We start from the raw sequence: 47,843 nt of genomic DNA on the forward strand, positions 1-47,843 counted from the left end.
CGGCAGGAAGGTCACCGACAAGGAGATGGACTCCCTGGCCATCGAGCGCAGCGACTTCCACGGAGAATGGAACTACAGCCTCTCGCCGCGCGGCATCCCAACACGTTGACTCGTTCATGTTGTTATGCATAGCGTCCTTAGTGATGGGTTGGACGTAGTAGGCGGCAGAGTGGCCGAGCCGGAGCGAGTCCCCCCATTGGCGACACCACCGGAATTGCAGGACGTTGTCAGTTGACACCCTTCCGCATCGCGTCGTAAGGTCAAAGACGGGAAGAACCGGATGGGCAGGAAGAAGCACCCGAACCCCGATATTGAGGCAGCACTGCTTCATGCCGAGGAACATGGATGGCGCATACGACCCGGTAGTGCGAGAGCACACGCGTGGGGAAAGATGTTCTGTCCGCACAACAACCCGGACTGCCGATGCGGCGATTTCTGTATCACGAGTATCTACGGTACTCCCCGCAATCCAACCAACCATGCATCACACCTCAGACGAGTCGTCGATAGGTGCACGGGCGTGTCCCCGGAAGATGAGTAGGATGCAGCAGTGACCGAATACGATTTCACACTCAGATTCGATGTCTCCGGAGTCGATGCAGACTCCGACGAGCGCGTCGAGCTGCTTGCCGTTCATGGATGCGATGACGCACTGATCGGCACCGGGATTCCCGGCAGGATAGCCCTGGAATTCACCCGCGAGGCGCCATCTCCCGAACACGCAGTGCTCAGTGCCATCACCGACGTGAAGACAGCGCTTCCGCAGGCGACTCTCATCGAGGCAACACCAGACTTCGTGGGCTACACGGAGGTCGCCGAAATCGTAGGCAAGAGCAGACAGAATATGCGGAAGCTCCTGCTTGCTCGAGGGGCAACAGGCCCGATTCCAGTCCACGAGGGCCCCTCGACCATCTGGCATCTTGCGCCCGTGCTCACATGGTTGCGCGACGAGAAGCAATATGAGATCGACAGCGACTCAATCGACCTTGCGCGCACTACCATGCACGTGAACATGGCTGCTATGCAGGTGGGTTGCGGATCGGTGATCGATGAGCGCATCACGAGACTCCTCTCCGGCACTGGGGACGTCGCTTCGAGTGGTCGGAAGGAGCGTCGCGCACGGGTATGACAGCAGGGCTTCTCCTCGGCATCGGCACGGCGCAATTCTGCATCAATCAGAAATGGTACGCTCCGGCCGTGCAGAGGGTATCGGGGGTGGGACGGTGATCGATCTCGCAGCGAGCTGGTCTGTCGTTGGCGTGTTTATGCTCGGTACGATCTACTTCTGGTCGTGCGGTGTCTCGGGACATGCCGTGGATATCCGATGGCACATCGTGGCCAACGGCATGTTCGTGCTTGGCTCCGGACTTGTCATCCTCGTGCGGCAGACCCGACTGCGCCGGTACCACGCGGACAAGGTCGCGTGAGTCTCATCGGAGTCTAGTCGAGTGCAATCGGGTGCTCTCCGAGGGTCTGCCTCGAGAGTAAGCCTCTCGGGGACGGGCGGGCGGTTCGGTCGCTTGCGAGAGCGGGTCTGGCCTACGGCTTCTCGAGCATCTTGAACGAGTCCACCATGATCTCGGGTCCCGCCATCCGAATGCTTGCGCCCTCTACGAGCGTGCCGTCGAACTGCATGTACGTGCCGGCAAGCGCGCTCATGTCCGCGCCATGCATGCCGTCCTCCTCCGGCAGCAGGACCACCGCGATCACGGGCTCGTCGCCCTTCAGATCAGTTCCCGGGGTCGCATCCACGACCGCCCAGAACCCGCCTTCGAGGTCGACTCGCGCAAGGGTTCCGATCGCCCGCACACGCCCCCCTGGGAGTTCGACGAGGGCAGGAGGCGCGAGGTAGCCCGTCCCGTGTCCGGGCGGCTGCTCCGGAGTGGTCGTCGACTCCGCGGGCGGTGTTTCGCCGGGCTGCACCGATCCCGACCCGCACCCTGCGAGCGCAATCCCGAGCGCCATCACTACCACCGCCGCCACAACCGCCATCAACCTACGCATTGCCGTCACTCCCTTGCTCGCTATCCTCTGCACCGTCAGACGCGGTCTTGGCGATGTCGGTTCTCCTTGGCGATTTGATTCCACGGACTCCGAAGCCGACCGCGTCCTCGCCGAACCGCTCGCGAACCGCGTCCAGACCCGTCACGAGCCGCTTCGCACGTTCGGGACTCGACGACTCCGCCTCCAGCTCGCCAAGGAGATCGAGCTGCTGCGCGCTCTCGTCGAAGCCACTCAGCCCCACGCCGAGGAGCCGCACGCCGACACCGGGACTCCAGAGCCCCCGCACGAGGTCCCACGCAACGCGTGCGATCTCGGGGTCGGCGTCGGCGGGCACAGAGAGCGTGCGCTGCGCTCCGCGAGTCGTGAAGTCGGAGAACCGCACCTTCACCGACAGCGTACGCCCGGCCACGCCCGCTTTGCGCAGTCGGCGACCGACGCGCTCTGCGAGCCTGTCGATCGCATCGCGGATCTGAGGGGCCTCGCGCAGGTCCTCGGCGAAGGTGCGCTCGGCCGAGATCGACTTGCGAGGATCGTTGTCATGCACGGGCCGAGGGTCGATGCCGCGGGCGCGGCGCACCAGGTCCAGACCGTGCGAGCCAAGGATGTCCTCGGCGGTAGGGTCGTCGAGTCGCGCGAGGTCGCCAAGGGTCGCAACACCCGACGTCCGCAGCCGGGCAGCGGTCTTGGGGCCGATGCCCGACATGACCTCGATCGCAAGCGGCGCGAGGAACGCGGCCTCATCGCCGGGCTGCACAACCGTGAGCCCGTTGGGCTTCTCGAAGTCCGACGCGATCTTGGCGATCGTCTTGGAGGATGCCAGCCCGGCCGAACAGGTGACCCCAAGTTCGGCGACACGCTCCCGAATCTCGCGGGCGATCTCGACCGGGTGCAGCGGCGAATGCGCACCGGGCGTCACATCCAGGAATGCCTCGTCGATCGACACCGGCTGCACTTGCGGCGTCATCGACTCGAAGATCTCGCGAACTGCGTGGGAGATCTCCGAGTAGCGCTCGAAGTGCGGGCGGACCCAGATCGCACCCGGGCACAGCCGAGCTGCGCGGGCCGACGGCATAGCGGACCTGACGCCGAACCGCCGCGCCTCATAGGAGCAGGTGGAGACCACTCCTCGTCCATCGGGAGAACCGCCGACGATCACTGGCTTGCCGCGAAGCTCGGGGTTGTCGAGCTGCTCGACGGCAGCGAAGAACGCATCCATGTCGACGTGTATGATCGCACGGCCATGCCAGGGCGCAAGTTCGTTGGTGTCGTCGGGAGTGGTCATGCCCTCAGTGTATGACGCGGACGCCGCCCGGGGTACGCCTCCGGTAGAATGCAGCGGACGGCACCCGCGACATGAAGGCGGATTCGCATGCTCTTTGGCGCGCACCTCTCGGTCTCAGGCGGATACGATGCGACCGTCGAGTATGCGCAGCACGTCGGCGCCGAGTGCATGCAGGTCTTCGCGAAGAGCCCGCGACAGTGGCACGGCAAGCCGATCGACCCCGACGCGGCCGCCCGGTTCGCGGAACTCCGAGCAGAATCCGGGTTCGGGCCGCTCTTTACCCACACCGCCTACCTGCTGAACCTGGCAAGCGACGACCCTGTTCTGTGGCATCGCTCCGTGGGTGCGCTCGCCGATGAAATGACGCGGGGGCGCCTTCTCCAGGCCTCCGGTGTCGTGCTTCACGTGGGAGCGGACCGCACTGACGACCCGGCGGCGGCGGCCGACCGCGTGGCACGCGGCATCCGCGAGGCGTTCGCGCTGTGCGACTGCACGCACCCCGAGACTCGGCTGCTTCTCGAGAACACGGCCGGAGCGGGTCACACTTTCGGAGGCTCGTTCGAGGAGATGGGGTGGGTGCTCGATCTCCTTGGCAAAGAGCGCGTGCTCGTAGGGGTATGCCTGGATACCTGTCACGCCCATGCGTACGGGCACGACCTGGCCACGCCTCTCGCGTGGGATGCGCTGCTCGCCGAGATCGAGCAGGCGTGTGGCTCGGGCGCGCTCGGCCTGATCCATGCCAACGACTGCATGTTCGAGCGCGGCTCGCACCGCGACCGGCACGCGTGGATCGGGGAGGGTACACTCGGCGAAGCCGCATTCGATGCGATGGTCTGCGCACCCGCGGCACACTCGATGTGTGTGGTCACCGAAATGCCTGGGGAAGTACCTGAGAAGGATGTCGTGAATATCGAACGCTTGAAGGCGCTTCGGACGCGCTGTGACGCGTAAGCTGCGCGAATCGGTCGCGCAGGGCGGTTGCCGAGCCGCCGTTCGGGTTCTAGCATGGTGCCATTGCTGCCGATACACTCTCGTGAAGCCTGGTTCTCCGAGAAAGGGTACGTGACATGGGTTTCTTCCTGCTGGGACGGACACGCTCGGACGGCGCAGTCAGACTGCTTTCCGACCGCCTCTTCGACACGCGTCAGCAGGCTCTCGACGAGCTCTCCTCCCTTTCGATTCCCCAGGACCTCGAGTCCGAGGTCTTCGTGGTCGACCTGGGCACCGCAACACCGGTCCTGGTCGTGCAGAGCAAGGGACTCGAAACGGCAGTGACGCCAGAACCGGATTCCGCACCTGCCGAGGAACCAGAAGAGGTCGAGACCGCAGGCGTTTGGGAAGCTCCGGTCGAACCCGCGATAGCCGAGGCCGTTCTCGATCAGGCCGCCGAGGAGGCCGCGTCGGGGTCCGAGCGTGAGGCAGTGGAATCTGAGGAAGAGCCCGATCTTGCGGACGCACTTCGTCGGGCGACTGGCACGCTAGAGAACGAGGGCATCGTCGCCCCGGAGTCCATCGGTCCAGCAGCCGCCGGATCTGACGACGCAGACACCCAACTCGCTCCGCCCGCCCAGACCAGCCCCGACGAGGATGCCGGGGTTCCCGATACTCCCGCGGTATGGCCATGGGATGTCGCGCCACCGACCGAAGCGGCAACCGCCGCACCTGACGCTCCCGCCATTGACTCCGAACCATTCGTCCTCGACGCGCTCGAAGAACCTGCCGCGGACGTTTCTGAGCTCGTGGTTCATCCCGCAGAAGAGGACGTCGAGACTCCTCGACCGGTGATCATGGGCGCCTACGACGAGGAGCCTCTCGCCGAGGCCGAGCCCCCGGCGGTGGTCGAACCGGTCGCGCCCGCTGATGCCGCCGACGGCGAGATCGATAGCGTTCTCGCCGACCTCGAAGTAGTCGAACCTCTTGTCTACGAAGGAGGCGGATCGGACATCGCCGACCTGACCTGCGACGACTGCGTCTACCTCAACACCTGTCCCAAGAGGGGAGAGAGCGACCCCACCACGTGTGGGTCGTTCCAGTGGAAGTCGGGGTAGGCAAACACTAAATATGGGGTGGTTCGTGGAGCTTGGCTACAGTATATTGTAGTCAGGCTCTACTTCATCGGGAGGGACGCGTGACGATCAGGCCGGCACACAACTACCCGTTTGCCGCCATTGTGGGTCAGGAGACCCTCAAGACCGCTCTTCTGCTCAATGCGATCGACCCGCGAGTGGGTGGCGTGCTCGTGCGGGGCGAGAAGGGCACCGCGAAGTCCACTGCCGTCCGCGCCCTAGCCGACGTACTTCCCGACATAGACGTGGTGGACGAGTGCCGTTTCTCGTGCGACCCGGCTGACCCCGGATCGTGGTGTCCCGAGTGCCGCGAACGACGCGAGTCCGGCACGCTTCCCAAGGCCACGCGACAGGTTCGTGTGATCGATCTCCCCGTATCTGCGACCGAGGATCGCCTCATCGGGACACTTGACCTCGAGCACGCCCTCAAGCACGGGACGCGCATCTTCCAACCTGGCCTCCTTGCCGAGGCAAACCGCGCCATCCTTTACGTGGACGAAGTCAATCTGCTCGACGACCACCTGGTTGACACTCTGCTCGATGCTGCAGCGATGGGAGTCAACGTCGTCCAGCGCGAGGGCGTTGCGTTCGCCCATCCCGCTCGTTTCATCCTCATCGGATCGATGAATCCAGAGGAAGGAGATGTCCGCCCGCAGCTGCTGGACAGGTTCGGTCTGTGTGTCGACGTGACCGGTGTCCGCGACCCTGAAAGACGCGTTGAGATCGTGAGGCGCCGGCGCGCATTCGAAGAGGATGCGACCCAGTTCGCCCGCGACTGGGTCGACTCGCAGGAAGAGCTGCGCATGCAGCTCAAGCACGCGCGCTTGCGGCTCCCATCGGTCGAATTGCCCGACGACGTGCTGCTGGCGATCGCGAAGCTATGCGCTCAACTCGGCGTGGACGGTCACCGCGCCGATCTCGTGCTGGCGCGAGCTGCGTCGGCCTTTGCAGCGTACGAGTCACGGCCGACAGTCACGCTTGAAGATGTCCGCCATGTGGCGCCGTTCGCGCTCGCACACCGACTCAAGCGCACGCCCTTCGATGACCATTCCGAAGGCGAGCAGCGCATGCATTCGTCGATCTCCTCGGCTTTGGGTGAGTCCGATCCCGGGGAGAAACGCGACGAACCGGATGCGGAGACTGGCAACGGGGACGGGCTTGCGGCGGCACTGGCAGCGCTCACAGAGGCTCGCGAAGGCGACGGGGCGCCAGAGAAGGCCGTACTTCCCGGACCGGTCGACTTCACCGCGTCCCTCGATCGGGCGCGACGCTCGATTTCGGGGCGTCGACAGGAAACGGTTGCGGCGGACAGTCGCGGGCGGTACACGCGCGCGGAGCCTGCGAAGACAGGGGCGACTACCGTCGATGTCGCGCTTGACGCTACGATTCGCGCCGCTGCGCCATATCAGGCGTCCCGTGAGGGCGAGATGGCCATCAAGATAGAGCCCCAGGACGTACACCGCAAGGTGCGCAAGCGGCGCGTTGGAGCGTCGATACTGTTCTGCGTTGACGCGAGTGGATCGATGGGCGCAGACAGCCGCATGGAGGCCGCGAAGTCCGCCATCCTGGAGCTGCTTGTCGACGCATATCAACGCCGCGACCGTGTTGGGCTCGTGTCTTTCCGCGGCGACGAAGCTCACACCGTCCTCGCGCCTACCGCAAGCGTGGAACTCGCCCAGCTCAAGATGCGCTCTCTTCCGACAGGAGGGGCCACGCCCCTCGCACACGGCATGCTTCGCGCTCTTGACCTGATTGAGAGCGAGCGCAAGCGCGATACTGAGACGATTCCGTGGCTCGTACTCGTCACCGACGGTCGGGCCAATGTGGGCCTAAACGGCGGCCTTGGCAGCGAAGACGCGCGCGCGGTCGCTGCGAAGGTTCGCGCGTCGAAGATCCACGCTGTCGTGCTCGACACCGGTGCGGGCACCCGTGGTTCTTCAGGCGCCAAGGAGATCGCGAAGGCCGCCGGTGCGGAGTATGTCCGGCTCACCCGGCTCTCGGGCGGAGACATCGCCGAGAGCATCCGTGGTCGGGTGCACGGCACCTGACAGACTGCAGTGCCTGTGGGCAGCACGCTGATTCTGCCTCGAAGGCGAGAGTTGGAGTGGGCCTGTAAGCCGGATTCTGTCGTGGGCGACCATCTATCTGGGACCGCCGTCGCCGACGGCCTCACGCGGGCTAACCCGAGCGTTGACCGGGCCGGTCTTAGCCGCTCCTATTTGCCCTTGCACCGGGTGGGGTTTGCCAAGCCGCCACGTTACCGTGACGCTGGTGCGCTCTTACCGCACCGTTTCAGCTTTCCTCCGACCTTGCGATCGGGGGGTTTTCTTTTCTGTGGCACTTTCCGTCGGGTCGCCCCGCCCTGCCGTTAGCAGGCACCCTGCCCTGTGGTGTCCGGACTTTCCTCACGCACAACCTTCGTGCGCGCGGCCACCCGGCCCACTCCGAATACCATTCTAGCAGGTGAGACGCCCTTCGTCGCACCTGAGTCGCCCACCTGCAAGAGCGCATCTCTCCTCGGAATAGAAAGAAGACCGCACGCTCGCGGTCTTCGATAGTGCTTTGGTAGCCCGTACGGGGTTCGAACCCGTGCCTCCGCCTTGAGAGGGCGGTGTCCTAGGCCGCTAGACGAACGGGCCAACTGGCTGGGGTACTAGGGCTCGAACCTAGACTCTTCGGAACCAGAATCCGACGTGTTGCCAGTTACACCATACCCCAGTGCCACAGTGCGCCAGATGGCGCGAGTAGGTATGCTACCGACGTGCCATGTGGCTGTCAACCCGCGGAAGCGCCCCGCCGAGCAGGGTGGTCGACGCGTACTCAGTCGCTGGCCAACGGGCGTGCAGCCGCGATCCGAGCAAGTGTTGCCTCACGGCCAAGAAGCGCGATCGACTCGAAGAGCGGCGGACTCACCGTCGAGCCCGTCACGGCGACACGGACAGCCTGGAAGATGAGTTTGGCCTTCATGTCGAGTTGCTCGGGAAGTGCCCGCAGAGCCGCCTCGACGGCGTCGGGAGACATCTCGGCTTGGGCCAGAACGGCAGCAGCGGCATCGAGAGCACGCCCCGTACCCTCTTTGGCCAGGACCTTGTCCCGGGCGGACGCGTCGATCTCGACGGTGTCGGCGAAGAAGAATGCGACCTTCGCAGCGATCTCGTCCATGCGCTTCACGCGCTCGGAGACGAGCGGTGCCAGCTCGAGCAGCCAGTCGCGACGGGCAGCGGCGTCCTCGGCGGTGAGCAGCCCTGCGTCTTCAAGCCACGGCACCATGCGGTCCGCGAGCTCCTCGGCCGTCATCTCGCGGATGTAGAGGCCGTTCATCCACTCGAGCTTCTCGGGGTCCCAGACGCCCGGGTTCTTCGAGACGCGACTGAGGTCGAATTCCCGCACGAGAGTCTCACGGTCGAAGATCGTGGTCTTGTCGTCGATCGACCAGCCAAGAAGCGAGAGGTAGTTCAGCAGCGCCTCGGACAGGTAGCCCTCATCTCGGTAGGCCTCGACGCTCGTCGCGCCGTGGCGCTTCGAGAGGCGCTTGCCATCCGGGCCGCAGATGAGGCTCATGTGCGCGAACGTGGGCACCTCCGCGCCAAGGGCCTCATAGACCACGATCTGCCGAGGAGTGTTCGAGAGGTGGTCGTCGCCGCGGATGATGTGGGTGATACCCATCTGCCAGTCATCGACGACGGTCGCGAACATATAGGTGGGGGAGCCGTCGGTGCGGGCGAGGATGAAATCGTCCATCGCGTCGATCGGCCAGGTGATAGAGCCGCGGATCACATCCTCGATCGTGATGTCTCCGCGATCGTCGGTGACCTTCACTCGCCACACGTGCGGCTCGCCCGCGGTGACCCGCACGGCAGCGGTTGCGGCGTCGATTCCGCGACACGTGCGGTCGTAGCCCGAGAAGCCCCCGGCGGTTCGCGCGGCCTCGCGCTTGGCCTCGAGCGTCTCCGCAGTGCAGAAGCACGGATATGCCTGATTGCCGGCCTTGAGAATCTCGAGAGCTTCCGCGTAGTTGACCGAGCGTTGCATCTGGTAGTACGGTCCGCGATCGCCGCCGACCTCCGGTCCTTCGTCCCAGTCGAGGCCGAGCCATCTCATGGCCCGCAAGATGGCGTCGGTGTTCTCATCGGTGGAGCGCTCGCGATCGGTGTCGTCGATGCGCAGCACGAACGAGCCACCCTCGTGACGGGCGAACGCCCAGTTGTATATAGCTGTGCGGGCGCCTCCGATGTGGAGGTGGCCCGTCGGGCTCGGTGCGAAGCGGACGCGAACGCTCTCAGACACGTGTGCTCCTGTTGGTTCCGGGTGGGACGCGGCGACTATGGTACACCTTCGCGGCGGGGTCTTGTTGTGCAAGGGTGGTGCGTGATAGGGTGCAAGACGTTCTCATCACGAGGCGGTCGCTTCATTGGGACCGCAGAGGGTCGAGGGATCGCGCCCGACGACACCCCGGCAACCGACGTCCAAAACGGCGCACGGTGCCACATCGCGACAGGCAGATGGTTGCCTGGGAGATGAGGGAATACCGCCGCGTCTGGCAACGCTGCGTGTGGAGCCCTTGTCCTTCCAGACAAGGGCTTTTGTTATTGCCGCCAGTGGCGGCGACGCGAAACGGAGGAAAGATGTCTAACAGGGAGTACCTCTTCACTTCGGAGTCGGTGACCGAGGGTCACCCAGACAAGATGTGCGATCAGATCTCGGACGCCATCCTCGACGCGATCATCACCCGCGAGGCAGAACTTGCCGAGCAGGGATTTGTTTCCCCTGCAGGCACCAAAGCCAGCCCCGACTACGTCCGCTGCGCCTGCGAGACGCTGACCACGACAGGACTCGTCGTTGTCTCGGGCGAGGTCCGTACCCACGCCTATGTCGACATTCAGGCGGTCGTGCGGAAAGTCGTCAAGGAGATCGGCTACACCAGAGCCAAGTACGGTTTCGACTTCGAGACCTGCGGCGTCATCACAACCATCCACGAGCAGAGCGCCGACATCGCGATGGGCGTGGACGAGTCGTTCGAGGTTCAACACGGTGAAGGCACAGACCCGATCGACCTCATAGGCGCCGGCGACCAGGGCAAGATGTTCGGGTATGCGTTCAACGAGAAACCGCAGCTCATGCCGCTGCCGATCTATCTCGCACACCGCCTCGCCGAACGTCTCACGGCCGTACGAAAGGGCCAAGTCCTGGACTACCTGCGTCCCGACGGCAAGAGCCAGGTAACCGTACGCTATGTCGACGGAAGGCCGGTCGGCGTGGACACCATCCTCCTCTCGACCCAGCATGCTGACGGAGTCGACATCGAGGGGCTGCTCAAGCCGGACCTCATCGAGCACGTCGTCAGGCCGGTCTTCGACCTCGAGGACATTGACTACTCCGAGGCGACCATCTATGTGAACCCCACCGGACGCTTCGTCATCGGTGGACCAATGGGCGACACCGGGCTTACCGGCCGCAAGATCATCGTGGACACCTACGGTGGCATGGGCCGTCACGGCGGCGGCGCGTTCTCCGGCAAGGACTGCACGAAGGTCGACCGCTCAGCCGCATACGCCGCACGATGGGTGGCCAAGAACGTCGTCGCTGCCGGACTTGCGGAGCGCTGCGAGATCGAACTCGCGTACGCGATCGGCGTCGCACACCCGCTGTCCGTGTTCGTCGAGACGTTCGGCACAGAAAAGGTGGCTGCCGAGGCGATTGAGAAGGCCATCGGCGAGGTATTCGACCTTCGACCCGGAGCCATCATTCGTGACCTCGACCTTCGTCGCCCCATCTACCAGAAGACCGCTTCCTACGGTCACTTCGGTCGGTCCGACAAGGACTTCACCTGGGAGCGCACCGACCGCGCTGCCGCGCTTGCCGAGGCTGCCGGCCTGAACGGCTGATCCGGCCAACTACTCGGAAGGCCACCGGCGCCGTCGCGTGTCGGTGGCCTTCTGTATGCTGACGGGGATGTACTGCGGATCCTGGAGACCGCATGCCTGTTGCCGAGATCGTCCTCGACATACCGACACGCCAGCTCGACCGGACGTTTGACTACGACGTCCCGGCCGGGCTTGAGCGCGACCTGACGCCCGGAGTCGCTGTGATGGTGGATTTCGCCCACCGAATGGCAGTCGGCTACGTCATCGGAGTCAAGGACACGTCCGAAATCCACGATCTCAAGCCGGTGTTGGCCGTACTGTCGGCGCCGCTATTCAACGAGGCAGCAGGTCCACTCGCCGGTTGGATCGCCTCGCGCTATGTCGCGCCATTGTCCGATTGCATACGCCTATTCCTTCCACCTGGTTCGACCCCAACGGCGGTCGCAACAGTCGTCGCCCGAGGAAAGCCCCCGCAACAGTCGTCGCCCGAGACGTGGGCGCTTCTCGCCGAGGGCGTTCCCGAGTCATCGGTGGCTGAGCTTGACGGCCTCGGAGGGCAGCGCGGAGTGGAAGCGCTTCTCGCATCGGGCGCGCTCATTCGCCGCTGGACACTCAAACCCCCTGCCGTCCGAGCGGCTACTGCACTATGGGTCACCCGGGCCGAGGACGGCCACTACATGCCGCCGGCCAACGCTCACCTGCAAAGCGCAGTTCTGGAGGCCGTGTCCGCGGGACCGCTTACTACTCGCGAGCTCGCCGCGGAGTTTGGCCCGGTCACGCCCGTCGTTCATAGGCTTGCTGAGATGGGCGCGGTCGTCGTCCAGGAGCGCCGCGCATTCCGGACGCCGTCCTCGGCAGGTCGGCCTTGCGGCCGACCTGACAGGCTGACCGACGAGCAACAGGCTGCCGTGAGCGCGATTCTTGGTAGAGTCGGGACAGGCGAGGTCTCGGTCCTGGACGGCATCACCGGCTCCGGAAAGACGGAAGTCTACATGCGCGCGATCGAGCAAGTCGTGCACGGCGGTGGTTCCGCCATCGTGCTCGTGCCGGAGATATCCCTCACACCGCAGACCGTGGGGCGATTCCGGGGCCGCTTCGGTGACCATGTCGCAGTGCTCCACAGCCGACTGTCGACCGGAGAGCGTTTCGACGAGTGGGAGCGGGTGCGCACGGCTCAGGCCCGCATCGTGGTGGGCGCGAGATCGGCGTTGTTCGCTCCGGCGTGCGACCTGAGGCTGATCGTCATCGACGAGGAGCACGAGCACACCTACAAACAGGGTTCCTCCCCGCGCTATCACACACGGGACGTGGCCGAGGAACTCGCTCGCCGAAGCGGTGCGGCACTCGTCCTTGGCAGTGCCACGCCGAGCATGGAGACGCTCGACCGGTGCGAGCGGGGGGATTGGCACCCGTTGGTGCTCTCCAAACGAGTCGGCGGTGGGGCGCTGCCCGAGGTCGATGTCGTTGATATGGGGCGTGAGTTCAACGAGGGCCATCGCTCGATGTTCTCGCGACGGCTCACTGAGGCTCTTCAGGGCGTCGCGACACGCGGCGAGAAGGCGGTTCTCCTGCTCAACCGGCGCGGCTTCGCCTCGTTCATGCTCTGCCGCTCCTGCGGACACGTGCCTGAGTGCGACTCCTGCACTACATCGATGACCTATCACGAGACGGGCCCGATCCTCGCTTGTCACCACTGTGGTGCGCGTCGAGCCGTGCCCGCGACATGCCCGGAGTGTGCGAGTCCGTACCTGCGGCTGTTCGGTGCGGGTACGCAGCGAGTGCAGCACGATCTTGGGGAGTTGCTCCCTGAATTGGCGGTCGTGCGCATGGACGCCGACTCTACCACCGGCAAGGGCGGCCACGAGCGACGTCTCGCGGAGTTCGAGGCGCTGAGCAGCGGGGTTCTCCTTGGCACGCAGATGGTTGCTAAGGGTCTCGACTATCCGGACGTGACTTTGGTAGGGGTGCTGAGCGCAGACACGACACTCCACCTGCCCGACTTCCGCGCGGCCGAGAGAACATACCAGCTAATCGCGCAGGTCTCTGGACGTGCTGGAAGGGGGGCGTTGCCCGGGCGCGTGATCGTCCAGACGTACTGGCCCGATCACCCCGCCATTCGCGCTGCCGCGTCGCATGACCGAAGCGCCCTCGTGGCGTCAGAGCGCACCGACCGCAAGGCGCTCGGATATCCGCCCTATGGCCGTCTCGCAAACGTAGTGGTCACCTCGCCGCGACTCGATGCTGCACGTGAGGGAGCAACCGCGATCGGAGAGGCGCTCAGGGCGGCGGTTCCGCCGTCGTGGGCGGTCCTTGGCCCGAGCCCTGCTCCACTTGCCAGGCTCAAGCGGGCGTACCGGTGGCACGTACTCCTCCGCGCTCCATTGGATGCGGATGTCTCGTCCGCATTGCGCGACGCGCTGCGGACCGCATCGTTGCCGCGGGACGTCACTGTCGCGCCTGATGTCGACCCCGTCGACCTGCTGTGACCCGGTGTTGCCCTGCCGTGCGATAATGTGACGCGGGCAGGGGATTTGCTTGTTGCCCGGTGTAGCGACACCAAACGGAGGCAGTTCAAAGCATGGAGATACTCAGTCACCCGAGTCCAGCACTCAAGGCGGGTACAGAGGAGTTCGACCCAACGACCGACAAGGACCTCGGCGACCTCGTGCGTGCGATGGCACGAGCCATGTACGATGCGCCCGGAGTCGGTCTTGCCGCACCCCAACTCGGCATTCTGAAGCGGGTGTGCGTCTACGACATCGACGATGGACTCGTTGCCCTGTGCAATCCCCGCATCGTCTCGTCCTCCGAGGAGACCGTGGCTGAGGAGGAGGGGTGCCTGTCTCTGCCCGGAATCGGTGTCCCGATCGCACGCTCGGTGTCGATCACATGCGAGGCTCTTGATCTCGAAGGCAATCCGGTCACCATCGAGGCGTCCGACTTGCATGCGCGTGTGCTGCAACACGAGATCGACCATCTTGACGGCGTGCTCATCATAGACCGGGCAAGTCCCGAGGACCGGCGTGAGGTACTTCGCGCCTATCTTCAGACGCTCGATCGCGTCGGCTAGCCGACCGGACGAGGGGGAGGGTCATCGTGCGCGTAGTCTTCATGGGCACGTCCGAGTTCTCGGTGACAATCCTTGACTCCTTGGTCACACACCACCACGTAGTGGGTGTCTACACTCAGCCAGACCGTATCCGCAGACGTGGACGGACCGCTACGCCGTCCCCGGTCAAGATCGCCGCATTGGCGAACGGGATTGCCGTTTCCGAACCGGAAACCCTTCGCGATCCCGCCGTTGTGGATGAGCTTCGGTCACTGGACCTCGACGTCATCTGCGTGGCCGCATACGGCCAGATCCTTCCCATGGACGTGCTCCTGGTGCCCCGCTTCGGGTGTCTGAATGTACACGCTTCGCTGCTTCCAAGACACCGCGGCGCCGCCCCGGTGCACCGGGCCATACTCGAAGGCGACGCCGAGACGGGCGTCGCGATCATGCTCATGGACGAAGGGCTCGATACCGGCGCGTACACCTCCGTGCTTCGAGTCCCGGTTGATGACCACACTGTCGTGTCGCTCACGTCCGTGCTCGCAACCCTCGGTGCCCGTGCACTGCTCGAAACCCTCGACGCTGTCGCGACCGGGACGGTGCATTGGGTGCTCCAGGACGACTCTGTGGCGACGCACGCGGCCAAAGTGACCCCCGCCGACCTTGAGCTGCATCCGCGTCTTCGCGTCGTTGACGCACTGCGCCGGGTCAGGGCCTCGACCCCCAGCGCTCGCTCTCGCGCATCCATCGGAGGAACCGTCGTCGACGTCATTCGCGCGACAGCAGTCTTGGACTCGACGGAGACCACGCCGGGAAGCGTGACCGCGAACAAGCGCGAACTCCTACTCGGCTGCTCCGATGGTGCGATGCGCGTCGAGGAGCTGCGTCCTGCCGGCAAGGCCGTCATGGACGGCGCGTGCTTCGGGCGCGGACGCGATCTCGGTCCGATGACCACGTGGGGATCCACGCCGTGAGCGCGACTGGATCCCGCTTGCTTGCGCTGCGTGTTGGGGAGCAGGTTCGCACCAGAAAAGCATGGGTTGGGAACGTACTCGACGCCGAGCGCGCGAAGACATCTCTGTCGCCCGAGGACTTCGCTCTTGCGACACGGCTTTCATACGGCGTCGCCCAATGGACCGGCACACTCGACGACGCCTTGGACCGCTACATCCCACGCCCTCATGACGTGCGTCCGCGCGTTCGCAGCGCGATGCGGATCAGCGCCTACGAGTTGCTCTTCTCCGACGTGCCGTCGCGCGCTGCGGTCCACCAGGGAGTAGAGCTGGCCAAGGCAGCCGGCCCCGGTGCCGCGAAACTGGCGAATGCGATTCTCCGACGCCTCGCCCAGGACGTGGCCACCTTCCCATGGGGCGACCCGGAAACCGACATCGCGGCGCTCGCCCGCTCGACCGGACACCCCAAGTGGCTTGTGGAACGACTCCTCGCCGACCTGGGCGAAGCCGACGCACGAACGATGCTGCTCGCCGACACGGACACGGCGCCGCTCTATCTGGCCCACAACCCCTTCAAATGCGAGATGTCGGAGCTGATGGAGCTGCTTGCCAAGGAAGAGGCGCAGCCCGCCCAGGTCTCCGATGTTCCAGGATGCATCCGCTGCGCCGTACCCGCCGCAGCCGTTGGCGGGTCCGCGCTCTCGGAAGGACTCGCCATTGTTGCTGACGCCGGCGCACAGTTCGCCGCGCAGTGTGCGATACCCCCCGATGGCGGCGTCGTTGTCGATGTCGCGGCGGGGAGGGGAACGAAGACAGCTCTCATCCTTGCCGGACTCAAGCGCCTGGGTCGCTCCGCACGTGTCATCGCGATCGACGTACACGGTTTCAAGGCCGGGGTTGCGCGAGCCCGCCTTGCTGAGCTCGGTATGCCCGAGGTTGATTTCGTCGAAGCCGACTCTACAAACAAGGCCGCACTCGTTGTCGCTGCAGGCGAGGGGACGACCGATGTTGCCTTGGTTGACGCCCCGTGTTCCGGCCTCGGTACTCTGCGCCGCCATCCCGAGAAGCGATGGCGTCTTCGACCGGAAGATATCGACTCCGTTGCCGCCACGGCTCAGGGTATGTTGGTAGCCTCCGCCGCGCTTGTCCGCCCCGGCGGATTCGTGGTGTACTCGACATGTACGGTTACCGCACGCGAGAACGACCAGCTCGTAGACTCGTTTCTTGCATCCCAGGCGGGCGAGGGGTTCTCCTCGGCGGACATGAAGTCGAGGCTCCCTGAGGGATGGATGCGCTTTCTGAACGCTGCGGGGCGCGTCCAGATCGTGCCGGAGCAGAACGGTCCTGACGGACACTACGTCGCGGTGCTGATCCGCGATCTTGCATGACGCAGTGCCATCACGTTTTGAGGAGGGCTTGATGCGCAACACAAGGATCGTTGAGATGCTGGAGGTCACCGAAGCCGCTGCACTGGCCGCGGGACGCTGGATGGGCAAGGGCGACAAGCATGCTGCTGATGACGCCGCCGTCGAGGGCATGCGCAAGGCATTCGAGTCCGTCAGCATCTCGGGCACCGTCGTCATTGGCGAGGGAGAACGGGATGAGGCGCCGATGCTCTATATCGGTGAGAAGGTCGGCGCGGGCGGCGAGGAGATCGACATCGCGGTCGACCCCCTAGAGGGGACCAACCTGACGGCGTACGGCCAGCAGAACTCCCTGGCGGTACTCGCGTTCGGTCCCAAAGGGACTCTCCTGCACGCCCCTGACACGTACATGAACAAGGTAGCGACGGGTCAGGCGGCAGCAAGCGTGGTCCACATCGACGCAACGCCCACCGAGAACGTCGTCAACGTCGCCAAAGCGCTCAACCGGCCGGTTGAAGACGTCGTCGTTTGCATCCTTGACAGAGATCGCCATGTCGATCTCATCAAGGAAGTCCGGGAGGCAGGTGCACGCATCAGACTGATCAGCGACGGCGATGTCTTCGGCGCCGTGGCGACGTCCATCGAGGGCACCGGTATCCACCTCTACCTCGGCATCGGAGCTGCCCCTGAAGGCGTGCTCGCGTGCGCCGCGATGAAGTGTATCGGCGGATGCTTCATGGGACGCTTCGCGTGGCGTAGCGACGAGGAGAAAGCGCGTGCCGTGGACATGGGCACCTGCAAGATCGATGACGTGCTGACCATGGACTGCCTCGTCAACACGGATGAGGCCGCATTCATCGCCACAGGTGTCACCGACGGCGAGATGCTTCGTGGCGTTCGGTACTTCGGCAAGGGCGCTCGTACCCACTCGGTCACCATGGATGGCAAGTCCGGGACGGTCCGGTTCATCGAGACCGTACACCGCACAGGAGCGGAGAAGTTCTGGGTGCGAATGGACTAGGAGGCGTCGCTTGATGTCGTGTCGGCCGGTTTGGCCGCGGGGCACGAGGCACAACTCGCAGAGTCTCCGCTGGCCGAAGGGCATGCGGGCTCCGGAACAGATTCGGCAGCCGGCTTCTTCCGGTAGTCGGTGGTGTGGAAGCCGGACCCCTTGAAGACCACGCCGACGGGCGTGAAGACGCGCTTCGTGGCGTCTGAGTCGCACTGCGGGCAGCAGACCGCGTCAACCGAGCCGGCCCGGCGGCTGATCTCAAAGACGGTATCGCAGGCAGTGCACCTGAAGTCATACGCTGGCATGCTTGTTGGCTCCTTCCACATGCGGGAGTGCATGCACAGCGTTGCACGATAGCGACTCAAACCTGCGGACGCAAGGAAGAAGCGATTACACTCTTGTCCATGGAAACGCGAACCCGACCGCCCCGGCGGCCTCTCATACCCCGATGGGTGATATACGCGCTCCTGGGCGCAGTGGCACTTGCGCTAGTGGTCGCAGGGTTTGTCACCTGGTCGTTCCTTGGCAACAAGTCGCCCGTGCCTGACGTGCTCAATGTCGATGAAGGGGTGGCCCGGGCGAGCCTTGCACAGGCGGGCTTTGTCATCGAGGTGGCCGAACGACGCTTTAACGTTCTGCCTGCGGGCACGGTGCTCGAACAGGACCCGGCGCCAGGCACGACGCTCAAGCGCGGCGACGCCGTAATCGTGGTGGTTTCCGCCGGTTCCGAGGAGATCATCATGCCGGACGTCATCGGCAGCAGCATCAATGTCGCCAGACCGCAGCTCGAACAACTCGGCCTCGTCGTCAAGATCGACGCGATGGAGTCAGATGCCCCGCGCGACACGATAATCTCCACGAATCCGTCTGCGGGAGCCACGCTGCGCACCGCTGAGATCGTCCGGGTCACGATCGCGACCGAAGGCTCCGCCACCAACGCGCTCCTGCCATATGCTTTGGAGGGCGTATCTGTGCTCATCGATCCATCAGTCGTCACGGATGGCTCGGTGGACGCCCCACTCGAGGTCACCCGCCGTCTGCAATCGCTGCTGGAGGCCTCCGGCGCTACCGTCTCGGTCACGCGTTCGGGAGTCGCCGCCGATACTTCACAGGCCGCAAGGGTACGTGCCGCCGAAGCGGCGTCCTTCGATGTGGCGATCGGCCTCGATGTCGCATCCTCAGGTGCGGGTGGACTGACGCTCTCGGTGTCCACGGATCCGTCTGGCGACCCACCTCTTCCAGGCGCACTCACATTCATTGACGAACTGTCCACCCAACTACGGGCCACCGATGCGACCGTGAACAAGCGCGCTGCAACCAAGGACCCTGTCCTGGGCCCGACTGGGGCACCGGCAGCACGGGTAGGTGTCGGATCCACGTCGTCAGGTCAGGATGTCTCCGCATTCCGTGACCCCGCCTGGCGAGACACCATCGCGCGCGCGCTCTACCGTGCGATTGGGGAACGATTCGGTAGGAGCTGAGGCGGTATTCCGCTTCAGGGAGATGGATCGGGCGTGACATTGGGGTGCGTTCGCGAATACTGACAATCGTTGCAGTGATCATCATCGCCGCCCTCATGGCTCCCCATGCGGTGGCGGCACCCGGCAACGCCGCGGCCCTCAAGTCCCAGCTGGATCGGCTACGTGAGGACCTCTCCGACGCTGGCAGTGACTACGACCGCGCGTACTGGAAGCTCGACGAGACCGACGTTCGTATCTCCAAGGTCGACAAGCGCATCGCTACCACCAAGAAGCGACTGGCAAAGTCCAGCAAGCTGCTCTCTGCGCGTGTGGCGGCGATGTACCGCACTGCCCCGACCGACATGCTGACGGTTCTCCTCGGCGCACGGTCATTCGAGGAGATGGTGACGCGTCTCGACTACGTCCAACGGATCGGTCGCTCCAACGCCGAGGCTATCCGTGAGTTCAAAGAGCTTCGGGCCGAGCTGTCCAAGGACAGGGAAGCGCTCGAGGAGGAACGCGCTGAGCGCTCGAAGGTCGCGAACAGACTCAAGAAGGAGCGGGACGCACTCCAGAGCCGCTTCTCGAAGAAGAAGACCGAGTACGAGAAACTGCAGGCGGAGTACGCACGGGTGACCGCAAACGTCTCAACGTCGTCCGGGCCGGTCGTCCGCGGTGCAAACGGGATGGTCTTTCCGGTCCAGGGCGTTCACTACTACAGCAACACATGGGGGGCTTCGCGATCGGGGGGCAGGCGCAGTCACCAGGGTACCGACATCATGTCGCCACGAGGTACGCCTTGTGTAGCGGTCCTCTCCGGCACGGTCTCCTCCGGCAACGGAGGCCTAGGTGGCAAGACGATCTGGCTCACGGCCGACAACGGTTGGAGGTTCTACTACGCGCACCTTGACGGCTTCGCCCTCACGTCCGGCCATGTTTCGGCAGGCCAGACAATCGGCTATGTCGGTTCGACCGGCAACGCATCCGGCGGATCACCGCATCTCCATTTCGAGATTCATCCCGGCGGGGGCGGAGCGGTGAATCCCTATCCCTACCTCCGTCAGATGCAGTAGCGCGCACTCTCCCGGATTGGCTCGCGGCTATTGCCGGAAGCCACCGTGTTGTGCCAGGATAGCCGTGACAACCCCATACCGTATCGGGAGCTGCCGGCAAAGGCGGCTGAGAGGCAGTCCTGTGACTGCGACCGACGCGACGGCCCCGGTAATTCGGGGTACGGAACACGGTGATTCTCACCTTGCGACAGCGTACCTGTCTGCGGGTAGCCTCCGACGAAGCTCATTGGAGGGACTATGCGCAACGAACGGCTTGTCGTGCTCGTTGAGATCGCGCTGGCGATCGCTCTCGCCGCAACACTGAACATGCCGGGACTCAGGATCAAGCTGCCGATCAACATCGCCGGCGGTACAGTCGCACTCAACATGTTGCCGATCTTCGTCCTGGCAATCAGGCGGGGGTGGGTACCGGGCGTCGTTGCCGGATTGCTGTACGGGTTCGTGGATCTGCTCTTTGACCCGTTCTTCGTCCACCCGGCTCAAGTGGTCCTTGACTACCCGCTCGCGTACGCGCTGGTGGGTCTTGGCGGGCTTGTCTCAGCATCATGGCATCGTGCGCGTGCCGCAGAGACCCACGTTCGCGCGAGCATGCTCCTCAGTGGCGGACTCGTCCTGGGTTGTAGCGCGAGGCTCTTCTCCCATTGGCTCTCCGGAATGATCTTCTTCGGCCAGTCAGCTCCAGCGGGTCAACCCGTATGGCTGTACTCCCTGCTCTACAATGCGAGCTACATCCTGCCTTCGGCCCTGATGGCTGCTGCAGCAGCTGCCATAGTCCTGCCAGTGCTTGAGCGCGCCGTACCCGTTCGTGATGGGAAGGGTCTCGCATGGCGACCGTCCTCGTAGCCGGAGCACCCCCAAATGCTGATGACTACCGCGACCTCGTGGCGGGCGCCTCCCGCGTCGTCGCTGTCGACGGGGGAGCGGATGTCTGCGCTGTGCTCGGACGAGTACCTGACCTTGCGATAGGAGACTTCGACACCGCTACAGTTCGCGCTGTGAGCTTCCTCCAAGACGCGGGCGCGGAAATCGTTCGCTACTCTCCTGACAAGGACGAGTCGGACCTCGATCTAGCACTTGATGAGATCAGGGCTCGCGGTTGGGGACCGGTGACAATCGCGTGCGCAACCGGAGGGCGTCTGGACCACACTCTCGCTGTGTTGGGGTCGATTGCCAGTCGAGCGGACATCGTACATGGGCTGTGGGAGCGCGAAATGCGCGCCTGGCCGCTCGACGCTCGTGTCCGTTCCTCGCTCGAGCTGGGAGGTTCGGGTGCGGTCGTAAGCATCCTGGCCCTGGGAGATAGCGCAACCGTGACCTGCAGTGGCATGCGCTATGCCCTCGACCACGATGAGCTGCAATCCCTGGGTTCTCACGGGTTGAGCAACGTGATCGTCGCGTCGTCTGCGCGCGTATCAGTAGCAGCCGGAAGAGCTCTCGTGATCACCGTCGCAGCCGAAGGAGCTCCGCTCGCATACGCGACAGGCTAGATGTCAGAGCGTATAATCCCCTGACGGCTGGATGGGGGGACTTCGACTTGACGTCAGCCTTGGCGAGCATACTTGCAACACTCTCGACGCTGCTCTGGGCGTTGGCCTTCGCAACGCGGTCGTGGTTCGCCGCAGCCGTGGCGCTGGTCTTGTCGATCGCCGCGGTCGGCTACATCTCGGTGTCAACGCGCCCCAGCCGCGAGTTGGCGCCCCCGCCTGTCCCAGCCATCCACGTTGAACCCCCGGCCCCTCAGCCACCGAGAGTCCGCCGCCTGGTACAGCCGAAGACGCTCGACCCACGTGCTGTTGCCCGGGCGTTCTTCGATAACGCTATTGCTGTGTCCCAGCCGGTTGCAGCACATATCTGGCTCGAGGATACCGAGACAGGAACTCTCAGGCTCGTTGCGGGTGCGGGACCTCTCGCGCCCACGAACCAACCAGTGCCGGCAAATCGGGACACACTCGGGCGATCACTAGCTGGGGGGAAGGCGATTCTCGAGCCCCATGCACATTTGTGCTCTGCCGATCGAGAGGACACACTCTGGCGCTACGCAGTCCCCATCGGCTACGACTCTCTACGCGGCGTCGCCGCTTTGGACTTCGCTTCCACCTCACCACCGGACTCCGGCGCCCTCAATGACATCGTGGCTGGCTTCCGTCCCACACTCTCGGGTGCGATTGCACTGTACGTTGCCGACATTCGTGGCCATGCCGCGCGCGCGTTGCTCGACGCTGCCCGGGCGCTGTCACGCAACCTCGACCCCGACCAGGTCATTGAGACGGCACTCGACACCGCAATGTCGTCGACGAGGGCGGCAACCGGCAGCGTCATGCTGCTCGATGCGGCCACGGGCCGTCTCAGGATCGTTGCCGCACGTGGCCTTCCCGAGGAGGTCGTTGCGTCCACGGAAGTCGCCATGGGTGAGGGTATCGCGGGTTGGGTCGCCGCTTCGAACCAGCCACTCCTCGTGGAGGACCTGCCCGGCAAGACAGGCCGCACCGACCGCCACGGGGTCAGGTCCGCAGTCTCCGTACCGATCGCGGATGAAGACGGGCTCCTTGGCGTTCTGAATATCGGAAGCCGTGATTTTCCCGCGCGATTCACCAGGGCGCACCTCGATATCCTGGAGACACTCGGACGGCTTGCTGCCGTGGCTCTGCGCAATGCCCGGGCCATGTCCTCGGCTGGTGACCTCTACTTCGACACGCTAAAAGCACTCGTGCTCGCCCTGGAGACCAAGGATCCGTACGCACAGGGCGGAACGGAGCGCGTGCTGCACTACTCGCTGCTCATCGGTCAGGCCATGGGCTTGTCCATCGAGGAGTCACATGCACTCGAGATTGCAGCCATGCTGCACGACATCGGGATGACGGGACTCGACGGTTCGGCATCCACCCGTCCGCTCTCGACCGTCGAACGGGGCATGCTCACCATGCATCCGGTCATAGCGGCAGACATCTTGGAGCAGGCTCCCGCACTCGCTGCGGTCGTGCCTATCGTCTATCACCACCACGAGCACTTCGATGGCCGTGGCTACGTGACCGGGAGTTCCGGGGATCAGATTCCACTGGCCTCGCGTATTCTCGCCGTCGCTGACGCCTACGTGGCCATGACCTCGGATCGACCTTACCGCGCCGCCAAGACCTCTGATCGTGCGATGCGCGAGTTGTCCGACAAAGCAGGAACCCAGTTCGACCCCGATGTAGTGCAGACCTTCTTGCATCTGCTCGGATCGGACTCGAACCGGGTTCCGGACCGCCGACTCTAGGCGGAGACACCCAACGCGATCAACCTAGCCGCGTTGGACCTTTCCCGCCTTCAGGCACTTCGTACACACCTTGATCTTCTTGACCGACCCGTCGACCACCGCGTTTACCGTCTGGATGTTCGGGTGAAACATACGGTTCGTGACGCGGTGAGAGTGACTGACGTTGCGGCCGGCAACCGGCTTCTTGCCGCACACGGTGCAGACCTGAGACATCTTGAGGACTCCGTTCGGTTCTTCGTCGGGCCTCCGCTTTGCGACGGCTGCCCCCTGGGTGCAAAAGCGCAATGATACTACCACACGCCCGATGCGTCACACAACAATTCCCGCCGGTGAACCGAGCAGTTCACGTCGCCTGTTTCGGCTATACTTATTCTCGCGCAGACACTCCGAACCCGGCCGAGGAGTCGCCATGGCGCCGTACACCGCGGATATGCTGATTCGAGACGTTCTTGTGAGCCACCCTGGTGCGACCACCGTCTTCGAACGCCACAAACTGGGATGCGCATCGTGTCTTGCTGCGGGAATGGAGACTCTCGGTTCGGTCGCAGGCATGCATGGCGTCCCCGTCGAGGCTTTGATCTCAGACCTCGACCGACTTGAGGACCCGACAGGAAGGGACGTGGCTGACGCATGACGACAAAGGCTCGCGGCGACATCAACATCGCAAATGATGTCCTGGCTGATCTGGCCGGGTTCGCAGCGCTTGAGTGCTACGGCATCGTCGGCATGGCAAGCCCCTCCTTGGCGGACGGCGTCGCACAACTGCTCTCTCGTGAGAAGCTCCGCAAGGGAGTCATCATCAAGAGCATCGATGACGGAGTGCAGGTCGACCTCTACGTGATCATCGAGTACGGAACGAATCTCTCCGAGGTCTCTCATAACCTGACCGAGCGCGTGAAGTACGTTCTTGTCACGATGGCTGACGTCAAGGTCACGGCAGTGGATGTTCACGTACAAGGGATAAAGGTCCGCAAGTAGCACCCGAACCGGAGACGACACATGCCCGAACAGCCGACGTTCGTCCGACTCGTGGTGGCGGCAGCCCAGGCCCTCGAAGAGCGCAAGGACGAGGTCAATCGCCTCAACGTCTTCCCGGTGCCCGACGGAGACACCGGAACCAACATGGCCCTGACCATGAAGGCGGTCATAGGCGAACTTGAGTCTCTGCCATCCGGTGCGAGTGTCCGCGACATATGTCATGCAGTGACTCAGGGTTCACTCATGGGCGCTCGTGGCAACTCCGGCGTCATCCTCAGTCAGATACTGCGCGGTCTGTGTGAGGCCGTCGCGGAGGCCGCACATTTCGACACCGCTCTTGTTGCCGCCGCGCTCGACCGTTCGAAGACCGTCGCCTTTCAGGCCGTTCGAAAGCCCGTCGAGGGCACGATGTTGACCGTGCTTAAAGACACCGCCGGGGCCGCCAAGGTCGCCCACCGCTCCGACAGCGACCTCGACACCATGCTCGATCAACTCCTTGCCGCAGCGTTCGAGTCGGTTCGCCGCACGCCCGAGCTGCTTCCTGTTCTGAAGGAGAACGGGGTCGTTGATGCCGGCGGCTTCGGTCTGGCAATACTTGCCGAAGGCCTGCTGGCTGCGTACAAGGGGACTGCAGTGCATGTGAGCGACACCATTTCGACGGCTGCCCCGAACATCACGATCGAATCGGCCGACGACTGGGACGATCAGGAGTACTTGTACTGCACGGAATTCCTGCTGATGGGGGAGGAACTCGATCGTGCCCAGATCGAGGAGTACGTCATCTCGATGGGGGGCTCGGAGCTCGTAGTCGGCGAGGGCGACACTCTGAAGATCCACGTGCACACCGATAATCCGGGAGCCGTTCTGGCACATATGACCGGGCTCGGCGAGATCGCCGAGGTGCACATCAACAACATGCGTCAGCAGACCGAGGCCCGTCGGGCCGAGCTTCGGGCGCAGGCGACCGGCGACGCAGCCACACCGCGACGTCCCTACGGGCTCATCACGGTCTCGGTCGGTGACGGACTGACCGAGATACTTCGAAGCCTGGGTGCGGACGCTGTCGTCAACGGCGGTCAGACAATGAACCCTTCGACCGCCGAGCTGCTCGAGGCTGCGTCGACGATACCTGCAGACGCTGTGGTATTCCTTCCGAACAACAAGAACATCATCATGGCCGCTCAGCAGGCTGCCACCGTCTCGCCCGTACCTGCCGCAGTCGTTCCCACGAAGTCCATTCCCGAAGCGTTCGCCGCTCTGCTCGCGTTCGACGCGTCCGCCTCCCTCGAAGACAACGTGACTGCGATGTCTGATGCTGCCTCAACGGTCCGCACGGGTGAGGTCACGACAGCCATCAAGGACTCAGTGGCAAAGGTCGGGCCCATCTCTGCGGGCCAGATAATCGGTATCACCGCCGATGAGATCGAGATCGTTGGGGACGACCTTGTCGACGTTGCACTCCGTCTTGTCGAGATGATCGCCGACGGCGCAGAAGCTGTGACACTGCTCGCCGGAAGCGATCTCTCACCCGATTCGCTCCACGAGATCGAGGAGCGAATCACCCAAGCACATCCCGGACTCGAGATCGAAAGCCACCACGGAGGCCAGCCTCTCTATCCGCTTATCATTGCCGCAGAGTAGACACCTAAGGAGACCCAATGGCCAAGGTCGGAATCGTCTGTGACAGTACGTGTGATCTGGGCCTTGAGTGGTTCGAGGCCAATGATGTGACCATGGTTCCTCTGAAGGTCCTCTTTGGCGAGGACACCTTCCTCGACTGGGTCGACCTTCAGCCGGAGCAGTTCTTCGAGAAGCTCACGGCCGCAACAACACTGCCCAAGACCTCGCAGCCGTCACCGGCGGAATTCGTGACCGCCTACGACGCCCTTGCCGAACAGGGCTGTGACTCGATCGTCTCCATCCATCTCACTGCGGCACTCTCGGGTACCTTCGAGTCCGCGACATTGGCCGCAAAGGACGTGGCCATTCCCGTCCACGTGATAGACACCAAGTGCGTGACCCAGGCGACCGGCCTTGTGGTGAAGCTGGCAACGGAGCTGAGGGACGAGGGTCTCGACGCGGATACTATCGCGACGCGCGCCCGGGAGGCCACGACGCAGATGAAGATGTTCTTCATCCTGGATACTCTCGAGTACCTCGTAAAGGGAGGCAGGGCAGGGAAGGCCCAGGGGCTTGCGGCATCCCTTCTCAACATCAAGCCCGTGCTCACATTCAACCAAGACGGAATCATCGAACCTTTCAGGAAGATCAAAGGGCTGCGCAAGGCAATGGCGGAGCTGGCCACATACATCGCCGAGGAGTCGCGTGGCGGTGCGATCAGACTCTCGCTCTTCCATGCTTGTGCGCCTGACCTGGCGGACGAACTCAAGGCCGCGTTCGATGAGGCCGGTGTGGACTACGTCCTTGACTCCGTAGGCCTAGTTGGCGCCGTCATCGGGACGTATGCCGGCCCCCGCGCACTCGGTGCGGCGTACCTGCCAAGGAGCTAGGCCGACGAACATGGCTTCTCACGCGCGTCAGGATCCCGCAGCTACGCGTGCAGCGTGGGGCGATTCCGTCTCCTCCGCGCGGTTCGTGGACGCTGCACGCACCGAGGCACTGTCGCGCCTTGGGATTCAAACCGTCGGTGACCTGGTCTGCCACTATCCTTTTCGCTATCTGGATCTTACAGAGACGGCTGCGCTCCTTCATGTCAAACCCGGAACAGATGTCACCGTCGTTGGCCGGGTTCACGCGGTAAACGTCAAGAAGCCGCGACCGCGCTTGACCATCGTTGAAGTCGCCATAGTGGACGGAACCGGCGTTCTCCTTGGCGTATGGTTCAACCAGCCGTATATGGCATCACGGTTCGTCGAGGGGGAGCACGTTGCCTTTGCCGGGCGTGTCACGCTCGACTACGGGATGAAGCAGATTCGCAACCCGCTGTTCGAGAAGCTCGGAGGGACCGGAGACCCCGCGATGCTGGGGCGGATTCTCCCGGTACATCGCACCACCGACGGGCTTTCGACCAGTTGGTTGCGCAGACTCGTTGCGGCGGCCGTCGATGACTTCGGTGACGTGGAGGACTTCCTGCCGTCCGAGATCCGAGTCGCACGCGAACTGATGCCGAGGCGGGCGGCGTTGCGGGCGGTCCAGTTTCCGTCTTCCCATGCCGAGTGTCGTGCCGCACGTCGCCGGCTCGCCTTCGAAGAGCTGTTCGTGCTCCAGGTGGGGCTCGCGCTGCGCAGACACGCGGTCCAGGTGCTCACTGGTGTTGCGCATCAGATCGGGGGACCGGCTCTAGGCCATCTGGTGCAAAACCTCCCCTTCGAGTTGACTTGCGAACAGTGCGGCGCGCGCGATGACGTCCTTGGAGACATGGCGTCGAGTGTGCCAGCTAACCGCATGCTCCTGGGAGACGTCGGGACCGGCAAGACGGTCGTGGCGGCCCACGCGCTGTGTGTTGCAGCCGATTCCGGCCACCAGGCGGCGATGATGGCCCCAACGGAGGTACTTGCAACCCAATATGCCGACAAGGTTGGTCCTATGATGTCCGCGGCGGGTGTCCCGTGGGCACTGCTCACCGGCTCGACTCCGGCGCGCCGGCGCCGCGAGATCGTAGCCGGGCTGGCGGACGGCTCCCTGTGCGTTGCATTCGGGACGCATGCACTCATCGAAAAGGGCGTGTCCTTCGCGGACCTGAGTCTGGCCATCGTGGACGAACAGCATCGTTTCGGTGTCGCTCAGAGGCTCGGATTGCGATCGAAGGGAGCCGCCACGGATCTTCTCGTGATGACCGCAACACCAATCCCGCGCAGTCTGGCACTGACTCTGTACGGGGATTTGGATACTTCCTACTTGCGGGAGCGTCCCATTTCCAACACGCCGCAGACCGTTACGGAAGTCGTTCCTGTATCCAGGCGCCGTGCTGCATACGACGCCATCCGTTCCGAGGTGGCCGCCGGACGTCAGGCCTACATCGTATGCGCGCTCGTTGACGAATCCGACAGTGCCCAGGCGCGCGCTGCGGTCAAAGAGGCGGACCGTCTCGCTACTCAGGTCTTCCCGGATCTGAGGGTCGGACTGCTGACCGGCCGTATGGTCCCTGCTGAGAAGTCCAAGGTCATGGACGCGTTCAGACGGGGTGAGATCGATGTTCTCGTGTCGACCACGGTGATCGAGGTCGGTATCGACGTCCCGAATGCGACCATCATGATCGTCGAAGACGCCGAGCGTTTCGGACTGGCGCAGCTTCACCAGCTCAGAGGAAGGGTGGGCCGAGGAGAACATCCCGGTCGCTTCATCCTCTTCCCGGATGCCCGGACCGAGGAAAGCCGACGTCGAATGGAGGCCATCAGCTCCACAAACGACGGTTTCGAACTGGCCCGACTCGACATGACGCTGAGAGGAGAGGGCCAGATCCTTGGCCAGAGGCAAAGCGGTCTTCCGGAACTCAAACTCGCCGACCTGACCGAGGACATGGACCTTGTGGAAGCCGCACGCGATGATGCGCGTGCGATCGTCGACACCGAACCCGGGCTCGACGATCCTCGAAACGGTCCGCTGCGTCACGAGGTTGAGCAGCGCTTCGATGCTGTTTGGGAGTGGGTGAGCAGCGGGTGAGGATCGTAGCTGGTGAACTGCGTGGCCGCCGCATCTCAGCCCCCGCCGGCGTCGAGACCCGTCCCACGTCGGACCGCGTGCGAGAGGCGCTGTTCAGTTCGCTGACGGCTCGCCTCGGCACACTTGACGGAGCATGCGTGCTCGATGCGTTTGCGGGATCGGGCGCCCTTGGCATCGAGGCGCTTTCCCGGGGTGCTTCCAGTGCGACCTTCGTGGAATCGGCACGCCCCGCCCTCTCGGCGCTCGACGCCAACGTCGGTTTCCTCGGAATCGCGAATCGGACGCGCATCGTTCGTGGGGACGTGTTCGCCCTTGCCCGGAGGGGCGCCCTACCAGGCGGGCCGTTCACGTTGCTCTTTCTCGACCCTCCCTATAGAATCAACAAGTTCGAGGTCAGAAGGCTTATCGAGGATATGCTTGATGCCAGTCTGGTGACCCGCGAAGCACTTGTCGTCTGGGAGCACGCATCGAACACGGATGCCGACTGGCCTGACCGGTGCGCGGAGCTTGGGGCGCGCAAGTACGGATCCACGACGATCTCCATTGCAGGATGCGACGCAGAAGGGGAGGGTCGATGAAGCGGGGACTGTGCCCGGGTACGTTCGACCCGGTTACCTCAGGTCACCTCGACATCATCGAGCGAGCCGCCTTCCTGCTTGACGAACTGGTCGTCGCAGTTGCCTTCAATCCCGACAAGGGTGGTGGGCCACTGTTCACGGTTGAGGAGCGCGTCGCGTTCATCGAGGATGCAACACAAGAACTTCCTAACGTGACGGTGCGGCCTTTTGATACCCTGTTGGTGGACTTCGCACACGAGACCGGTGCCACGGCTATCATCAAGGGCCTTCGAGCGGTAACGGATTTCGAGCGGGAATTCCAGATGGCTCAGCTGAACTACCGTCTCGACAAGAGGATCGAAACGATGTTCATCATGGCGATACCGGAGTACATGTACCTCAGTTCCTCGGCAGTCAAGGAGATAGCGAGACATGGCGGGCCCGTGAAAGGTCTCGTACCGGATGTGGTGCGCGAGGCAATGACGGCGCGGTTCGCCCAGTCCCGTTAAGGGAGGACTTTCATGGACATTATGGCCTTGATCGATCGAATCGAAGAGCTTGTCGACAACGGGCGTTCGTTCCCGTTCTCCAGCTCCAAGTCGGTCGATCCTGAGAAGGTCTATGAGATCATCGATGAGATCCGCGCTCAATTCCCCGACGAGCTCAAGCAGGCCCGTTGGATCGTCAAGGAGCGCCAGGAGATGCTCGAAGAGGCCGAGAAGGAGGCTAACCGCGTTCTCGAAGAGGCGCGGGACCGTGCGCAGGCGATCGCCTCCGAGCAGGAAGTGGTCAAGCTCGCGGAGCAGCAGGCCGCGGCCATCCTTGACGATGCCCGAACCAAGGAACGCGAGATCCGGCTCGGCGCCGAAGACTATGCCGACGAGATGCTCGCCAACCTCGAAGTCAACCTCGGCAAGCTCCTGACTGCCGTGCAGCGCGGCCGCGACCGTCTGCAGGGCAAGGTCAATCAGCGACAATAGCCATGGAACCCCTCAGAATCGATGTCACCGAGATTCGCGAAGAACTCGGGGCACATGTCAGCGTTCAACGCTCAGTCGACCTCGGTGCTCTCGCCGTTGGTCAAATTGAGTTCGCGCCGATGGGTCCGGCGGCTGTCGACGTCTCCATTCTCAACACGGGCAACGGGCTCGTTGCGCAGGGGCGCATCAACGCCACAGTCCGCACCGAGTGCGTACGGTGCCTCGAACTTTTCGACCTCGATGTCGAGGTTGCCGTCGAGATGTTCTACGCCGACCGCGAGGAGGCTCAACTTCTCAACGAGGATGTTGACTGGGAGCCGATCGAATCCGGTTCGATCGACCTTGCCTCGGCTATCGAAGCTGCAGTGACCGTGGACCTGCCCTTTGCCCCTCTGTGTGCGGACGACTGCAGAGGCATCTGCCCAACATGCGGGAACAACCTCAACGAGACCACCTGCCTGTGCGCTTCCCCCGAAACGTCTCCCCCGAGTCCGTTCTCGGCACTCAAGAATCTGTTTCCCGGGGAAGAAACCTAGCACGACGCGTGAGTTCCCGGTTCATGGGGGCTGTGCTATGATGTCGCACCGTGCGGCTCAGACTAGCGCACTGACAAGAACATGCCGGACCTAGGTCACTGGTCCGTGCCCGAGAGGAGAACCAAGCATGCCCGTCCCCAAGAGGAAGACATCGCGAGCCGTACGCGACCAGCGTCGGGCCACACATAGTCTCGAAGTGCCGGCCAAGTCGCTGTGCCCCCAGTGCCACTCGCCGAAGCTTCCGCATCGCGTGTGCGCTGAGTGCGGGTACTACAACGGTAAGGAAGTCATACAGACTGACTAGCCGCTTCGGTGCGCACGTACTGGAGCTATCTCGACACGGGGGAGGCGAGCGGGTCTGTGCTCGATGGGTTCTTCGAGCCCCGTGCCGTCGCAGTGGTCGGCGCTGCCCGTGAACCGGGCAAGGTCGGCCACTTTGTTCTTGAGAACCTTGTGTCGGCCGGTTTTCAGCGCCCCATCTACCCCGTCAACCCCAATGCGACAGAGATTCTTGGCCTGACGTGCTATGGGAACGTCGGTGAACTGCCTGGTCCGTGCGATCTGGCGGTCGTGGTCGTTCCAGCCGCAGCCGTCCCGGGGGTTATCGATGAGTGCGCGGCCGCGCACATCGACTCCGTGATCGTCATCTCCGCCGGCTTCAAAGAGTCCGGACCGGCTGGAGGCGCACTCGAGCGCGAGGCCCTGGCACGGGCACGCTCCGGCGGCGTTCGGCTGCTCGGACCCAACTGCCTCGGTCTTATCGCATCCGGCTCCAAGCTCAATGCATCCTTTGCCCAGGTCATGGCCCCTCCGGGGGCGATATCCTTCATGTCTCAGTCCGGTGCGTTGGGGACAGCCATTCTCGACTACGCAGCCGGTGAGGGGATCGGGTTGGCGAACTTCGTATCACTAGGCAACAAGGCCGATCTGACCGAGGTCGACCTGCTCAGAGCGTGGGACGCCGATCCTGCGACCAGTGTCATCGTCGCCTACATAGAGTCGGTGACCGACGGAAGGCTCTTCGTCGAGACCGCTGGCCGCGTCAGTGCCAGAACGCCGGTGATCGCGATCAAGTCGGGGCGATCTGACGCCGGCGCCCGAGCGGTCTCGTCGCACACTGGCAGTCTCGCCGGATCGCGCGTCGCATACGATGCCGCTTTCGACAAGGCCGGGATCATCCGGGCGCACGACGTTCAAGAACTCTTCGATCTGGCCGCGGGCTTCTCGCGACAACCGCTTCCTTGCGGCCCGGGTGTCGCCCTGCTCACCAACGCAGGCGGACCTGCGGTGCTCGCCACCGATGCGTGCGAGGCTGCGGGTCTCACCCTGGCATCTCTTGAGAACGAGACCATCGATGTCCTGCGCGGTCAGCTGCCTCCAGCAGCAGCGCTGTACAACCCCGTCGATATCCTTGGCGACGCCACACCTGAGCGCTATCGCGGCGCATTGCGAGCTCTCTACAGGGATTCCAACGTCAGAGCCGTCATAGTCATTCTCACTCCTCAGGCGATGACCGATCCTACGAGTACCGCGCGTGCCATAGTCGAGGAGGCTGCGGTCTCCGGAATCACGACTTTCGCTTCGTTCATGGGTCGGGACTCCGTCGAGGAGGCGTGGGGCGTCCTGCGCGAGGGTACCGTTCCGAGCTTCCCGTTTCCGGAGCGGGCGGTCGCGACGCTTGCCGCCATGAACCGCTACGTCGCCTTCCGCTCACGTCCGAAGAGCATGTCGCCACCGGTACGAGGGGACTCGACGCGTGTCCAGGCACTTCTGGACGAGACTCGGGCGGCAGGGCGGTCATTCGCTACAGAGCAGGCCGCTGCCGAGATAGCCGACGCGTACGGCCTGCGAGTTCCTGCAGGCGGTGTTGCCAGAGGTCTCGCCCGCGTTCGGGAGCTTGCCGCGCGAATCGGCTATCCCGTCGTCATGAAGATCGCGAGTCCGGACATCCTGCACAAGTCCGACGTTGGCGGGATTCTCACCGGCATCGCGGATGAAGAGGAACTCGCGCAAGCGTACGAGACCATCGTCGGTCGTGCGCGAGCGTACGCACCCGAGGCGATCATCCACGGCGTGCATCTTCAGAAGCAGGTAGCGCCCGGCCGGGAAGTCATCGTCGGTGTGGACCGCGACCCGCAGTTCGGCCCGATTCTCATGTTCGGACTCGGAGGCGTCTACGTCGAGGTCCTCAAGGATGTGACCTTCCGCCTGTGCCCGGTCACCCCTAGGGAGGCCCGCGACATGGTCGCCGAGATTCGTGCCTATGGACTCCTGCGGGGGGCACGCGGCGAGAAGCCTGCGGACATCGACGCGGTCGTCGAGGCTATCCTTGGCGTATCGGCGCTTGTCATGGACTTTCCCGAAATCGTCGAGCTCGACATCAATCCGCTCATCGTTGGCAATGCCGGCGAAGGAGCGTTCGCTGCGGACGTCAGGATCGGCATCGGAGGATCATCATGAGAACGGTCATCGTCGCTTCCACCGCGCCCTACTCGGGCAAGAGCGGCATCTCCCTCGCGATGCTCGCCGCGCTCGGCGAGCGCGGGCACGCGACCGGCTACTTCAAGCCATATGGAACCATGCCGGTCACAGTGAACGGCATTGTCACCGACGAGGACGCTTTCTACATCACGCGCAACGCGTCAGCTGCGGCCTCCATCGAGATGGTTTGCGGCGTCGTGGAAACCCGCGCGTTCGTCGAAGGGACCCTCGATGACGACCCCGGGGACCTCAGCGAGCGCGTGACGGCCGCTTTTGCCGCGGCCTCGCGCAACGCCACGGTCATGGTCGTAGAGGGCACAAGCTCGCTGGCGCAGGCGCGCACCGTTGGCCTGAATCTCTGCCCGATGGCCGAGCTCCTCGATGCTCAAGTACTGCTTGTGGACCGGCCACAAGGGCTGGATCTGCCTGACAACGTGCTGTGGGCCTCCGACTGCCTTGGCGAACGTCTCCTTGGCGTCGTATTCAACGCGGTGTCTGAATCGCACTTCGACTTCATTGCCGAGGACGTCACCCGTTTTCTCACAGGCCGAGGAGTACCCGTCCTTGGAACACTGCGGCGCGACCCGCTGCTTTCGTCGGTCACAGTCGCCGAGATCGTGGAGGCCCTCGGTGGCATGGTGCTTTGCGCCGAGAGCGCCCTTGCCGAGCCCGTCGAGACCTTCATGGTCGGTGCCATGGGGCAGGAGAAGGCGCTCAGGTTCTTCCGCCGCAAGGCCCGCAAGGCGGTCATCACCGGCGGCGACCGCCCCGACGTGCAGCTTGCAGCCCTGGAGACGGACACGCGCTGCATCGTGCTTACCGGGAATCTTCCCCCTAGCTCGCTCGTGCTGGCGCGTGCAGAGGAGCTGGGTGTGCCGATGGTCCTGGTAGGTATGGACACGCTCTCCGCCGTCGAGACGATGGAGTCTTTGCTGGGGCGTGTCCACCTTCATGATGTGGTGAAGGCTGATAGAATACGCGAGATGTTCTGCTCAGCGGTCGACGTCGACAAGCTCGTGCACCAGATCGTTGAGTAGCCGAAACGATTCACTCAACACGGGAGAAGACATGGTCGAGCGGCGCACGGCGCGAGTGTGCGTTGATGTCATGGGCGGGGACCACGCTCCCGACAAGATCCTCGAAGGCGTGGACGATGCACTGGCTGTCGATCCCGACCTCGTTGTCGTGCTGACGGGCGATGTGGGAATCGTTGGCCCCTTCGCCTCATCACGCGATCGTGTCGAGGCGCACCCGACCACCGAGGTTATCGCGATGGACGAGCACCCGGCCAACTCCGTACGTGCGAAGAAGGACTCGTCGGTCGTGGTCGGGTGTCGGCTCGTGCGCGACGGCGAGGCCGACGCCTTCTTCTCGGCAGGTTCCACCGGAGCCTGCATGGCAGCAGCGACCCTCGTCATGGGGCGGATTCGCGGTGTCTCCCGGCCGGCGATCGCGACGGTCATTCCTACCGGAGGGACTCCCACGGTCTTGCTTGATGTCGGCGCCAATGCCGACTGCAAGGCGGAGAATCTTCTCCAGTTCGCGCACATGGGCAGCGCATACGCTACAACCGTTCTCGGACTTGAATCGCCGCGGGTAGGACTGCTCAATATCGGCGAGGAGGCCACGAAGGGCTCGCTGCTGGCTCAGGAGGCACATGCTCTCATGGCTGAGTCGGTCGGAGGCTTCGCGGGCAACATCGAAGGGCGCGATGTCACGACCGGTGTCGTCGATGTCATCGTCACCGACGGGTTCACCGGCAACATCGCGCTCAAACTGCTCGAAGGGCTGTCCCGGACGCTCCTTGGCGAAGTGAAGGCCGCGATGACGTCGGGCGTGCTGAACTCACTTGCAGCGGCCGTGCTGAAGCCCTCGTTGCAGGCGCTCAGGGACGAGCTTGACCCGGACACGTATGGCGGAGCTCCGCTGCTCGGGGTCAACGGTATATGCATCATCGGCCACGGAAGCTCCGGCGCACGCGCGGTCGCGTCCGCCATCCGCGTCGCAGCGCAGGCGGCGCGCGGAGGGCTCACGGAACGGATCGCCGGAGCGATAACAGGACCGTCCTGATGCCCTTTCGTAGCGTTGCGTGCATGTGTACACTACTCGGACATCCAGCCCCCGGCCTTCGACATCCAAGGAGACCTACTCAGTCATGACCCGTTATGCCGAGATCATCGGCGTCGGCTCGTACCTGCCGGACAGGCGGCTCACGAACTCCGACCTCGAGCACATGGTTGACACTTCCGACGATTGGATCGTCAGCCGCACGGGCATCCGCGAGCGGCGTATTGTGGCAGACGGCCAGGCGACCTCGCATCTTGCGACCGAGGCGGCCGCAAGAGCGCTATCCGACTCCGGGGTTGCTCCGGCTGCAGTGGACCTTCTGATCGTCGGTACATCGACTCCCGACATGCTCATGCCATCCACCGCGTGTCTCGTCCAGGCCCGGCTTGGTATGACCTGCGCGGCTTTCGACGTCAACGCCGCCTGCACTGGATTCGTCTATGCGCTCAGCGCCGGTGTCTCGGCAATCGAGTCAGGGCGCGCGAAGATCGTGCTCGTCGTCGGCGCGGACGCTCTCACACGTTTCGTGGACTTCACCGACAGGGGCACGTGCGTCCTCTTCGGTGATGGTGCCGGAGCGGTCGTACTGAGCGCGGGCGACGACCCGGGTGTTCTTGGAATAGTGCTTGGCGCAGACGGGGAAGGGGCGGATCTCCTCACTATCCCCGCGGGCGGTAGTGCCGCACCGGCGACTTGCGAGCGTGTCGAGGCTCACGAGACTACGATTCAGATGAACGGCAACGAGGTCTTCAAGTTTGCCGTGCGTGCGATTCCGGCGGTGACGAACGAGGCGCTTGCGGCTTCCGGACTCAGTGTCGACGACCTGTCGTGGCTGGTCCCACATCAGGCCAACCAGCGCATAATCTCGACGATCGCCGAGCGTCTCGGCATTCCGGAATCTCGCGTGTTCTCAAACGTCGAGGGCACAGGCAACACGTCGGCGGCCTCGATACCGTTGGCCCTCGACGACATGTATACTTGCGGGCATCTTGCGCCCGGTGACGTGGTCGCCCTTGTCGGCTTCGGAGCCGGTCTCACCTGGGGCGCGGCCATCGTACGCTGGACCAAGGCATCACCGAACAAGGAGGCGTAGATGGCCCTGCACACCCGGCTCACAGAGCTGCTGGGCATCGAGTATCCGATCATCCAGGGCGGCATGGCGTGGACGGCAACGGCGGAGCTTGCGTCTGCGGTCAGCAACGCCGGCGGACTCGGGATCATCGGCGCAGGCCACATGCCGACGGACGCCCTTCGCGAGCAGGTCCGCATGACCAAGGCCGCGACAGACAGGCCTTTCGGCGTCAACCTGATGCTCCTTACGCCTCATATCGACGAACTCGTGCAGGTCGTGCTCGACGAGAACGTTCCCGTCGTGACTACCGGCGCGGGCAATCCCGCGCCCTACATGACTTCCCTCAAGGAGCACGGCATCAAGGTGCTGCCGATCGCTCCGTCGACCGCACTCGCCAAGCGCCTTGAGCGCGTTGGAGCCGACGCGATCATAGGGGAGGGCATGGAGGCGGGCGGCCACATCGGTGAGCTGACCACGATGGTCCTGACTCCGCAGCTGGTCGACGCGCTGGATGTTCCTGTCGTGGCAGCTGGCGGAATCGCCGACGGCAGGGGAGTTGCCGCGGTATTCGCCCTGGGCGCCGAAGGTGTCCAGGTAGGCACGAGGTTCATGTGCGCCACGGAGTGCACCATTCACGACTCGGTCAAGGAACGCATCATCAAGGCCAAAGACCGCGACACGACCGTGACCGGCTACTCGACAGGCCATCCCGTGCGCGTCCTCAAGAACAGACTCTCGAAGATGATCGAGGAGCTCGATCGCGCTAGCAAGGTCGACGAGATCGAAGCGCTTGGGAGCGGCAAGCTTGCACTCGCGATGCGGGAAGGCGACCTGCAAATGGGGAGTCTCATGGCCGGCCAGTGCGCGTCGATGGTCGATGACATAATGCCTGCCGAGGAGATCATCCTCACGATGATCGCTGAGGCCGAAGAAGTCATGAGGCGCATGGGCGCCCTTCCTCGGTAGGGAGATCGGATGACCTTCGTTCGCACGGCGTTCGTCTTCCCTGGCCAGGGGTCTCAGCGGGCCGGGATGCTCGACGCCGTCCCGGAGAACGACGCGCTCGAGCGGCTGCTTGACGCCGCGGAAGCATTGTCCGGTCTGGAGCTGCGCACGATTGCGCGTCTCGGGCAGGCCGAGGAACTCGCCGACACTCGTGTCGCCCAGCCGCTGCTGTACCTGACCGACTGGGCCTGGGCGGTCGCTCTTCTCGAATCCCAAGTGGTCCCGGAACTGCTCGCCGGTCACAGCCTCGGGGAGCTTGCTGCTCTCGCGATAGGTGGCGTCGTATCAGTTGAGGCCGGTCTGGAGCTCGTCATCGAACGCTCGAAGCTCATGGCGACTACCGCTGCGTCGGCGCCTGGAACGATGGCCGCCGTCCTTGGCGTGTCTGCCGACGTCATCGCCGACACCCTGGCCACCGTCGATCAAGTGTGGGTCGCGAACGACAACTCGCCGAGTCAGGTGGTCATCTCCGGCTCGCACGAGGGTGTCGAAGCGGCGACCCTGCGGCTCTTGGACGTCGGCGCCCGGCGTGTCGTTCCTCTCAATGTCGCCGGCCCCTTCCACTCGCCGATGATGGAGCCCGCGCGCGCGGCCTTCGCCGAGATCCTCGTCGAGACCGAGTTCAAGAACGCCACGATCCCGGTGCTTCAGAACACGGACCCCTCTCCGGCCACCGATGGCCAGGCGATCCGCGAGCGACTCACCGGCCAGATCACGGCTCCTGTACGCTGGACCGAGACCATGCAGGCGTTGGTCGCGGACGGACCCACCGTCGTTGTCGAGGCCGGACCGGGCTCGGTCCTCAAGGGTCTCGTTCGGAACTATGAGTCCCTCTCGGCCGTGTCTGTGGAAGAATCCGGTATCGAACGAGTCGTCGAGGAGGTTTCCTGATGGCGGATCTCACAGGCAAGGTGGCCTTGGTCACCGGCGCTTCACGAGGCATCGGTGCCGCGATCGCCCTTCGTCTGGCCAAGGAAGGTGCCACCGTTGCGGTGAACTACGCGGGCAACGCCGAAGCCGCGGCGAGTGTCGTTGAGAGAATCGTAGCCGGTGGGGGTCGCGCTGTGGCGTTTCAAGCCGACGTGAGCGACCCTGCGGCTTCCACGGCACTGGTCGAAGACGTGATCGGACAACTCGGGGGCCTCGACATCGTTGTCAACAACGCCGGAATCGCCCGCGACGGACTCCTGGTCCGGATGAGCGACGATGATTGGCGCACCGTCATCGACACCAATCTCGGAGGCGTGTTCGGTGTCTGTCGCGCCGCCGGGAGGCACCTGATGAAGCAGCGCTCCGGTTCCATCGTGAACATCACGTCCGTCATCGGCCTTGTCGGAAACGCAGGTCAGGTGAACTATGCCGCTGCGAAGGCAGGCGTTATCGGACTCACCAAGTCCGTGGCTCGCGAGCTCGCCAGCCGGGGTGTCCGAGCCAACGCAGTCGCTCCAGGCTTCATCGAGACTGACATGACCTCGGAGCTGCCCGAGGCTGTGCGCGACCTGGCCCGGAACCAGATTGCTCTGGGAGCGTTCGGCACTCCCGAGGACGTTGCCGCAGCCGTAGCGTTTCTCGCCTCCGATGACGCCCGATATGTCACCGGACAGGTCCTAGCTGTCGACGGGGGCATGACCTTCGTCTAAAGTGTCCCGCGAACGCAATACGACAAACGCCCGACGGGAAGGAGGTGTTCGTTTCCATGGAACACGAGGAGATCTTCGACAAGGTGAAGGACGTCATCGTCGAGCAACTCAACGTGGACGAGGCAGACGTCAACGAGGATTCGTCGTTCGTTGATGACCTTGGTGCCGACTCGCTCGACATCGTGGAGCTTGTCATGGCACTCGAGGAGAGCTTCGGTGTCTCGATCCCTGACGAGGAGGCCGAGTCCATCAAGACCGTCGGCGATGCCGTCAACTACATCGTCGCGAACGCATAGTTCGAATGTCGCAGGCGTCAGGCGGGCCGGTCTGGCTTCGCCTGACGCCTGTCTCACAGGAAGGTCCTATCCACGTGGAGATGCCGCATCTCACCATAGGGAATCAGACGGCGCGACTGCCCATCATCCAGGGCGGGATGGCCGTCAGGATATCCATGGCTCCGCTTGCTTCAGCAGTCGCCGAGGCCGGCGGGATCGGGCTGATCGCCGGTTCCGGGCTGGACGTCGATGAACTGCGCGAGGAGATACGCGCCGCGCGGGCCGCGACAAACGGCGTCATCGGCGTCAACATCATGGTTGCCGTCCGCAAGTTCAGAGACCTGGTTCAGGCCGCTCTCGCCGAAGGTATCGACCTTGTGGTCGCCGGCGCGGGCTTCTCCCGAGACGTCTTCTCGTGGTGTGCCGAAGCCGACGTTCCGATGGTTCCCATCGTCGGATCGGAGCGAGTCGCCAAGCTATCCCAACGCTTCGGCGCCTCGGCAGTCATCGTCGAGGGAGTCGAAGCCGGCGGGCACCTTGGCACCGACGAACCCCTCAAGCAGCTGCTTCCAAGGATTCTCGACTCCGTGACGATTCCAGTCATCGGCGCGGGGGGTATCGCAGACGGGGCCGACATCAAGGAGATCCTCGACATGGGTGCTGCGGGAGTCCAGATGGGGTCGCGTTTCGCGGCGACCCGGGAGTCCTCGGCAAGTGATGCATTCAAGCAGCTCTACGTGGATGCCGGCGATGACGACATCGTTATCGTCAAGAGTCCGGTCGGCCTTCCCGGGCGTGCGATTCGGAGCACGTTCACACGCCGCCTCGAAAGGGGGGACTATCCCCGCATCGAGAAGTGTATTGTCTGCCTCAAGGACTGCGGCAAGGACTACTGCATCATCGACAAGCTCGTCAAAGCGCAGCAGGGCGACATGGAGGACGGACTCATCTTCGCCGGGACGACGGCTGCGCGCGTGCACGACATCCCCGCGGTCTCCGAGCTGATGGACAGGCTCGTCACGCAGTGGAAGGCCGCGACCGAAGGAGCGAACTGATGAGAAGAGTCGCCGTCACCGGACTCGGCGCTGTCTCACCTCTTGGAGTCGGTGTCGCCGCGACCTGGGAGGGAATCGCGGCAGGCCGTAGCGGGATAGGTCCTGTCACGGAGTTCGATGTCTCCGAATACGCTACTCAGTTCGCCGGCACCGTAGACGGGTGGGACCCCACGGTATTCATCGACGCCAAGGAGTCCCGTCGCATGTCCCGCTTCCAGCAGTTCGCGGTCAAGGCCGCCGATGAGGCGGTTGCCGATGCCGGACTCGTCATCGACGACAGCAACGCCGACCGGGTCGGCGTGATCGTCGGTTCGGGCATCGGTGGTCTGTACACCATGGAGGAGCAGTCTCGCGTACTGCACGAGCGCGGTCCGAAGAAGATCAGCCCGTTCCTCGTCCCGATGATGATCGTCGACCTTGCGGCGGGTCACATCTCCATCCGTCTCGGCGCTCGCGGCGTCAACTACGCTCCCGTCTCTGCGTGTTCGACCGGCAACCACGCCATCGGCGAGGCGGGAGAGGCCATCCGCCGAGGACAGGCCGACGTAGTCATCGCCGGCGGCTTCGACTGCGGTGTCACGCCCCTGGGTATGGCCGGCTTCTGCGCGGCTCGCGCGCTGTCCACCCGCAACGACGACCCGCAGGGCGCGTCGCGGCCGTTCGACTCCGGTCGCGATGGTTTCGTGATGGGCGAGGGCGGCGGCATTCTCGTCCTTGAAGACATGGACATGGCCCTCGCGCGCGGAGCTCGCGTATACGCCGAACTCGTCGGCTATGGAGCAACGGCGGATGCCTACCACATCACTGCACCGGCACCCGATGGCAACGGCGCATGTCGCGCGATGCTGCACGCACTCGACCAGTCCGGGCTTGCCGCCGGCGATATCGGCTACATCAACGCACACGGAACATCGACTCAGCTCGGAGACCTCGCCGAAACAGGCGCGATCAAGGAGGTGTTCGGCAGCGACGCCCCTCCGGTGTCTTCAACGAAATCGATGACGGGACATCTGCTGGGTGGAGCCGGCGCTCTCGAAGCTGTGATATCCGTTCAGGCGCTCGTCAACGAGATGCTGCCACCGACGATCAACCTCACCGATCCTGACCCCGGCTGTGATCTCGACTACGTCCCGAATGTCGCCCGGAATACGCGCATCGATGCCCTGATGAGCAACTCGTTCGGGTTCGGGGGCCACAACGCGACACTCGTCTTCGCAAGACCATGACGCGTCCCGTCAACGGACGCCCGCTCGATGAGCGCCTTTCCGAAGCCCAGCACATCATTGGACACAGCTTCTCCGATCCCGGACTACTTGAGCTCGCGCTTACTCATCCGTCGTTCAGCGATGAACCTCACGCCACCCACGACTACGAGCGCCTGGAGTTCCTTGGCGATGCCGTACTGGGTCTTGTCATCGTCGAAGCCATCTACGCGCGTTCTCCGGAGATGCCCGAAGGCGCCATGACGAAGCTCAAGGTCTCGCTGGTAGCCGGGACAACGCTCGCAGCAACAGCACGCGAGCTCGGGCTCGCAGATCTGCTTCTCCTCGGGGACAGCGAGATCGGGACAGGCGGGCGGGGTATGGCCTCGGCCCTGGAGAACGTCTTCGAGGCCACCTGCGGCGCGCTCTATCTCGACGGCGGTCTCGATACCGCCCGGGAGTTCATCCTTGGCGTGCTCGGCGATCGCATCGAGGAGAGCTCGATCGAGTCGCTCGAGCATCCCAAATCGCGACTTCAGGAGATCACACAGGCACACGGCAAAGCCCCCGAGTACCGCATCGTGGCCGAGGAAGGCCCTCCCCACGACCGCTCGTTCGTGGCCACCGTTCTGATCGACGGACGTCCCCTGGGCTCCGGATCGGGCCATTCCAAGAAGGAGGCCGAGATGAACGCAGCGCGTGAGGCCCTCGGCCAGTTCGAAAGCTCCTGAACCAGCGCCTTCTTCCCGCTCCGCATGGTTCCGCTGTGGTAGAATCCAGCTCGTTTCCGCACGCCGTCGGGCGTGTGGGTTCCGTGTCGCAGATCGCCTGTCGGAGAGAGCCTGATTGCACCTCAAGTCGCTCATACTCAAAGGCTTCAAGTCCTTCGCTGACAAGGGCGTCCTCGTGCTCGAACCCGGGGTCACCGTGGTCGTTGGACCCAACGGCTCGGGCAAGTCGAACATCTCCGACGCCGTGCTGTGGGTCCTTGGCGAACAGTCTGCCAAAGTACTCCGCGGTCAGGCGATGGAGGACGTCATCTTCGCCGGCTCCTCGGCCAGGCAGCCTGTCGGCGTGGCCGAGGTCGACCTCGTGCTCGACAACTCCGACGAGACGCTTCCGCTCGAGTTCACCGAGGTCACGATCACACGTCGGATGTATCGCAGCGGTGAGAGCGAGTACCTCGTCAACCAGTCGCCTTGCCGGCTCATGGACATCCACGAGTTGCTGCACGACTCGGGCCTCGGGCGCGGAACGCATTCCATCATCAGCCAGGGGCAGCTCGACGAGATTCTCAGCTCGCGCCCCGAGGATCGTCGCGCGCTCATCGAAGAGGCCGCCGGCGTACTCAAACACAAGAAGCGCCGCGAAAGGGCACTGCGCAAACTCACCGGCATGGACGCGCACCTCGAGCGCGCGAAGGACGTCGCGGGCGAGATCGATCGCCAGCTGCGACCGCTCCAGCGACAGGCGAACAGAGCACAGGAACACTCAGGACTCACCGGCGAGCTCAAGAAGCTCGAGGTCTCGCTCGCAGTCGACGACCTGCGTTCACTCCAAATCGCGTGGGACAACATCACCAAGCGCGAGAAGGAGCAGGACGCCGAGATCGACCTTGCCCGCTATCGCCTTGCCGAGAAGGAGCGGGAACTCGGCAAGTTCCAGTCGCTTCTCGAGGAAAAGGGGCTCTTCGTCGGCGATCTCGGCGAGCAGCGCCGTCGCCTGCAGTCGGTCCTCGAGCGTATCAACTCCGGCTTGCTGCTTCTCGAGGAGAAGGGCAAGAACCTCGTCGGGCGCCTGTCCGAGTTGCGGCAGAAACTTCACCACAGCGAAACGCGCTCTGTGGTCCGCACCGAGGAGCTCCAGCGCCTGGCCGAGGAACGCCAGGGCACCGATGCGCGACTCAAGGCGCTCTACAGCCAGCTCTCGGAACTGCGTCGCGAGACCGAATCCACCAAGAAGGAACGCATTGCGGCCGACCAGGACCTGGCACGCATCACCGGCGAGATCCGCCGCACCCGCAAGGAGACCGAGGATGCGCGGCTCGAGTTTTCCACGCTCGTTCACGACCTGTCCTCGGCCACGGTCGAGAGTGAGCTGCTCGCACAGCGCACTGATGCGCTCCGTGACGAGCGTGCGGCGGTAGCGAATACGCTTTCCGCGCGGCGGGCTCGCCTCGAGCAACTCGACTCGGGCCTCTCGCACCGTCGCAAGGAACGCGCGCTGGCCGACGCTGACGTCGACAAGCGGGTGCGTGTCCTGGAAAGCCGTCGTCGTGACCTGTCCGAGAGCCGCGAGGACCTCACGGCCGCGCGAGCCGAGATCCGAGGCCTCGAAGAGGTGGATCGCGCGTTCGCGACAGCCTCTCCCGGAATGGCATGGGCGCTGGCCAAGGCAAGCGAGCTCCCGGGTCTCATCGGCCCGCTTGCCGAGCGCATCTCCGTGGGTGCCGAGCACGAACGACTCGTGGAGCAGGTCCTCGGCTCAGATCTCTTCGCACTCCTCGTTCGGAACACCGATTCCGCTGCCCACATCGCACGGGCGCTTCGCACCGAGACCGAGGGCGACGCCACGCTCATCCCGATCGACGGCCTTCGCACTACCCGACCGCCTTCCGACACACTGCCCGGAGTCGCCCTCTCGTCGCTGGCCACATGCGATGACGAGCTCAGACCCGTTGTGGATGCCCTCCTTGGCGACATACGCCTTGTGGGGTCGCTTGAGGAGGCGCTGAGCGCTGCGTCGGCAGCTGACACAACGCGATTCGTAACACCTGCGGGAGAACTCGTCTGGCCTTCCGGCAAAATCACCGTTGGCGGTGTGGTAGCGGACAATGCCGGCGTGCTCGCGCGCAAGCGACGCCTCAATGAGCTGCGCGACGACGTCGAGTCGCTTACCGTCGCTGTTGGCGCGTCTGAAGCCGTTGTCGGCGAAGCCGAGGACGCTCTCGCCGCCGCTCAACAGGACGCGCTGGACATCGGACAGCTGCTGGCAAGCCTGGCCGGCGAGCACGCCTCGCTGCGTGAAGAGATCGGTCGTCTCGAGCAGTCGCTCACCGGAAGCGATCAAGAGGTGAATCGTCTTGCTACTCGCGAAAAGGAGATCGCTGATCGCTGCTCGAAGGATGAGCCTGCCCGTCGCACGCTTGGTGAGCGTATCGGTCGTCTTTCGGCCGACTCCGAGCGCCTGGAGGAAGAGGCGGCCACTGCACGCGAGACGCGCGACGCCCGATTCCGCGACGAAGCGGCCATCAACGAGCGTCTCTCGTCGTGCCAGGTGGATATCGCTACGGTCTCGGAGCGTGAGGTGCACCTCAAGCGACAGGTGTCGGCCATCACGTCGGAACTGGCTGAACTCGAACGCACCGTCGTGCAGTCCCGGGATACCGAAGAGGCTCTCGAACTGCTGCGCGAGCGCATAGAGCCGATCCACGACCTCTATGCCGCACTTCTCGAGCGCGCGGAGCATTGGGCCGTCAAGCTGCGTGACCGCGCACGTTTTGAGGCCGCAGACAGCGAGTCCCTGCGTTCGACGATCCACGAGGCACAGGATGCCGTGAGAGTCGTCCAGACCGAGATCGAGGGCCATTCCTCGGTAATGAGCGATCTGAGGGTAGAGAAGGGTCAGCTGGAGGTCCAGGTGAACGCTGCTGTGGCCCGCATCGTTCAGGAACTCGGGATCTCCATCGAGGTCGCCCTTGACTCGCCGCCGATCGAGGACCGGGATCGCACGCGGGACGCCGCACATCGACTGCGGAAACGTATCGAGAACATGGGACCCGTGAACCCCATCGCGATGCAGGAGTACGACTCCCTGAAGTCGCGGCGGGACTTCCTCACGGAGCAGATCGAAGACCTCGTCGGAAGCCGTCAGGCGCTTTCAAAGGTCGTCGCGGCGATCGACCGCAAGATCCGCGAGCGCTTCCTCGAGACGTTCGAGCAGGTAGACACGCACTTCCAGCACGTCTTCTCGGTGCTCTTCCCCGGTGGCCACGCCTCGCTGGCCCTTACCGAGCCGGACGACCCCGAGAACACCGGCGTAGAGGTCATCGCGCAGCCGCTCGGCAAGAAGCTCGCCAAGATGTCCCTCATGTCCGGGGGGGAGAAGTCGCTCACGGCACTCGCACTGCTCTTTGCGGTGTACCGCACCCGACCGTGCCCGTTCTACATCCTGGACGAGGTTGAAGCCGCACTCGACGACACGAACCTGCGACGCTTCATCGCGTTCGTCGACACCATGCGCGCTCACACCCAGTTCATCATCGTCACCCACCAGCGCCGGACCATGGAGATGGCCGACGTTCTCTACGGCGTATCGATGCAGGCCGACGGCGTCAGCAAGGTCGTGAGCCAGAAGCTCGATCGCTTACCGCAGCCGGAGGCCTCCGATGACCACGCCCTGGTATAGGCGCCTCAGCGACGGTCTCAGCAGAAGTCGCGAGCAGCTCGGTGGGCATCTCAACGTTCTTCTCCGTCGCGGGCCCGGTCTTGACGAGACCTTCTGGGAAGAGCTCGAAGACGCTCTCATCGGGTCTGACATGGGTGTCACCGCAGTTACCGAGATCGTCACCCGTCTCAAGGACTCCGCCGCACGCAAGGCGCTGCCCGATGCGCACGCCGTTCTCGATCACCTGGCCGAGGAACTCGCCGCCGAGTTCCCGCCCTACGAGGACTTCCTCGGCTCGTACCCCGCCACGGTCCTCGTCGTCGGCGTCAACGGCACCGGCAAGACGACCACCGTCGGCAAGCTTGCCAAGCAGACAGTCGACGCCGGGCACAGCGTTCTCCTTGGCTCGGCGGACACGTTTCGCGCTGCGGCGGTCGAGCAACTCGACGTCTGGGCTGAGCGCGCAGAGGTGCCCGTCGTTCGGCGAGACAGGGGATCGGACCCGGCGGCCGTGGCGTTCGAAACTGCGACGCAGGCTGCGGCTTCCGGCACGGACTTGACGCTGATCGATACGGCTGGTCGACTGCACACTTCCAAGGACTTGATGCGCGAGCTTCAGAAGGTCAAACGCGCCACCGAAAAGCAGAGTGCAGTTCCGGTGCGGGTGCTTCTCGTCATGGATGCGACGACAGGACAGAACGGACTGGTGCAGGCGCGGGAGTTCGACACTGCGCTGGATGTCGATGGCATCGTGCTCACCAAACTCGACGGCACTGCCAAGGGCGGCATCGCCGTGGCTATCGCACGCGAACTTCAGATCCCGATACTTAGAATCGGCGTTGGCGAGGGGATCGACGACCTCAGGCCCTTTGTCGCAGACCAGTTCGCCCGCGCGCTGTTCGGACACGAGTAGGCGTCGAACATGCCGCTTGAGTTCATGCGCGAAGGAAGCGCGTCGGATCGCCGGGCACTGTGGCTGGTGTTCCCGCTGTCGATTCTCCTCATAGCCGTTGTCTCGTGGTTCACCGTGCTGCACACGACCGCGATGGTTGACGGGCTCTCCATGTATCCGACGCTGCACGACCGGGACTACCTGCTCATCACCCAGGGCTACTCGCGCCCGGTCCGCGGCGACGTGATCGCCTTCAGTGCCAGCGCGGCACCGGAAGACGCCAGGAACGAGGTTCTCAAGCGCGTCGTGGCGGTTCCTGGAGACACTGTCGAAGTCCGATCGGGAGAAGCAATCGTCAATGGTGCACCGGAACGCGGATCATACTCCCTTCAGCTGTCCGCCGACGACGTGTCAACCGACGAGATCACGGTCCCCGAGGGTACCCTCTTCGTCCTTGGCGACAATCGTCCTGACTCGGTCGACAGCCGCTTCTTCGGCCCGGTCCCGCTCGATCTGGTGGTTGGAAAAGCCATCGCGGTATTCGCGCCGATCAACCGCGTGAGGTGGATTGACTGACGCGCTCGGCGCTACTAGCCTAGAAATTTCACGAAGCGCCTGACTTTCCTGCCTGAAACAGGCGACGGTGACCCTTTGAGCTGGGATAATGGGAGTTACAAGACCTCCATGACCCCACGCGAAAGGAACACC

The 47,843-nt window shown here is 63.9% G+C and carries 46 protein-coding genes, 2 tRNA genes, 1 other RNA gene and 1 riboswitch; of the genes, 41 read left to right on the top strand and 8 right to left on the bottom strand.

The window, feature by feature from the left end:
* Positions 1-280: 280 nt before the first annotated feature.
* From Q8K99_08320 to Q8K99_08330, 3 genes are all read left to right on the top strand, one after another.
* A complete protein-coding gene (locus Q8K99_08320; protein MDP2182559.1) occupies positions 281-541 on the top strand; it encodes a hypothetical protein in 261 nt (86 codons plus the stop codon).
* A 9-nt stretch (positions 542-550) separates the two neighbouring features.
* A complete protein-coding gene (locus tag Q8K99_08325) occupies positions 551-1,129 on the top strand; it encodes a DNA-binding protein (protein MDP2182560.1) in 579 nt (192 codons plus the stop codon).
* 94 nt (positions 1,130-1,223) lie between these two features.
* Positions 1,224-1,427 (top strand): hypothetical protein, encoded by a 204-nt coding sequence (locus Q8K99_08330; GenBank protein MDP2182561.1) that lies wholly within the window; start codon positions 1,224-1,226, stop codon positions 1,425-1,427.
* Between the two features lie 112 nt (positions 1,428-1,539).
* Here Q8K99_08330 and Q8K99_08335 read toward each other — a convergent pair whose 3' ends face one another.
* Together Q8K99_08335 and dinB are read right to left on the bottom strand one after the other, a co-directional pair.
* Positions 1,540-2,004, bottom strand: a complete 465-nt coding sequence (locus Q8K99_08335) for a hypothetical protein (protein MDP2182562.1) — start codon at positions 2,002-2,004, stop codon at positions 1,540-1,542.
* Positions 1,997-3,286 (bottom strand): DNA polymerase IV, encoded by a 1,290-nt coding sequence (dinB, locus tag Q8K99_08340; GenBank protein ID MDP2182563.1) that lies wholly within the window; start codon positions 3,284-3,286, stop codon positions 1,997-1,999. The genes Q8K99_08335 and dinB overlap by 8 nt, the downstream gene beginning before the upstream one ends.
* Before the next feature lie 87 nt (positions 3,287-3,373).
* Between dinB and Q8K99_08345 the strand changes: the two genes are divergently transcribed.
* From Q8K99_08345 to Q8K99_08355, 3 genes are all read left to right on the top strand, one after another.
* Positions 3,374-4,237, top strand: coding sequence for a deoxyribonuclease IV (locus Q8K99_08345; GenBank protein MDP2182564.1), 864 nt, complete (start codon positions 3,374-3,376; stop codon positions 4,235-4,237).
* A 116-nt stretch (positions 4,238-4,353) separates the two neighbouring features.
* Positions 4,354-5,334, top strand: coding sequence for a hypothetical protein (locus Q8K99_08350; GenBank protein MDP2182565.1), 981 nt, complete (start codon positions 4,354-4,356; stop codon positions 5,332-5,334).
* A gap of 80 nt (positions 5,335-5,414) precedes the next feature.
* Complete coding sequence (locus Q8K99_08355) at positions 5,415-7,400, top strand: magnesium chelatase subunit D family protein (GenBank protein MDP2182566.1); 1,986 nt, start codon at positions 5,415-5,417, stop codon at positions 7,398-7,400.
* Between the two features lie 49 nt (positions 7,401-7,449).
* On the opposite strand, the gene rnpB is transcribed toward Q8K99_08355, so the two are convergent.
* The 4 genes from rnpB to gltX form a co-directional block, all read right to left on the bottom strand.
* Positions 7,450-7,798: RNase P RNA component class A (gene rnpB / locus Q8K99_08360), an RNA gene on the bottom strand.
* Between the two features lie 117 nt (positions 7,799-7,915).
* Positions 7,916-7,991, bottom strand: a tRNA-Glu gene (locus tag Q8K99_08365).
* 3 nt (positions 7,992-7,994) lie between these two features.
* Positions 7,995-8,070: transfer RNA gene (locus tag Q8K99_08370), tRNA-Gln, on the bottom strand.
* A gap of 102 nt (positions 8,071-8,172) precedes the next feature.
* Positions 8,173-9,639, bottom strand: coding sequence for a glutamate--tRNA ligase (gene gltX / locus Q8K99_08375; GenBank protein MDP2182567.1), 1,467 nt, complete (start codon positions 9,637-9,639; stop codon positions 8,173-8,175).
* A 99-nt stretch (positions 9,640-9,738) separates the two neighbouring features.
* Positions 9,739-9,876, top strand: a riboswitch (SAM riboswitch).
* 101 nt (positions 9,877-9,977) lie between these two features.
* Between gltX and metK the strand changes: the two genes are divergently transcribed.
* The 6 genes from metK to glpX all read left to right on the top strand — a co-directional run bounded on the left by metK (position 9,978) and on the right by glpX (position 17,606).
* Positions 9,978-11,237 (top strand): methionine adenosyltransferase, encoded by a 1,260-nt coding sequence (gene metK / locus Q8K99_08380; protein ID MDP2182568.1) that lies wholly within the window; start codon positions 9,978-9,980, stop codon positions 11,235-11,237.
* A gap of 92 nt (positions 11,238-11,329) precedes the next feature.
* Positions 11,330-13,702, top strand: a complete 2,373-nt coding sequence (priA, locus tag Q8K99_08385; protein MDP2182569.1) for a primosomal protein N' — start codon at positions 11,330-11,332, stop codon at positions 13,700-13,702.
* Positions 13,703-13,794: 92 nt separating this feature from the next.
* Positions 13,795-14,286: a peptide deformylase gene (def, locus tag Q8K99_08390; GenBank protein MDP2182570.1), complete on the top strand. Its 492-nt coding sequence runs from the start codon at positions 13,795-13,797 to the stop codon at positions 14,284-14,286.
* Between the two features lie 26 nt (positions 14,287-14,312).
* Positions 14,313-15,242 carry a methionyl-tRNA formyltransferase gene (gene fmt / locus Q8K99_08395; protein ID MDP2182571.1) on the top strand — a complete coding sequence of 310 codons (930 nt, stop codon included), beginning with the start codon at positions 14,313-14,315 and terminating at the stop codon, positions 15,240-15,242.
* The gene (locus Q8K99_08400; GenBank protein MDP2182572.1) at positions 15,239-16,609 is read left to right on the top strand and encodes a transcription antitermination factor NusB; all 1,371 of its coding nucleotides are present in this window, start codon (positions 15,239-15,241) and stop codon (positions 16,607-16,609) included. The genes fmt and Q8K99_08400 overlap by 4 nt, the downstream gene beginning before the upstream one ends.
* Before the next feature lie 31 nt (positions 16,610-16,640).
* Positions 16,641-17,606, top strand: a complete 966-nt coding sequence (gene glpX / locus Q8K99_08405) for a class II fructose-bisphosphatase (protein MDP2182573.1) — start codon at positions 16,641-16,643, stop codon at positions 17,604-17,606.
* Here the strand turns inward: glpX and Q8K99_08410 are convergent.
* Positions 17,603-17,902 (bottom strand): zinc ribbon domain-containing protein, encoded by a 300-nt coding sequence (locus Q8K99_08410; protein ID MDP2182574.1) that lies wholly within the window; start codon positions 17,900-17,902, stop codon positions 17,603-17,605. The genes glpX and Q8K99_08410 overlap by 4 nt on opposite strands.
* A gap of 147 nt (positions 17,903-18,049) precedes the next feature.
* Here Q8K99_08410 and Q8K99_08415 point away from each other — a divergent pair, with 147 nt between their 5' ends.
* The 5 genes from Q8K99_08415 (at position 18,050) to Q8K99_08435 (ending at position 23,386) form a co-directional block, all read left to right on the top strand.
* The gene (locus Q8K99_08415) at positions 18,050-19,078 is read left to right on the top strand and encodes a PASTA domain-containing protein (GenBank protein MDP2182575.1); all 1,029 of its coding nucleotides are present in this window, start codon (positions 18,050-18,052) and stop codon (positions 19,076-19,078) included.
* Positions 19,079-19,122: 44 nt separating this feature from the next.
* Positions 19,123-20,130: a peptidoglycan DD-metalloendopeptidase family protein gene (locus Q8K99_08420; protein ID MDP2182576.1), complete on the top strand. Its 1,008-nt coding sequence runs from the start codon at positions 19,123-19,125 to the stop codon at positions 20,128-20,130.
* A 237-nt stretch (positions 20,131-20,367) separates the two neighbouring features.
* Positions 20,368-20,973 (top strand): energy-coupled thiamine transporter ThiT, encoded by a 606-nt coding sequence (thiT, locus tag Q8K99_08425; protein ID MDP2182577.1) that lies wholly within the window; start codon positions 20,368-20,370, stop codon positions 20,971-20,973.
* The gene (locus tag Q8K99_08430) at positions 20,955-21,617 is read left to right on the top strand and encodes a thiamine diphosphokinase (protein MDP2182578.1); all 663 of its coding nucleotides are present in this window, start codon (positions 20,955-20,957) and stop codon (positions 21,615-21,617) included. The genes thiT and Q8K99_08430 overlap by 19 nt, the downstream gene beginning before the upstream one ends.
* Before the next feature lie 512 nt (positions 21,618-22,129).
* Positions 22,130-23,386 carry a GAF domain-containing protein gene (locus Q8K99_08435; GenBank protein ID MDP2182579.1) on the top strand — a complete coding sequence of 419 codons (1,257 nt, stop codon included), beginning with the start codon at positions 22,130-22,132 and terminating at the stop codon, positions 23,384-23,386.
* Between the two features lie 24 nt (positions 23,387-23,410).
* Here Q8K99_08435 and rpmB read toward each other — a convergent pair whose 3' ends face one another.
* A complete protein-coding gene (rpmB, locus tag Q8K99_08440; GenBank protein MDP2182580.1) occupies positions 23,411-23,599 on the bottom strand; it encodes a 50S ribosomal protein L28 in 189 nt (62 codons plus the stop codon).
* A gap of 196 nt (positions 23,600-23,795) precedes the next feature.
* On the opposite strand from rpmB, the gene Q8K99_08445 reads away from it, so the two are divergent.
* From Q8K99_08445 to lepB, 24 genes are all read left to right on the top strand, one after another.
* Positions 23,796-24,020 carry a DUF1858 domain-containing protein gene (locus Q8K99_08445; protein MDP2182581.1) on the top strand — a complete coding sequence of 75 codons (225 nt, stop codon included), beginning with the start codon at positions 23,796-23,798 and terminating at the stop codon, positions 24,018-24,020.
* Positions 24,017-24,364 (top strand): Asp23/Gls24 family envelope stress response protein, encoded by a 348-nt coding sequence (locus Q8K99_08450; GenBank protein MDP2182582.1) that lies wholly within the window; start codon positions 24,017-24,019, stop codon positions 24,362-24,364. Before Q8K99_08445 ends, Q8K99_08450 begins: the two co-directional genes overlap by 4 nt.
* Positions 24,365-24,385: 21 nt before the next feature.
* Entirely contained in the window at positions 24,386-26,005 is a 1,620-nt protein-coding gene (locus tag Q8K99_08455) for a DAK2 domain-containing protein (GenBank protein ID MDP2182583.1), read from the top strand.
* Positions 26,006-26,022: 17 nt separating this feature from the next.
* Positions 26,023-26,874: a DegV family protein gene (locus tag Q8K99_08460; GenBank protein ID MDP2182584.1), complete on the top strand. Its 852-nt coding sequence runs from the start codon at positions 26,023-26,025 to the stop codon at positions 26,872-26,874.
* 10 nt (positions 26,875-26,884) lie between these two features.
* Entirely contained in the window at positions 26,885-28,987 is a 2,103-nt protein-coding gene (gene recG / locus Q8K99_08465) for an ATP-dependent DNA helicase RecG (protein ID MDP2182585.1), read from the top strand.
* A complete protein-coding gene (gene rsmD, locus Q8K99_08470; GenBank protein ID MDP2182586.1) occupies positions 28,984-29,565 on the top strand; it encodes a 16S rRNA (guanine(966)-N(2))-methyltransferase RsmD in 582 nt (193 codons plus the stop codon). Before recG ends, rsmD begins: the two co-directional genes overlap by 4 nt.
* A complete protein-coding gene (gene coaD, locus Q8K99_08475) occupies positions 29,562-30,053 on the top strand; it encodes a pantetheine-phosphate adenylyltransferase (GenBank protein MDP2182587.1) in 492 nt (163 codons plus the stop codon). Before rsmD ends, coaD begins: the two co-directional genes overlap by 4 nt.
* 12 nt (positions 30,054-30,065) lie before the next feature.
* Positions 30,066-30,524 (top strand): ATPase, encoded by a 459-nt coding sequence (locus Q8K99_08480; GenBank protein ID MDP2182588.1) that lies wholly within the window; start codon positions 30,066-30,068, stop codon positions 30,522-30,524.
* Positions 30,525-30,526: 2 nt separating this feature from the next.
* Entirely contained in the window at positions 30,527-31,060 is a 534-nt protein-coding gene (locus Q8K99_08485) for a DUF177 domain-containing protein (protein ID MDP2182589.1), read from the top strand.
* 127 nt (positions 31,061-31,187) lie between these two features.
* Positions 31,188-31,364 carry a 50S ribosomal protein L32 gene (gene rpmF, locus Q8K99_08490; GenBank protein MDP2182590.1) on the top strand — a complete coding sequence of 59 codons (177 nt, stop codon included), beginning with the start codon at positions 31,188-31,190 and terminating at the stop codon, positions 31,362-31,364.
* 8 nt (positions 31,365-31,372) lie between these two features.
* On the top strand, positions 31,373-33,520 hold the full coding sequence (locus Q8K99_08495) for an acetate--CoA ligase family protein (GenBank protein ID MDP2182591.1): 2,148 nt from the start codon (positions 31,373-31,375) through the stop codon (positions 33,518-33,520).
* The gene (locus Q8K99_08500; protein ID MDP2182592.1) at positions 33,517-34,578 is read left to right on the top strand and encodes a phosphotransacetylase family protein; all 1,062 of its coding nucleotides are present in this window, start codon (positions 33,517-33,519) and stop codon (positions 34,576-34,578) included. The genes Q8K99_08495 and Q8K99_08500 overlap by 4 nt, the downstream gene beginning before the upstream one ends.
* 31 nt (positions 34,579-34,609) lie before the next feature.
* Positions 34,610-35,611 carry a phosphate acyltransferase PlsX gene (plsX, locus tag Q8K99_08505; GenBank protein ID MDP2182593.1) on the top strand — a complete coding sequence of 334 codons (1,002 nt, stop codon included), beginning with the start codon at positions 34,610-34,612 and terminating at the stop codon, positions 35,609-35,611.
* 85 nt (positions 35,612-35,696) lie between these two features.
* On the top strand, positions 35,697-36,701 hold the full coding sequence (locus Q8K99_08510; GenBank protein MDP2182594.1) for a beta-ketoacyl-ACP synthase III: 1,005 nt from the start codon (positions 35,697-35,699) through the stop codon (positions 36,699-36,701).
* On the top strand, positions 36,702-37,646 hold the full coding sequence (fabK, locus tag Q8K99_08515) for an enoyl-[acyl-carrier-protein] reductase FabK (protein MDP2182595.1): 945 nt from the start codon (positions 36,702-36,704) through the stop codon (positions 37,644-37,646).
* A 9-nt stretch (positions 37,647-37,655) separates the two neighbouring features.
* Positions 37,656-38,576 carry an ACP S-malonyltransferase gene (gene fabD / locus Q8K99_08520; protein MDP2182596.1) on the top strand — a complete coding sequence of 307 codons (921 nt, stop codon included), beginning with the start codon at positions 37,656-37,658 and terminating at the stop codon, positions 38,574-38,576.
* Positions 38,576-39,325, top strand: coding sequence for a 3-oxoacyl-[acyl-carrier-protein] reductase (gene fabG / locus Q8K99_08525; protein ID MDP2182597.1), 750 nt, complete (start codon positions 38,576-38,578; stop codon positions 39,323-39,325). The genes fabD and fabG overlap by 1 nt, the downstream gene beginning before the upstream one ends.
* Before the next feature lie 56 nt (positions 39,326-39,381).
* The gene (acpP, locus tag Q8K99_08530; GenBank protein ID MDP2182598.1) at positions 39,382-39,621 is read left to right on the top strand and encodes an acyl carrier protein; all 240 of its coding nucleotides are present in this window, start codon (positions 39,382-39,384) and stop codon (positions 39,619-39,621) included.
* 74 nt (positions 39,622-39,695) lie between these two features.
* On the top strand, positions 39,696-40,655 hold the full coding sequence (locus Q8K99_08535; protein ID MDP2182599.1) for a nitronate monooxygenase: 960 nt from the start codon (positions 39,696-39,698) through the stop codon (positions 40,653-40,655).
* Positions 40,655-41,881 (top strand): beta-ketoacyl-ACP synthase II, encoded by a 1,227-nt coding sequence (gene fabF / locus Q8K99_08540; GenBank protein ID MDP2182600.1) that lies wholly within the window; start codon positions 40,655-40,657, stop codon positions 41,879-41,881. The genes Q8K99_08535 and fabF overlap by 1 nt, the downstream gene beginning before the upstream one ends.
* Positions 41,878-42,588, top strand: coding sequence for a ribonuclease III (rnc, locus tag Q8K99_08545; protein MDP2182601.1), 711 nt, complete (start codon positions 41,878-41,880; stop codon positions 42,586-42,588). The genes fabF and rnc overlap by 4 nt, the downstream gene beginning before the upstream one ends.
* 115 nt (positions 42,589-42,703) lie before the next feature.
* Positions 42,704-46,264, top strand: a complete 3,561-nt coding sequence (gene smc / locus Q8K99_08550; protein ID MDP2182602.1) for a chromosome segregation protein SMC — start codon at positions 42,704-42,706, stop codon at positions 46,262-46,264.
* Positions 46,245-47,156 carry a signal recognition particle-docking protein FtsY gene (gene ftsY / locus Q8K99_08555; protein ID MDP2182603.1) on the top strand — a complete coding sequence of 304 codons (912 nt, stop codon included), beginning with the start codon at positions 46,245-46,247 and terminating at the stop codon, positions 47,154-47,156. Before smc ends, ftsY begins: the two co-directional genes overlap by 20 nt.
* 9 nt (positions 47,157-47,165) lie before the next feature.
* Positions 47,166-47,711, top strand: coding sequence for a signal peptidase I (gene lepB / locus Q8K99_08560; GenBank protein MDP2182604.1), 546 nt, complete (start codon positions 47,166-47,168; stop codon positions 47,709-47,711).
* Positions 47,712-47,843: the final 132 nt, after the last annotated feature.

The sequence above is a fragment of the Actinomycetota bacterium genome (assembly GCA_030682655.1).
In the GTDB taxonomy this organism is placed as follows: domain Bacteria; phylum Actinomycetota; class Coriobacteriia; order Anaerosomatales; family JAUXNU01; genus JAUXNU01.

Excerpts from the sequence above, each read along its gene's own strand:
- Q8K99_08320 (MDP2182559.1), top strand. The coding sequence starts at position 281 with ATGGGCAGGAAGAAGCACCCGAACCCCGATATTGAGGCAGCACTGCTT.
- Q8K99_08335 (MDP2182562.1), bottom strand. The coding sequence starts at position 2,004 with ATGCGTAGGTTGATGGCGGTTGTGGCGGCGGTGGTAGTGATGGCGCTC.
- dinB (MDP2182563.1), bottom strand. The coding sequence starts at position 3,286 with ATGACCACTCCCGACGACACCAACGAACTTGCGCCCTGGCATGGCCGT.
- Q8K99_08345 (MDP2182564.1), top strand. The coding sequence starts at position 3,374 with ATGCTCTTTGGCGCGCACCTCTCGGTCTCAGGCGGATACGATGCGACC.
- Q8K99_08350 (MDP2182565.1), top strand. The coding sequence starts at position 4,354 with ATGGGTTTCTTCCTGCTGGGACGGACACGCTCGGACGGCGCAGTCAGA.
- metK (MDP2182568.1), top strand. The coding sequence starts at position 9,978 with ATGTCTAACAGGGAGTACCTCTTCACTTCGGAGTCGGTGACCGAGGGT.
- priA (MDP2182569.1), top strand. The coding sequence starts at position 11,330 with ATGCCTGTTGCCGAGATCGTCCTCGACATACCGACACGCCAGCTCGAC.
- def (MDP2182570.1), top strand. The coding sequence starts at position 13,795 with ATGGAGATACTCAGTCACCCGAGTCCAGCACTCAAGGCGGGTACAGAG.
- glpX (MDP2182573.1), top strand. The coding sequence starts at position 16,641 with ATGCGCAACACAAGGATCGTTGAGATGCTGGAGGTCACCGAAGCCGCT.
- Q8K99_08410 (MDP2182574.1), bottom strand. The coding sequence starts at position 17,902 with ATGCCAGCGTATGACTTCAGGTGCACTGCCTGCGATACCGTCTTTGAG.
- thiT (MDP2182577.1), top strand. The coding sequence starts at position 20,368 with ATGCGCAACGAACGGCTTGTCGTGCTCGTTGAGATCGCGCTGGCGATC.
- Q8K99_08430 (MDP2182578.1), top strand. The coding sequence starts at position 20,955 with ATGGCGACCGTCCTCGTAGCCGGAGCACCCCCAAATGCTGATGACTAC.
- rpmB (MDP2182580.1), bottom strand. The coding sequence starts at position 23,599 with ATGTCTCAGGTCTGCACCGTGTGCGGCAAGAAGCCGGTTGCCGGCCGC.
- Q8K99_08445 (MDP2182581.1), top strand. The coding sequence starts at position 23,796 with ATGGCGCCGTACACCGCGGATATGCTGATTCGAGACGTTCTTGTGAGC.
- Q8K99_08450 (MDP2182582.1), top strand. The coding sequence starts at position 24,017 with ATGACGACAAAGGCTCGCGGCGACATCAACATCGCAAATGATGTCCTG.
- Q8K99_08455 (MDP2182583.1), top strand. The coding sequence starts at position 24,386 with ATGCCCGAACAGCCGACGTTCGTCCGACTCGTGGTGGCGGCAGCCCAG.
- Q8K99_08460 (MDP2182584.1), top strand. The coding sequence starts at position 26,023 with ATGGCCAAGGTCGGAATCGTCTGTGACAGTACGTGTGATCTGGGCCTT.
- recG (MDP2182585.1), top strand. The coding sequence starts at position 26,885 with ATGGCTTCTCACGCGCGTCAGGATCCCGCAGCTACGCGTGCAGCGTGG.
- coaD (MDP2182587.1), top strand. The coding sequence starts at position 29,562 with ATGAAGCGGGGACTGTGCCCGGGTACGTTCGACCCGGTTACCTCAGGT.
- Q8K99_08480 (MDP2182588.1), top strand. The coding sequence starts at position 30,066 with ATGGACATTATGGCCTTGATCGATCGAATCGAAGAGCTTGTCGACAAC.
- Q8K99_08485 (MDP2182589.1), top strand. The coding sequence starts at position 30,527 with ATGGAACCCCTCAGAATCGATGTCACCGAGATTCGCGAAGAACTCGGG.
- rpmF (MDP2182590.1), top strand. The coding sequence starts at position 31,188 with ATGCCCGTCCCCAAGAGGAAGACATCGCGAGCCGTACGCGACCAGCGT.
- Q8K99_08500 (MDP2182592.1), top strand. The coding sequence starts at position 33,517 with ATGAGAACGGTCATCGTCGCTTCCACCGCGCCCTACTCGGGCAAGAGC.
- plsX (MDP2182593.1), top strand. The coding sequence starts at position 34,610 with ATGGTCGAGCGGCGCACGGCGCGAGTGTGCGTTGATGTCATGGGCGGG.
- Q8K99_08510 (MDP2182594.1), top strand. The coding sequence starts at position 35,697 with ATGACCCGTTATGCCGAGATCATCGGCGTCGGCTCGTACCTGCCGGAC.
- fabK (MDP2182595.1), top strand. The coding sequence starts at position 36,702 with ATGGCCCTGCACACCCGGCTCACAGAGCTGCTGGGCATCGAGTATCCG.
- fabD (MDP2182596.1), top strand. The coding sequence starts at position 37,656 with ATGACCTTCGTTCGCACGGCGTTCGTCTTCCCTGGCCAGGGGTCTCAG.
- fabG (MDP2182597.1), top strand. The coding sequence starts at position 38,576 with ATGGCGGATCTCACAGGCAAGGTGGCCTTGGTCACCGGCGCTTCACGA.
- acpP (MDP2182598.1), top strand. The coding sequence starts at position 39,382 with ATGGAACACGAGGAGATCTTCGACAAGGTGAAGGACGTCATCGTCGAG.
- fabF (MDP2182600.1), top strand. The coding sequence starts at position 40,655 with ATGAGAAGAGTCGCCGTCACCGGACTCGGCGCTGTCTCACCTCTTGGA.
- rnc (MDP2182601.1), top strand. The coding sequence starts at position 41,878 with ATGACGCGTCCCGTCAACGGACGCCCGCTCGATGAGCGCCTTTCCGAA.
- ftsY (MDP2182603.1), top strand. The coding sequence starts at position 46,245 with ATGACCACGCCCTGGTATAGGCGCCTCAGCGACGGTCTCAGCAGAAGT.
- lepB (MDP2182604.1), top strand. The coding sequence starts at position 47,166 with ATGCCGCTTGAGTTCATGCGCGAAGGAAGCGCGTCGGATCGCCGGGCA.